54 protein-coding genes, 1 pseudogene and 1 riboswitch (1 of these 56 cut by a window edge) are annotated in these 56,032 nt (G+C 75.7%); of the genes and pseudogenes, 18 read left to right on the top strand and 37 right to left on the bottom strand.

Annotation, left to right across the window (positions count from 1 at the left end; all coding sequences use genetic code 11):
- The 4 genes from ACFC2L_RS07520 to ACFC2L_RS07505 form a co-directional block, all read left to right on the top strand.
- A protein-coding gene (locus ACFC2L_RS07520) for a DEAD/DEAH box helicase (RefSeq protein ID WP_375823643.1) crosses the window boundary here: on the top strand, positions 1 to 2,424 show its 3' portion. The gene continues 564 nt to the left of window position 1, outside the view; the window shows 2,424 of its 2,988 coding nt (coding positions 565-2,988); the start codon falls outside the window, past its left edge; it ends in the stop codon at positions 2,422 to 2,424.
- A gap of 127 nt (positions 2,425 to 2,551) precedes the next feature.
- Positions 2,552 to 4,192, top strand: coding sequence for an amidohydrolase (locus ACFC2L_RS07515; protein ID WP_375823642.1), 1,641 nt, complete (start codon positions 2,552 to 2,554; stop codon positions 4,190 to 4,192).
- Between the two features lie 285 nt (positions 4,193 to 4,477).
- Complete coding sequence (gene lnt, locus ACFC2L_RS07510) at positions 4,478 to 6,262, top strand: apolipoprotein N-acyltransferase (protein WP_375823641.1); 1,785 nt, start codon at positions 4,478 to 4,480, stop codon at positions 6,260 to 6,262.
- Positions 6,259 to 7,074, top strand: a complete 816-nt coding sequence (locus tag ACFC2L_RS07505; RefSeq protein ID WP_375823639.1) for a polyprenol monophosphomannose synthase — start codon at positions 6,259 to 6,261, stop codon at positions 7,072 to 7,074. Before lnt ends, ACFC2L_RS07505 begins: the two co-directional genes overlap by 4 nt.
- Positions 7,075 to 7,143: 69 nt before the next feature.
- On the opposite strand, the gene ACFC2L_RS07500 is transcribed toward ACFC2L_RS07505, so the two are convergent.
- The gene (locus ACFC2L_RS07500; protein WP_021483180.1) at positions 7,144 to 7,488 is read right to left on the bottom strand and encodes an RNA polymerase-binding protein RbpA; all 345 of its coding nucleotides are present in this window, start codon (positions 7,486 to 7,488) and stop codon (positions 7,144 to 7,146) included.
- A gap of 365 nt (positions 7,489 to 7,853) precedes the next feature.
- Here ACFC2L_RS07500 and ACFC2L_RS07495 point away from each other — a divergent pair, with 365 nt between their 5' ends.
- The 3 genes from ACFC2L_RS07495 (at position 7,854) to ACFC2L_RS07485 (ending at position 10,755) form a co-directional block, all read left to right on the top strand.
- Positions 7,854 to 9,041: an LLM class flavin-dependent oxidoreductase gene (locus ACFC2L_RS07495; protein WP_375823638.1), complete on the top strand. Its 1,188-nt coding sequence runs from the start codon at positions 7,854 to 7,856 to the stop codon at positions 9,039 to 9,041.
- Between the two features lie 175 nt (positions 9,042 to 9,216).
- Complete coding sequence (locus ACFC2L_RS07490) at positions 9,217 to 9,855, top strand: CE1759 family FMN reductase (RefSeq protein WP_375823637.1); 639 nt, start codon at positions 9,217 to 9,219, stop codon at positions 9,853 to 9,855.
- A 150-nt stretch (positions 9,856 to 10,005) separates the two neighbouring features.
- Complete coding sequence (locus ACFC2L_RS07485; RefSeq protein WP_375823636.1) at positions 10,006 to 10,755, top strand: hypothetical protein; 750 nt, start codon at positions 10,006 to 10,008, stop codon at positions 10,753 to 10,755.
- A gap of 25 nt (positions 10,756 to 10,780) precedes the next feature.
- Here ACFC2L_RS07485 and ACFC2L_RS07480 read toward each other — a convergent pair whose 3' ends face one another.
- On the bottom strand, positions 10,781 to 11,221 hold the full coding sequence (locus ACFC2L_RS07480) for a pyridoxamine 5'-phosphate oxidase family protein (protein ID WP_375823635.1): 441 nt from the start codon (positions 11,219 to 11,221) through the stop codon (positions 10,781 to 10,783).
- Between the two features lie 102 nt (positions 11,222 to 11,323).
- Here ACFC2L_RS07480 and ACFC2L_RS07475 point away from each other — a divergent pair.
- Positions 11,324 to 12,076: pseudogene (locus ACFC2L_RS07475) on the top strand (class I SAM-dependent DNA methyltransferase); the annotation flags it as partial.
- Positions 12,077 to 12,131: 55 nt separating this feature from the next.
- Here ACFC2L_RS07475 and ACFC2L_RS07470 read toward each other — a convergent pair.
- Positions 12,132 to 12,614, bottom strand: a complete 483-nt coding sequence (locus tag ACFC2L_RS07470) for a nuclear transport factor 2 family protein (protein ID WP_375823634.1) — start codon at positions 12,612 to 12,614, stop codon at positions 12,132 to 12,134.
- Entirely contained in the window at positions 12,611 to 13,522 is a 912-nt protein-coding gene (locus ACFC2L_RS07465) for an alpha/beta fold hydrolase (RefSeq protein ID WP_375823633.1), read from the bottom strand. Before ACFC2L_RS07465 ends, ACFC2L_RS07470 begins: the two co-directional genes overlap by 4 nt.
- Before the next feature lie 152 nt (positions 13,523 to 13,674).
- On the opposite strand from ACFC2L_RS07465, the gene ACFC2L_RS07460 reads away from it, so the two are divergent.
- Entirely contained in the window at positions 13,675 to 14,199 is a 525-nt protein-coding gene (locus tag ACFC2L_RS07460) for a CGNR zinc finger domain-containing protein (protein WP_375823632.1), read from the top strand.
- Here ACFC2L_RS07460 and ACFC2L_RS07455 read toward each other — a convergent pair.
- Entirely contained in the window at positions 14,169 to 14,948 is a 780-nt protein-coding gene (locus tag ACFC2L_RS07455; protein WP_375823631.1) for a DinB family protein, read from the bottom strand. The two genes, ACFC2L_RS07460 and ACFC2L_RS07455, sit on opposite strands and share 31 nt — an antisense overlap.
- A gap of 262 nt (positions 14,949 to 15,210) precedes the next feature.
- Here ACFC2L_RS07455 and ACFC2L_RS07450 point away from each other — a divergent pair, with 262 nt between their 5' ends.
- The gene (locus ACFC2L_RS07450) at positions 15,211 to 15,735 is read left to right on the top strand and encodes a putative immunity protein (protein WP_375823630.1); all 525 of its coding nucleotides are present in this window, start codon (positions 15,211 to 15,213) and stop codon (positions 15,733 to 15,735) included.
- Positions 15,736 to 15,780: 45 nt separating this feature from the next.
- Here the strand turns inward: ACFC2L_RS07450 and ACFC2L_RS07445 are convergent, their stop codons facing one another.
- The gene (locus tag ACFC2L_RS07445; protein ID WP_375823629.1) at positions 15,781 to 16,203 is read right to left on the bottom strand and encodes a hypothetical protein; all 423 of its coding nucleotides are present in this window, start codon (positions 16,201 to 16,203) and stop codon (positions 15,781 to 15,783) included.
- A gap of 176 nt (positions 16,204 to 16,379) precedes the next feature.
- Between ACFC2L_RS07445 and ACFC2L_RS07440 the strand changes: the two genes are divergently transcribed.
- The 6 genes from ACFC2L_RS07440 to ACFC2L_RS07415 all read left to right on the top strand — a co-directional run bounded on the left by ACFC2L_RS07440 (position 16,380) and on the right by ACFC2L_RS07415 (position 22,189).
- Complete coding sequence (locus tag ACFC2L_RS07440; RefSeq protein WP_375823628.1) at positions 16,380 to 16,844, top strand: hypothetical protein; 465 nt, start codon at positions 16,380 to 16,382, stop codon at positions 16,842 to 16,844.
- Positions 16,845 to 17,076: 232 nt separating this feature from the next.
- Positions 17,077 to 17,781 carry a histidine phosphatase family protein gene (locus ACFC2L_RS07435; protein WP_375823627.1) on the top strand — a complete coding sequence of 235 codons (705 nt, stop codon included), beginning with the start codon at positions 17,077 to 17,079 and terminating at the stop codon, positions 17,779 to 17,781.
- Between the two features lie 116 nt (positions 17,782 to 17,897).
- Positions 17,898 to 18,959, top strand: a complete 1,062-nt coding sequence (locus ACFC2L_RS07430) for a tyrosine-type recombinase/integrase (RefSeq protein ID WP_375823626.1) — start codon at positions 17,898 to 17,900, stop codon at positions 18,957 to 18,959.
- A 32-nt stretch (positions 18,960 to 18,991) separates the two neighbouring features.
- The gene (locus ACFC2L_RS07425) at positions 18,992 to 20,461 is read left to right on the top strand and encodes a PQQ-binding-like beta-propeller repeat protein (protein WP_375823625.1); all 1,470 of its coding nucleotides are present in this window, start codon (positions 18,992 to 18,994) and stop codon (positions 20,459 to 20,461) included.
- Between the two features lie 102 nt (positions 20,462 to 20,563).
- Positions 20,564 to 20,833 (top strand): Rho termination factor N-terminal domain-containing protein, encoded by a 270-nt coding sequence (locus tag ACFC2L_RS07420; RefSeq protein ID WP_375823624.1) that lies wholly within the window; start codon positions 20,564 to 20,566, stop codon positions 20,831 to 20,833.
- Between the two features lie 102 nt (positions 20,834 to 20,935).
- Positions 20,936 to 22,189 (top strand): phosphatidylserine/phosphatidylglycerophosphate/cardiolipin synthase family protein, encoded by a 1,254-nt coding sequence (locus tag ACFC2L_RS07415; protein ID WP_375823623.1) that lies wholly within the window; start codon positions 20,936 to 20,938, stop codon positions 22,187 to 22,189.
- An 8-nt stretch (positions 22,190 to 22,197) separates the two neighbouring features.
- Here ACFC2L_RS07415 and ACFC2L_RS07410 read toward each other — a convergent pair whose 3' ends face one another.
- The 10 genes from ACFC2L_RS07410 to ACFC2L_RS07365 all read right to left on the bottom strand — a co-directional run bounded on the left by ACFC2L_RS07410 (position 22,198) and on the right by ACFC2L_RS07365 (position 32,880).
- A complete protein-coding gene (locus ACFC2L_RS07410; protein WP_375823622.1) occupies positions 22,198 to 23,040 on the bottom strand; it encodes an MBL fold metallo-hydrolase in 843 nt (280 codons plus the stop codon).
- Positions 23,041 to 23,140: 100 nt separating this feature from the next.
- The gene (locus ACFC2L_RS07405; protein WP_375823621.1) at positions 23,141 to 26,539 is read right to left on the bottom strand and encodes a pyruvate carboxylase; all 3,399 of its coding nucleotides are present in this window, start codon (positions 26,537 to 26,539) and stop codon (positions 23,141 to 23,143) included.
- A 192-nt stretch (positions 26,540 to 26,731) separates the two neighbouring features.
- Positions 26,732 to 27,322, bottom strand: coding sequence for a MerR family transcriptional regulator (locus ACFC2L_RS07400; protein ID WP_375823620.1), 591 nt, complete (start codon positions 27,320 to 27,322; stop codon positions 26,732 to 26,734).
- A 212-nt stretch (positions 27,323 to 27,534) separates the two neighbouring features.
- Positions 27,535 to 28,008, bottom strand: coding sequence for a bifunctional nuclease family protein (locus ACFC2L_RS07395; protein ID WP_024839673.1), 474 nt, complete (start codon positions 28,006 to 28,008; stop codon positions 27,535 to 27,537).
- Positions 28,009 to 28,117: 109 nt separating this feature from the next.
- Positions 28,118 to 28,879 carry a MerR family transcriptional regulator gene (locus tag ACFC2L_RS07390; protein ID WP_375823619.1) on the bottom strand — a complete coding sequence of 254 codons (762 nt, stop codon included), beginning with the start codon at positions 28,877 to 28,879 and terminating at the stop codon, positions 28,118 to 28,120.
- Complete coding sequence (locus tag ACFC2L_RS07385; RefSeq protein WP_047234767.1) at positions 28,876 to 29,358, bottom strand: FHA domain-containing protein; 483 nt, start codon at positions 29,356 to 29,358, stop codon at positions 28,876 to 28,878. Before ACFC2L_RS07385 ends, ACFC2L_RS07390 begins: the two co-directional genes overlap by 4 nt.
- Before the next feature lie 177 nt (positions 29,359 to 29,535).
- The gene (locus tag ACFC2L_RS07380) at positions 29,536 to 30,960 is read right to left on the bottom strand and encodes a DUF881 domain-containing protein (protein ID WP_375823618.1); all 1,425 of its coding nucleotides are present in this window, start codon (positions 30,958 to 30,960) and stop codon (positions 29,536 to 29,538) included.
- Positions 30,957 to 31,289 carry a small basic family protein gene (locus ACFC2L_RS07375; RefSeq protein ID WP_021483549.1) on the bottom strand — a complete coding sequence of 111 codons (333 nt, stop codon included), beginning with the start codon at positions 31,287 to 31,289 and terminating at the stop codon, positions 30,957 to 30,959. The genes ACFC2L_RS07380 and ACFC2L_RS07375 overlap by 4 nt, the downstream gene beginning before the upstream one ends.
- Complete coding sequence (locus tag ACFC2L_RS07370) at positions 31,286 to 32,257, bottom strand: DUF881 domain-containing protein (protein ID WP_375823617.1); 972 nt, start codon at positions 32,255 to 32,257, stop codon at positions 31,286 to 31,288. Before ACFC2L_RS07370 ends, ACFC2L_RS07375 begins: the two co-directional genes overlap by 4 nt.
- Positions 32,254 to 32,880, bottom strand: a complete 627-nt coding sequence (locus ACFC2L_RS07365) for a CDP-alcohol phosphatidyltransferase family protein (protein WP_375823811.1) — start codon at positions 32,878 to 32,880, stop codon at positions 32,254 to 32,256. The genes ACFC2L_RS07370 and ACFC2L_RS07365 overlap by 4 nt, the downstream gene beginning before the upstream one ends.
- A gap of 401 nt (positions 32,881 to 33,281) precedes the next feature.
- On the opposite strand from ACFC2L_RS07365, the gene ACFC2L_RS07360 reads away from it, so the two are divergent.
- Entirely contained in the window at positions 33,282 to 35,192 is a 1,911-nt protein-coding gene (locus tag ACFC2L_RS07360) for a DEAD/DEAH box helicase (protein ID WP_375823616.1), read from the top strand.
- Positions 35,193 to 35,285: 93 nt separating this feature from the next.
- On the opposite strand, the gene ACFC2L_RS07355 is transcribed toward ACFC2L_RS07360, so the two are convergent.
- The 8 genes from ACFC2L_RS07355 to rpe form a co-directional block, all read right to left on the bottom strand.
- Positions 35,286 to 35,780 carry a PH domain-containing protein gene (locus ACFC2L_RS07355; protein ID WP_375823615.1) on the bottom strand — a complete coding sequence of 165 codons (495 nt, stop codon included), beginning with the start codon at positions 35,778 to 35,780 and terminating at the stop codon, positions 35,286 to 35,288.
- A 61-nt stretch (positions 35,781 to 35,841) separates the two neighbouring features.
- On the bottom strand, positions 35,842 to 36,696 hold the full coding sequence (gene hisG, locus ACFC2L_RS07350; RefSeq protein ID WP_375823614.1) for an ATP phosphoribosyltransferase: 855 nt from the start codon (positions 36,694 to 36,696) through the stop codon (positions 35,842 to 35,844).
- A gap of 109 nt (positions 36,697 to 36,805) precedes the next feature.
- Positions 36,806 to 37,069, bottom strand: coding sequence for a phosphoribosyl-ATP diphosphatase (locus ACFC2L_RS07345; RefSeq protein ID WP_024839663.1), 264 nt, complete (start codon positions 37,067 to 37,069; stop codon positions 36,806 to 36,808).
- Between the two features lie 73 nt (positions 37,070 to 37,142).
- Positions 37,143 to 37,610: a 6,7-dimethyl-8-ribityllumazine synthase gene (gene ribH / locus ACFC2L_RS07340; protein WP_043651624.1), complete on the bottom strand. Its 468-nt coding sequence runs from the start codon at positions 37,608 to 37,610 to the stop codon at positions 37,143 to 37,145.
- Entirely contained in the window at positions 37,607 to 38,974 is a 1,368-nt protein-coding gene (gene ribB / locus ACFC2L_RS07335) for a 3,4-dihydroxy-2-butanone-4-phosphate synthase (protein WP_375823613.1), read from the bottom strand. Before ribB ends, ribH begins: the two co-directional genes overlap by 4 nt.
- A gap of 47 nt (positions 38,975 to 39,021) precedes the next feature.
- Complete coding sequence (locus ACFC2L_RS07330; protein WP_375823612.1) at positions 39,022 to 39,657, bottom strand: riboflavin synthase; 636 nt, start codon at positions 39,655 to 39,657, stop codon at positions 39,022 to 39,024.
- A complete protein-coding gene (gene ribD, locus ACFC2L_RS07325; protein WP_375823611.1) occupies positions 39,657 to 40,778 on the bottom strand; it encodes a bifunctional diaminohydroxyphosphoribosylaminopyrimidine deaminase/5-amino-6-(5-phosphoribosylamino)uracil reductase RibD in 1,122 nt (373 codons plus the stop codon). Before ribD ends, ACFC2L_RS07330 begins: the two co-directional genes overlap by 1 nt.
- Before the next feature lie 157 nt (positions 40,779 to 40,935).
- A riboswitch (FMN riboswitch) is annotated at positions 40,936 to 41,061 on the bottom strand.
- Positions 41,062 to 41,277: 216 nt separating this feature from the next.
- Positions 41,278 to 41,946 (bottom strand): ribulose-phosphate 3-epimerase, encoded by a 669-nt coding sequence (gene rpe / locus ACFC2L_RS07320; protein ID WP_087472032.1) that lies wholly within the window; start codon positions 41,944 to 41,946, stop codon positions 41,278 to 41,280.
- A 52-nt stretch (positions 41,947 to 41,998) separates the two neighbouring features.
- On the opposite strand from rpe, the gene ACFC2L_RS07315 reads away from it, so the two are divergent.
- Positions 41,999 to 42,595 (top strand): GNAT family N-acetyltransferase, encoded by a 597-nt coding sequence (locus ACFC2L_RS07315; RefSeq protein ID WP_375823610.1) that lies wholly within the window; start codon positions 41,999 to 42,001, stop codon positions 42,593 to 42,595.
- Between the two features lie 163 nt (positions 42,596 to 42,758).
- On the opposite strand, the gene ACFC2L_RS07310 is transcribed toward ACFC2L_RS07315, so the two are convergent.
- The 13 genes from ACFC2L_RS07310 to ACFC2L_RS07250 form a co-directional block, all read right to left on the bottom strand.
- Complete coding sequence (locus ACFC2L_RS07310; protein WP_375823609.1) at positions 42,759 to 44,030, bottom strand: type II toxin-antitoxin system HipA family toxin; 1,272 nt, start codon at positions 44,028 to 44,030, stop codon at positions 42,759 to 42,761.
- Positions 44,027 to 44,254, bottom strand: a complete 228-nt coding sequence (locus tag ACFC2L_RS07305) for a helix-turn-helix domain-containing protein (protein WP_253049387.1) — start codon at positions 44,252 to 44,254, stop codon at positions 44,027 to 44,029. Before ACFC2L_RS07305 ends, ACFC2L_RS07310 begins: the two co-directional genes overlap by 4 nt.
- Before the next feature lie 87 nt (positions 44,255 to 44,341).
- The gene (locus ACFC2L_RS07300; RefSeq protein WP_375823608.1) at positions 44,342 to 46,039 is read right to left on the bottom strand and encodes an RsmB/NOP family class I SAM-dependent RNA methyltransferase; all 1,698 of its coding nucleotides are present in this window, start codon (positions 46,037 to 46,039) and stop codon (positions 44,342 to 44,344) included.
- Positions 46,036 to 46,989, bottom strand: coding sequence for a methionyl-tRNA formyltransferase (gene fmt / locus ACFC2L_RS07295; protein ID WP_375823607.1), 954 nt, complete (start codon positions 46,987 to 46,989; stop codon positions 46,036 to 46,038). The genes ACFC2L_RS07300 and fmt overlap by 4 nt, the downstream gene beginning before the upstream one ends.
- Before the next feature lie 81 nt (positions 46,990 to 47,070).
- The gene (locus ACFC2L_RS07290) at positions 47,071 to 47,454 is read right to left on the bottom strand and encodes a hypothetical protein (RefSeq protein ID WP_375823606.1); all 384 of its coding nucleotides are present in this window, start codon (positions 47,452 to 47,454) and stop codon (positions 47,071 to 47,073) included.
- Positions 47,451 to 48,110 (bottom strand): HAD family hydrolase, encoded by a 660-nt coding sequence (locus ACFC2L_RS07285; protein WP_375823605.1) that lies wholly within the window; start codon positions 48,108 to 48,110, stop codon positions 47,451 to 47,453. The genes ACFC2L_RS07290 and ACFC2L_RS07285 overlap by 4 nt, the downstream gene beginning before the upstream one ends.
- Complete coding sequence (locus ACFC2L_RS07280) at positions 48,107 to 50,449, bottom strand: primosomal protein N' (RefSeq protein WP_375823604.1); 2,343 nt, start codon at positions 50,447 to 50,449, stop codon at positions 48,107 to 48,109. Before ACFC2L_RS07280 ends, ACFC2L_RS07285 begins: the two co-directional genes overlap by 4 nt.
- Before the next feature lie 145 nt (positions 50,450 to 50,594).
- Positions 50,595 to 51,791 carry a methionine adenosyltransferase gene (gene metK, locus ACFC2L_RS07275; RefSeq protein WP_375823603.1) on the bottom strand — a complete coding sequence of 399 codons (1,197 nt, stop codon included), beginning with the start codon at positions 51,789 to 51,791 and terminating at the stop codon, positions 50,595 to 50,597.
- A 63-nt stretch (positions 51,792 to 51,854) separates the two neighbouring features.
- Positions 51,855 to 53,135, bottom strand: coding sequence for a bifunctional phosphopantothenoylcysteine decarboxylase/phosphopantothenate--cysteine ligase CoaBC (gene coaBC / locus ACFC2L_RS07270; protein WP_375823602.1), 1,281 nt, complete (start codon positions 53,133 to 53,135; stop codon positions 51,855 to 51,857).
- A gap of 106 nt (positions 53,136 to 53,241) precedes the next feature.
- A complete protein-coding gene (gene rpoZ / locus ACFC2L_RS07265; RefSeq protein WP_047234226.1) occupies positions 53,242 to 53,520 on the bottom strand; it encodes a DNA-directed RNA polymerase subunit omega in 279 nt (92 codons plus the stop codon).
- A 178-nt stretch (positions 53,521 to 53,698) separates the two neighbouring features.
- The gene (gene gmk / locus ACFC2L_RS07260; protein WP_375823810.1) at positions 53,699 to 54,349 is read right to left on the bottom strand and encodes a guanylate kinase; all 651 of its coding nucleotides are present in this window, start codon (positions 54,347 to 54,349) and stop codon (positions 53,699 to 53,701) included.
- 61 nt (positions 54,350 to 54,410) lie between these two features.
- Positions 54,411 to 54,722 (bottom strand): integration host factor, actinobacterial type, encoded by a 312-nt coding sequence (gene mihF, locus ACFC2L_RS07255; protein ID WP_021482878.1) that lies wholly within the window; start codon positions 54,720 to 54,722, stop codon positions 54,411 to 54,413.
- A gap of 232 nt (positions 54,723 to 54,954) precedes the next feature.
- A complete protein-coding gene (locus ACFC2L_RS07250) occupies positions 54,955 to 55,845 on the bottom strand; it encodes a tyrosine-protein phosphatase (RefSeq protein ID WP_375823601.1) in 891 nt (296 codons plus the stop codon).
- Positions 55,846 to 56,032 lie beyond the last annotated feature (187 nt).

Below are 56,032 nucleotides of genomic sequence, written 5' to 3'. Positions count from 1 at the left end.
GAGTTCGGCGACTGGCTCGAGATGGTGCGCGGCGACACGACCGTCGTCGTCAGCGAGCGCCGGCCCGTGCCGCTGTGGCAGCACGTCCTCGTCGCGTCGGCGAACCCGGCGACCGGGGTCGCGCACGCGGGCGGCGGGCGCGCGCTCGGCGCGGACCTGCTCGACCTGTACGCCGGGCACGTGGACCCCACGGACCCGGGCGTGAACCCGCCCATCAACCCGGACCTGCTGGCCGCGTTCCGCGCGGCCCCGCGCACGAGCGCGTCGGGGCCGGGCGGGCGCCGCGGCCCGGGCGACCGCGGGTACCGGAGGCGGGGCGGTCGGCGTCCCGGCCCCGACCGGTCAGGGCTCGGGGCGCGCCGCACCCCGGCGCGGTTCGCCGTCGTGGACGCGCTGGACGCCGACGGGCTGCTGCCCGCGATCTACTTCATCTTCTCCCGCGCCGGGTGCGAGGGGGCCGTGCAGCAGTGTCTCGCCGCCGGGCTCCGCCTCACCTCGCCCGCGGAGGAGGCGGAGATCCGTCGGGTCGCCGAGGAGCGCACCGAGACGATCCCGGCCGAGGACCTGGACGTGCTCGGGTACTGGACGTGGACCGAGTCGCTCGCGCGCGGGATCGCGGCGCACCACGCCGGGATGCTGCCCGTGTTCAAGGAGACGGTCGAGGAGCTGTTCAGCCGCGGCCTCGTCAAGGTCGTGTTCGCCACCGAGACCCTCGCGCTCGGCATCAACATGCCCGCCCGGTCCGTCGCGCTGGAGAAGCTCGTCAAGTGGGACGGCACCGCGCACGTCGACGTCACCCCCGGCGAGTACACCCAGCTCACCGGCCGCGCCGGGCGGCGCGGTATCGACGTCGAGGGGCACGCCGTCGTCGTCGACCACGCGGGCCTGGACCCCGTCCACCTCGCGGGCCTGGCGTCCAAGCGCCTGTACCCGCTGCGGTCCAGCTTCCGGCCGACGTACAACATGGCGGTCAACCTCGTCGCGCAGGTCGGGCGGGACCGGGCGCGCGAGGTGCTGGAGACGTCGTTCGCGCAGTTCCAGGCCGACCGCGGGGTCGTCGGGCTCGCGAAGCAGGCGCAGGCGCACGCCGAGGCGCTCGACGGGTACGCGCAGGCCATGACGTGCGACCGCGGCGACTTCGCGCAGTACGCGGCGCTGCGGCGGCGCATCACCGCGCGCGAGGGCGACCTGTCGCGCGCCGCGAGCCGGTCGCGCCGCGCGGAGGTCGTGGCGGCGTTCGAGCGGCTGCGGCCCGGGGACGTGGTCGAGGTGCCGTCGGGGCGGCGCGCGGGCTACGTCGTCGTGCTCGACCCGGGGGAGGGGGCCGGGTTCGACGGCCCGCGCCCCACCGTGCTCACCCAGGACCGGCAGGTGAAGAAGCTCACCGTGGCCGACGCGCCCGGCGGCATCCGCACCGTCGCCACGGTCCGGGTCCCCAAGTCCTTCAACCCGCGCGTGCCCGCGCAGCGGCGCGACCTCGCCTCCACGCTGCGCAACGCCCTCGGGGCGCTCGACGAGCCCGGCGCGCGACCCGGGCGCACCCCCCGCACCCGGTCCGCCGCCGCGGACGACGCCGAGCTCTCCCGCCTGCGCGCGCAGCTGCGCGCCCACCCGTGCCACGACTGCCCCGACCGCGAGGACCACGCGCGCTGGGCCGAGCGCTGGGCCCGGCTCAAGAAGGAGCACGACCAGCTCGTGCGCCGCGTCGAGGGCCGCACCGGGTCCATCGCGCGCGTGTTCGACCGCATCTGCGACGTCCTGCTCACCCTCGGCTACCTCGCCCCCGGCGAGGTCGCGGACGACCCGGTCGCGCCCCTGGAGGACGCGCTGGACGCGGAGGATCCCGCGGGCGGCACGCACCCCGACCCCGACGGTGCCCGTGACCGTGACCGCGCAGGACGGGCCGGGCTGCGCGTCACCCCCGACGGGCAGTGGCTGCGCCGCCTGTACGCGGAGAACGACCTGCTGCTCGCCGAGTGCCTGCGCCGGGGTGTGTGGGAGGACCTCGACGCACCCGCCCTCGCGGCGGTGGTGTCCACGTGCGTGTACGCGGGGCGGCGCGAGGACCACGGCGAGCCCGACGTGCCCGGCGGCCCCCACGGGAAGCTCGCCCGCGCGCTCGAGGCGACCACGCGCGTGTGGTCCGAGGTGGACGACCTGGAGGAGGCGCACGACATCGACGCGACCGGCGCCCTCGACGAGGGCCTCGTCACGGCCGTGCACCGCTGGGCCGTGGGCCGCAGCCTCGACGCCGTGCTGCGCGGCTCGGAGATCGCCGCCGGCGACTTCGTGCGCTGGTGCAAGCAGGTGATCGACGTCCTCGACCAGGTGGCGACCGCGGCGCCGACGCCCGCCGTGCGGCGCACCGCGCACCAGGCGATCGAGAGGCTGCGGCGCGGCGTCGTCGCGTACTCGAGCGTCTGAGCCGGCCGAGCGGGCGCCCCCGGGCGCCCGGCCGGGTGCGTGACGTGCGCGACACCCGTCGCGACCTGCACGGACGTCACACCGGAACGGCGCGTTTCGGGCGGTTGTGGCGGTATCGTGAAGGATTGTGGCCTCAACCCTGTACCGCGGCGGCGTGATCCACTCCCAGGCCGACCCGTTCGCAGAAGCACTCCTCGTCGACGACGGCGTCATCGCCTGGATCGGCGCCGACGACACGGCCGACGGGCTCGCCGCCCGCGCCGACCGCGTGATCGAGCTCGACGGCGCGCTCGTCGCGCCCGGGTTCGTCGACGCGCACGTCCACCTGTTCGAGGTCGGGCTCGCCCTCGCGGGCGTCGACCTGTCCGCGAGCGCCGGCGTGACGACGCTCGCGGCCGCGCTGGAGGCGGTCGCGAAGGCGGCGGCGGGCGTCGGGGACGACGACGTGGTGCTCGCGTTCGGGTGGGACGAGCGGTCCTGGCCCGAGGGGCGCCCCCCGACGCGCGACGAGCTCGACGCGGCCGCGGGCGGGCGCGCGGTGTACGCGGCGCGGGTCGACGTGCACTCGGCCGCGGTCTCCACGACGCTCGCGCGGCGCTGCGCCCTGGCGGAGCGCCCCGGGTGGGACGAGTCGGGCTGGGTCACGGGGGAGGCGCACCACGTCGCCCGGGACGTCGCGCGCGACGTGTCGCCCGCGCGGCGCACCGCCCTGTACCGGGCGGCGCTGCGCGCGGCGGCGGAGCAGGGGATCGTGTCGGTGCACGAGATGAGCGCCCCGCACATCGACACGCGCGCCGGGCTGCGCGAGCTGCTCGCGCTCACGGGCGAGGCGTCCTCGGGGCTGGCGCACGTCGTCGGGTACCGGGGCGAGCTGTGCACCACGGTCGACGACGCGCGGGAGGTCCTCGCGGACGTGCCGGGCCTGACGGGCCTCGCGGGCGACCTCAACGTGGACGGGTCGATCGGGTCGCGCACCGCCGCGATGCGCCTGCCCTACCAGGACGGGCCCGACCCCACCGACCGGGGGAACCTCTACCTGAGCGCGGAGCAGATCGCGAACCACCTGTCCGCGGTCGGCGCGGCGGGCACGCAGGGCGGGTTCCACGTCATCGGGGACCGCGCGATGGACGAGCTCGTCCTCGGGCTCGAGGTCGCCGCGGAGGTCCACGGGCAGGGCGCGGTGCGGGCGGCGCGGCACCGGGTGGAGCACGCGCTGTTCGTGGACGCGACGGCGCTGGCGTCCCTGCTGCTGTTCGGCGTGAGCCTGAGCATCCAGCCGGGGTTCGACGCGGCGTGGGGCGGGCCGCAGGGCATGTACGCGGCGCGCGTGGGCGCGACGCGGGCCGAGGGCCTGAGCCCGTTCGCGGACCTCGCGGGGGCGGGCGTGCCGCTCGCGTTCGGGTCGGACGCGCCGGTGACCCGGCTCGACCCGTGGGCGGGCGTGCTCGCGGCGATGTCGCACGTGGACCCGGACCAGCAGATCTCGGCGCGGGCCGCGTTCCGCGCGCACACGCGCGGCGGGTGGCGCATCGCGGGCCTGGACCACACGGGCGCCGGGCAGCTGCGCGTGGGGGCGCCCGCGCACCTGGCCGTGTGGCGGGGCGAGCACCTCGTGGTGCAGGGCGCGCTCGGGCGCACGACGTCGTCGTGGAGCACGGACGCGCGCGCCGGGCAGCCGCTCCTGCCGGAGCTCGGTCCGGACGTGCCGCGGCCGCGGTGCCTGCAGACGGTGCGCGACGGCGTCCCCTTGTTCGACACGTTCGTGTGACCGCTACCGCTTGACAGGGCCGTGAGCCGGAGTAGGTTCGACAGGGTGTTCCGGCCCCCGCGGCCGCAGGGGGATCAGCCACCGACGACGACCCCTCGGCGTTCCGCGCCGGGTACCTGGCCGGGCTCGCGCGCTCAGTAGAAAACGTGCTCCGCCGGTGGCGGCGTCGTACGGGCCGAAGGGCGCGCGAGCCCGCACACATTCCACCCCGCTCGGTCCCGTGTTCACCCGTGGGGCCCCGGTCGGCACCGGTTCCGGCGCAGGTGCGTGGCGTAGGGTGCACCCGTGCACGCCCCCGAGCCCACGGCCGCCCCGGCCGGGCGCCCCCGACCCGCAGGACCGGACACCTCCGCCCCGGACTCCCCGGCACCCGCGACGCCCGCGACCGGCACCGGCACCGGCACCGGCACCGGCGAGAGTGGCCGCCGCGTCCCCGGCACGGGGGAGGGCCGCACGCTCGCCGGGCCCCCGTCGCGGCCGCTCACCCTCCTCCTGGCCCTCGCGGGCGGCCTCGTCACCGACGCAGCGTTCCCCGACCGCGGGTGGTGGCCCCTCGCGTTCGTCGGCGTCGCCGCGCTGTTCTGGTCGCTGCGGCGCGACGGTGCACGCTGGGGCTTCCTCGTCGGGCTCGTGTGGGGGCTCGCGTTCTTCCTGCCGCACCTGTGGTGGGCGAACTACGCGACCGAGACCGTGCCGTGGGTCGCGCTGTCCGTCATGGAGGCGTGCTTCGTCGCCGTGCTGGGCGTCGCCTGGGTGTGGGCGCGGCGGTGGTCGTGGCTGGCCGGGCGCCCGTGGGCGCAGGCCGTCGCGTTCGCGCTGCTGTTCGTCGGCGTCGAGCAGGCGCGTACCGAGGTCCCGTTCGGCGGCTTCCCCTGGGGCCGGCTCGCGTTCTCCCAGGCGGACTCCCCGCTCGGGCGCGCGGCCTGGCTCGGGGGAGAGGCTCTGGTGTCCCTGCTCGTCGCGCTCGCCGGGTCGCTGCTCGCGGTCGCGGTGCTCGCGCTGGTGCGTCGCCGCGACGTCGTCACGGGCGCCGTCGTCCCGGTCGCCGTGGCCGGTGCGCTCGTGGCCGCGCCCCTGCTCGTTCCGCTCGACGCGCGCGCCGAGGCCGGCACGCTCGCCGTGGGGGCCGTGCAGGGCAACGTGGGCGAGCCCGGGCTCGGGTCGTTCGCGAACCGGGCCGAGGTGCTGAACAACCACCTGCAGGGGACCGTCGCGCTGCTGGACCAGGTGGAGCCCGGCGGCCTCGACGTCGTCCTGTGGCCCGAGAACGGCTCCGACCTCGACCCGCAGACCGCGCCCGACGTGGCGCGCGCCATCGACGACGCCGCGCGCGAGGTCGAGGCCGCGATCCTCGTGGGCGCGCAGGAGTACCCCGACGCCGGCGGCCGGTACAACGTGTCGCTGCTGTGGGAGCCGGGCGCGGGCGTCGTCGACCGGTACGCCAAGCAGCACCCCGCCCCGTTCGGCGAGTACATCCCCCTGCGGTCCCTGCTGCGGATCTTCTCCGACCAGGTCGACCGCGTGAGCATCGACATGATCGCCGGCACCGAGACCGGGGTCGTGGACCTCGCGTCCGAGCGCCTCGGGCGCACCGTGCCGCTCGGCGTCGTCATCTGCTTCGAGGTCGCCTACGACGGCCTCGTGAACGACGCCGTGGACGCGGGCGCCGAGGTGCTCGTCGTGCAGACCAACAACGCCTCCTTCGGGTACACCGCCGAGTCCACGCAGCAGCTCGCGATGTCGCGCCTGCGCGCCGTGTCGACCGGGCGCGCGACCGTGCAGGTCTCGACCGTCGGCGTCAGCGGCGTCATCGCCCCGGACGGCGAGCTCCTGCAGAGCACCGACCTGTTCACCGCCGACCAGATGGTCGCGGACCTGCCGCTGCGCACGAGCCTGACCCCGGCCGTGCGGGCGGGGGACTGGCCGGGCCGCGTCGTCGAGCTCCTCGCGCTCGGCCTCCTGGCCGCGGGCGTCGGGAGCGTCGTCCGCGAGCGCCGCGCCGCCCGCGCCGTCACGGCGTCGGGCGCCCGGACGACGGCGCCGACGCGCACGACGGGGGACGAGACGTGAGCGGCCGCCCGGGGGAGGTCGCCGGTGCGCCCGGCCGCGTGCTCGTCGTCGTGCCCACGTACGACGAGGCGCTGACCCTGCCGGGCACGCTCGCGCGCCTGCGTGCGGCGGTGCCGGACGCGGACGTGCTCGTCGTCGACGACGCGAGCCCCGACGGGACGGGCGAGCTCGCCGACGCCGCGGCAGCCACGGACCCGGGCGTGCACGTGCTGCACCGCGCGGGCAAGGAGGGCCTGGGCGCCGCGTACGTCGCGGGGTTCGGCTGGGGCCTGGACGCCGGGTACGACGTCCTGGTCGAGATGGACGCCGACGGGTCGCACCGGCCCGAGCAGCTGCCGTCCCTGCTGGCCGCGCTCGACGCGACGGGGGAGACCGGCGACGGCGCGGGCGCGGACCTCGTGATCGGTTCGCGCTGGGTGCCGGGCGGGCAGGTGGAGAACTGGCCGTGGCACCGCGAGGTGCTCTCTCGCGCCGGGAACGTGTACGTGCGCGTCGCGCTCGGGCTCGGCCTGGGCGATGCGACGGCGGGCTTCCGCGCGTACCGTGCGGACGCGCTGCGCGCCGTCGACCTCGCGAGCGTGGAGTCGCACGGCTACTGCTTCCAGGTCGACATGGCCTGGCGGGTCGTGCGGGCGGGCGGGCGGGTGGTCGAGGTGCCGATCACGTTCGTCGAGCGCACCGCGGGCCGGTCGAAGATGAGCCGCTCGATCGTCACCGAGGCCCTGTGGAAGGTGACGGTGTGGGGTGCGCGGCGGCGCGCGACCCAGCTCGCGGGGGCGGTGCGGTCGGTCACGGGCCGTCGCCCGCGCTGAGACCCCCGGACACGGCCGAGGCCCGGACCCCCGTGGGGTCCGGGCCTCGCGTGCGTCGTGCGTGCGGCGTCAGGCGCTGCGGCGCAGCTTGCCGGCGCGGAGCAGGCCGAGGCGCTCGTCGAGCAGCTCCTCGAGCTCGGAGATCGTGCGGCGCTCGAGCAGCATGTCCCAGTGGGTGCGGGCGGGCTTGCCGGCCTTGGGCTCGGGGCGCTCGGCGTCGCGCAGGAGCGCCTCGGCGCCGCAGCGGCACTCCCACACCGGGGGGACCTCGGCGTCGGTCGAGAACGGCAGGATGATGGTGTGCCCGTTGGGGCAGTCGTAGTGCGCCTGGAAGCGGGGGGCGAAGTCGACGCCCTCGTCCGACTCCATGCTCTTCGCACCGATGCTCATCCCGCGCAGCGAACGGTCGGCCATGGTGTCCTCCTGAGGGGTCTTCGGGGGTGGGTGGGCGCGCCCGGTGGGGTGCGGGCAGCGGCCCGGTCTACGAGAGGCAACGCCTCACCGTCGGTCGGTGTTCCGGCGCGTCGTGAAGGTCCGGTGAACGTCGCGGGTGCCCGCGGCCTGGCCGCCCCCCACGGCGCCCGGCCGGTCCGCCTCGGCGCGTCGCGGTCCCAGGCTCCCGGGTTTCGATGCCCGACGCAACTCGTCGCGGCCGTCGCGGCGCCGACGTGCGCACGCTCACACGGGCGCCGGGAGGACCCGGGAACAAACCTGGGGGGTCCCCGGTTGAGCCGCATGTACATGCAAACGCATCGACCTAGGACTCACGGGAGCACACCATGCAGTTCGGCATCTTCACCGTCGGCGACGTCACGACGGACCCCACGACGGGCCGGACCCCCGACGACACCGAGCGCGTGCGCTCGATGCTGACGATCGCGAAGCACGCGGACGAGGTCGGCCTGGACGTCTTCGCCACGGGCGAGCACCACAACCCGCCGTTCGTCCCGTCCTCGCCGACGACCATGCTCGGCTACCTCGCCGGTGTGACGAAGAACATCGTCCTGTCGACGTCCACGACGCTCATCACGACGAACGACCCCGTGCGCCTCGCGGAGGAGTACGCGATGCTCCAGGTCATCTCGGACGGGCGCATGGACCTCATGATGGGGCGCGGCAACACGGGCCCGGTGTACCCGTGGTTCGGGCAGGACATCCGCAACGGCATCCCGCTCGCGATCGAGAACTACGCCCTGCTGCGCCGCCTGTGGACCGAGGACGTCGTGGACTGGGAGGGCAAGTTCCGCACCCCGCTGCAGGGCTTCACCTCGACCCCGCGCCCGCTGGACGGCGTGCCGCCGTTCGTGTGGCACGGGTCGATCCGCAGCCCCGAGATCGCCGAGCAGGCCGCCTACTACGGCGACGGGTTCTTCCACAACAACATCTTCTGGCCCATCAGCCACACGAAGCAGATGGTGCAGTTCTACCGCCAGCGCTGGGAGCACCACGGCCACGGCCCCGCGGACACCGCGATCGTCGGGCTCGGCGGCCAGGTGTTCATGCGCAAGGACTCCCAGAAGGCGTGGGACGAGTTCCGGCCCTACTTCGACAACGCACCCGTGTACGGGCACGGCCCGTCGATGGAGGACTTCACGCGCGAGACGCCGCTCACCGTCGGCTCCCCGCAGCAGGTCATCGACCGGTACGCCGCGATGCGCGAGCACGTGGGCGACTACCAGCGCCAGCTCTTCCTCATGGACCACGCCGGCCTGCCGCTCAAGACGGTGCTCGAGCAGATCGACCTCCTCGCGGGCGAGGTCGTGCCCGTGCTCCGCAAGGAGATGGAGGCCGCGCGCCCCGCGCACGTCCCGGCGAACCCGCCGAGCCACGCCGAGCGCGTCGCCGCCGCCCGGGCCGCCGGGACCGAGGGCGCCGCGCACGTCGGCGGCACCGAGGACCGCTGGACCGGGCGCACCGCCGAGGACGACCAGGAGCCGGCGAGGGCCGGCGCCGCGTTCGGCCTGTAGCCCGCCGTCGCGGCCGCCCCCTCCGGGGCGCACGGGCCGCACGACCACCCGCCCGACGGCGTACGGTCGACAGGTGCCCCGCGCACCCGGGCGACCGGCCGCCGTCGGGCGACCGCACCACCCGGCCCGGTGACGGGCCGCACCCGCACCGCACGCCAGACCTCAGGAGCACCGCATGACCGCCAGCACCCCCGCCCCGGACCGCCGCCTCGTCGTGGTGTCCGCCGGGCTGTCCAAGCCGTCCTCCACGCGCCTGCTCGCCGACCGGCTCGGCGAGGCCACGGTGCGCGAGCTGCAGGGCCTCGGCGTGAGCGCCGAGGCCGAGACCGTCGAGCTGCGCGACCACGCGCACGCCGTCGTCGACGCGATGCTCACGGGCTTCCCCACGGGCGAGCTCGCCGGGGTCCTCGAGCGCCTCACCGCCGCGGACGGGATCGTCGTGACGACCCCGCTGTTCACGACCACGTACTCGGGGCTGCTCAAGTCGTTCGTGGACGTCCTCGACAAGGACTCCCTCACGGGCACGCCCGTGCTGCTCGGCGCGACCGGCGGCACCGCCCGCCACTCGCTCGCGCTCGAGTACTCCCTGCGCCCGCTGTTCACCTACCTGCGGGCCGACGTCGCCACGACGTCCGTGTTCGCCGCCACCGACGACTGGGCCGCCGCCGAGGCCGACGGCGGCGGCGGGCTGCCCGCCCGGATCGCCCGCGCCGGGCGCGAGCTCGCGGAGAAGGTCGCGCTGCGCAAGAACACCGGCCCCGCCGACCCGTTCGCGGCCACGCCCGACTTCACGGCGCTGCTCGGCGGGCTCTGACCCGTCCCGAGACCGCGCGCCCCCGGCCACCGGTGCTCCCGGCCGGGGGCGCGCTCACGTCCGCTGACCTGCGGCGACACCACCCGAGGGGTTGCTCTCGGAGGGGGCCGCGCGGCAGGATCGGGGGACCGACGACGACGGGGGAGCACCATGAGCACCAGCGCGACCGAGGGCCACGCCGAGGCCCACCCGGCAGGACCCGCCCCGGAGCCTGGCCGCGAGCCCGTCGCCCCCGTCACGGTCGCGGTCCCCGTCGTGGAGGCCCTCGCGGAGCACGCGCACGGGACCGCCCCCGCCGCCCCGCCGCGACGGCGGCCCGTCGGCGTCGTCACGATCCCCGGCAGGGCGCCCGACACCTCGCGCTTCGCCGCCGCACCCCGCTACCCGGCCATGTTCCACGTCGCCGGCGGCCGGCTCGTGTGGGACGGCGCACGGCTGCGCCTCGTCCGCGGCGACGACACCGTGCTCGAGCCCGCCGGGCGCCCCGTCGTGACCGTCACGGGCGACGGGCCCACCGTCGTCGTGACCTGGCGGGACGAGCACCCCGGGGCCCGGACCACCCGCGCCGTCCTGCTGGACGGGTCGTCCGCCCGGTTCGCACGCTTCGCCCGCTCGCTCGCGGACACGCGCCCCGGGAGCATCGTCGTCGACGACCGGACCGTGCCCTCGCCGCGCGTGCCGCGCCTGCACCCCGGCCAGGCCGGCACCGCGCGGCGCCCCGGCGTGTTCGCCCGCACCCTGTGGCGCGTCGTCGGGCGCGGCGCACCCGCCGCGAGCGCCCCGACCGGCAACGGGGGAGCGGAGCTCGTCGCCCGCCTCGAACGGCTCGCCGCCCTGCACCGCGCGGGCGACCTCACCGACACCGAGTTCGCGCGCGCGAAGCGGGCGCTGCTCGCCTGACGGGTCCGCCCGGGACGGGCCACCGTCAGTCCTGAGCGGGGCCCCACCCGGAGACGTCGACCTCGGTCATCACCGACCGGCCGTCGCGGAAGTCCCCGTACCGCGCCCACGCCACCGCGACGCGCAGCAGCACGATGCCCTCGTCGGCCAGCGAGGCGGCGAACTGCGGGAACGCCGCCGCGTACGCCGCGGCGCACCGGTCCCGGTCCGCGCCGACCGGGACGTCCGCCACGCCCTCGCACTGCAACGTCGTCCCGTCCGTCCCGCCCACCGTCACGGCGACGCGCGGGTCCCGCGCTAGGTTCGCCACCTTGCGCGACGTCGCGCGCGCGTCGAACACCAGCTCGCCCGCGCCCGTCGCCGCCACCGCGAGGAACGCGGCCTGCGGCCCGCCGTCGTCGCCGAGGGACGCCACGACGCCCCACCCCTGAGAACGGACATAGCCCGCGAACGCCTCACGATCCATGCCGCCACCGTAGCGTCCGGGCCCACCGGCCGGAGACACCGAGGACGCCCGACCACCCGAGATTCCTGGACCGCCGCGGACACCACCTGACACCGTCGCACGGTGACCCGCCCCCGCACCGACCTCGCCGGCACCGACCAGGAACGCCTCTGGGACGCCGGTGCCGCCGCGCGGTACGACACCCCCGGCGAGGGCATGTTCGCCCCCGACGTCCTCGACCCCGCCGTCGACCGGCTCGCGGGCCGGGGGAGCGCGGTCGAGCTCGCCGTCGGCACCGGTCGGGTCGCGATCCCGCTCGCCGCGCGCGGCGTACCCGTCACCGGCATCGAGATCTCCCGGCACATGGTCGCCCGCCTGCGCGAGAAGGCCGACGAGACGACCCTGCCCGTCGTCGTCGGCGACATGGCCACCGCCCGGGTACCGGGGGAGCACACGCTCGTCTACCTCGTGTACAACACGATCGCGAACCTGCTCACCCAGGACGCCCAGGTCGAGTGCTTCCGCAACGCCGCCCGCCACCTCGCCCCCGGGGGCCGGTTCGTCGTCGAGCTCTGGGTCCCCGAGCTGCGCGCCCTCCCACCCGGCCGCACCGCGACCGTCTGGCACGACGAGCCCGGCTACCTCGGCGTCGACACCTACGACGTCCTGCACCAACGCGTCGTGTCCCACCACGTCCGGTTCGACGACGACGGCCGCGCCACCGTGGGGCGCACACCTCACCGGTACGTCTGGCCCGCCGAGCTCGACCTCATGGCCCGCCTCGCCGGCCTCGGGCTCGAGACCCGGCACGCCGGATGGGCGGGGGAGCCGTTCACCGCCGAGTCCCGCTCCCACGTGTCCGTGTACCGGCTCCCGGCCGCCCGATCCCCGGCGCCGGGGCGCGCGTGCCGCTGCGGAGGCGGCGGGTGGTTCAGCGCAGGGGGAGGACCGTGGTGTCAGCCGCAGGACGGGGCCCGTGGATGCGTCGTTCGGCAGGCTCGATGCGGACGTCGTCGATGCTGGCCTCACGACGCGCCATGTAGCCCAGGTCGTCGAACTCCCACTGCTCGTTGCCGTAGCTGCGCCACCACCGGCCCGCGGCGTCGTGCCACTCGTACTGGAACCGGACGGCGATCCGGTGCTCGTGGAACGCCCACAGCTCCTTGCGGAGGCTGTAGTCGAGCTCGCGCTCCCACTTCGCGGTGAGGAAGGCGACGATCTCGTCGCGCCCCGTGAGGAAGGTGCCCCGGTTCCGCCACACGCTGTCCGGGGTGTACGCCGCGGCGACGTGCCGGGGGTCACGGGTGTTCCAGGCGTCCTCGGCGGCCCGCACCTTGCGGCGGGCGGTCTGTGCGGTGAAGGGCGGCAGCGGGGCACGACCCGACGGGGGTGCGTCAGATCCGGCGCCGCTCATCGGTCCTCCCCGGCGAGCGCGCGGGTGAGGAAGTCACGGACGAGAGCGCAGATCTCCTCACCGTGGGTCTCGAGCGCGAAGTGGCCCGCGTCGAGCAGGTGGAGCTCGGCGTCGGGCACGTCGCGCAGGAAGGCGCGGGCGCCGTCGGCGCCGAAGATCTCGTCGTGCTCCCCCCAGGCGACGAGGGTCGGGGGACGGTGCGCACGCAGGTACGCCTGGAAGTCGGGGTAGACGTCGAGGTTGAACTGGTAGTCCCAGAAGAGCTGGAGCTGGACCGCGTCGTTGCCGGGGCGGTCCAGGAGGGACTGGTCGAGGTTCCAGGTGTCGGGGGTGAGCCGGTCGAGCCGGTCTGCGGGCACGCCGTGGGTGTACTGCCAGCGGGTGGACGCCGGCGACAGGAGGGTGCGGACCTCGGCCTCGTGGGTCGCCCGGTCCTTGGCGTGCGCGAACAGGACGTCCCAGAACGGCGTGAAGCCCTCCACGTAGGCGTTGCCGGACTGGACGACCAGCGCGGTGACCCGGTCCGGGTCTCGGAGCGCGAGGCGCTGGCCGATCGGCGCGCCGTAGTCCTGCAGGTAGAGAGCGAACCGGTCGAGGCCGAGGTGGTCGATCAGGCCCTCGGTGGTCGCCGTGAGGTTGTCGAAGGAGTAGTCGAAGTCGGTCACGGGCGGGGCGTCGGAGTACCCGAAGCCGAGGTGGTCGGGCGCGACGAGGTGGAACGAGTCCGCGAGGTCGAGGATCAACCGGCGGAACATGTGCGACGACGTGGGGAAGCCGTGCAGAAGCAGCAGCGTGGGCGCGGAGCGGTCGCCCGCCTCCCGGTAGAACACGGTGCGCCCGTCGATCGTGGCGGTGCGGTGGTGCACGGCCCGCGTCTCGGGCGTGCCGGTGCCGACGGTGTGCTGCATGAGGAGCCTCCACAAAGGGTGGTCGGGGACGCGCGGTCCCGGTGGACCGCACCGGAACGAGCGATTCTTACCGGTGTCATCTGGATGAGTGGTGAGAACGTAGATCGCGGCAGCCTTACCTGTCAACCGTTCGACACAGGTAAGATCAGCGCATGACGGCACGACCCCTCGTGGGGGAGCCCCTCGCGCTCGACCTGGTCAACACCCACTGGGTCGACCACGGGCGCACGCGCGACCTGTTCGACGAGCCGGCAGACCTCCACGCGTGGCTCCAGGAGCACGACCTGGCCGACGAGCACGCCGACACCACCGAGACGCTGCGCCACACCCGAGCGGTCCTGCGCCGCGTCCTCGAGGACCCCGGCGCCCCGGCCGAGCGCGACCTCAACGCGGTCCTCGCCCACGGCGCCCTGCGGCACACGCTCCGCGACGGGTCCGTGCACGAGGACGCCCGGACCGACCCCGGCTGGGCCGCGGCCTGGCGCGCCGCGCACGACTACCTCGACCTGCTGCGCCAAGCCCCGAACCGCATCCGACGCTGCGCGCACCCGGACTGCGTCCTGTACTTCTTCGACACCTCCCGCAACGGCACCCGCCGCTGGTGCTCGATGGACGGGTGCGGCAGCCGCGCCAAGGCGGCCCGCCACTACCGGCGCAACCGGCCGCCCTCGCCCTGATCGCCCCGCGACACCCCGTCCAGGTCGCGCACCGCGAAGCGGTGGTGCTCCCACTCCTCCTCGAGGATCACGTGCACGCACGACAACGTCGTCTCCGGGTACTCCGGCGACCACGGGTTGCGCCGCACCACCGCCAGCGCCTCGGGTGTCACACCCGCCAGGAAGTCCCGCACCATCGCCACCCGGCCCGCGCGCGCCTCCAGCACGTCCCCGTACGACGGCGTCCCCGTCACGAACAGCGACAGGTCCAGCCCGTCCTCCGCCGCCTGCGGGCCCGCCTGCCCCAACGGGTGGAACGGCTGCTCGACCTCCAGCACCGCCCGCCCCAGCCACGCGTCCGTCGCCAGCACCAGGTGCCGCAACGTCTGCGCGAACGACCACTCGCCGTCCACCGACACGTCCACGGCGCTCGCGGGCAGGGCCGCCGCCCGGTCGAGCGTCGCCGCCCACGTCGACTCCAGCGCCGCCCACGCCGCGCGCAGCCCCTCCGGGTCGCCGGCACGACGCAGCTCCCGCCCCGGGAACCGGCGGTCCAGCTCCGCCTCCACGAAGCCCGTCACGTCGACACCGTTCACGCGGAAGGTCGCGTCGCCGTCCGCGAGCCACGGGGCGTCCACGTCCAGCCCCTCCACCTGCACGCCCCGCATCACCACGCCGGACAGGTCGGACTCCACGAACCGCGCACCCCGCAGGTCCGCGCCGTCGAACGTCGCGCCACGCAGGTCGTCGGAACGGGTGAACCGGGCCATGAGCGCCTCCTCGGGGATGCGGCCCGCCCGCGGACCCGACCAGTCCGGGGGAGAGCCCCGTGCGCGGCGACGGCGCCGCGCACGGGCGTCCGGGCGGGGGAGAGGCGTGCACCTCGGCGAGCGGGGACGACGAACGCACCGTACGCCGCCCCACCCACCCTCACCAGACGACGCGACCACGGCGCCCCGACCGTGCCGTCCCGACTCCGCCGCACCGGTGACGCGCTGGTCGCCGGGCACCGGACTGGGGGAGCATCGGACCATGCCGATCCTGCCCACCGAACGCGACCGCCGGCTCATCACCGTCCGCCGCGGCGGCACCCTCACCGACGACCACCACCGCCAGCTCGCCCGGTGGGCCGTCGAGTGCACCGAGCACGTCCTGCCGATCTTCGAGGACGCCCGCCCCGACGACACCCGACCCCGCGACGCCCTCGACGTCGCGCGCGCCTGGATCCGCGGCGAGGTCCCCATGAAGACCGCGCACAGCACCGCCTTCGTCGCCAACGCCGCCGGCCGCGACCAGCCCGCACCCGTCAGGTTCACGGCGCTCGCGGCCGGGCAGGCGGTGGCGGTCGCGCACGTCGCGGCGCACGACCTCGGGGCGGCAGCGTACGCGATCCGGGCGGCGGCCGCCGACGCCGCGGCACGGGGTGAGGACCCCGAGGCGGCGCGCCTCGCGGAGCGGGACTGGCAGCGCGAACGTATCCCGGCGGAGCTGCGCGAGCTCGTCCTCGACGACCAGCGGCGCCGCAGCGCGATCTGCTGGGACGTGTTCGACGACTGAGACCGGACCGGTGACCGGATCGGGCTTCGGGCGGACGTCGCCGGCTCAGCCCAGGAGGTCGTCGTACGTGGCGAGGGGGATCCGGCCGTCCGCCGCGGCCGCGACGTCCTGGTCGCCCGCGACGAGGACGTCGGCCTGCAGCACGGCCACCGCCACGTACTCGGCGACCGCCGTGTCGTCCGCGTCGAGCTCGCGCGCGACGCGCCACGCCGTGGCCCGCGAGACGCGGTCGCCGAGCAGGCGGATCTTCAGCGTGGCGACGCCCTCCAGATGAGCGCGCGCCGTCTTCTCGTCGAGCACGCCGCGGCGCACGTCGCGGTAGAGCATCGAGAGCGCGTGGCTGCGGAGCACGGCGGGGCCGACGAGCGGGCGACGGGCACCGAGGCCGACGTCGTCCTGCACGAGGCGCAGCGCGGTGACGGCGTCGATCGCGCACCGGGTGGTCGGTTCGAGGACGGCGGATCCCATGGCAGCCAGTAGACACCCGAGGACCCACGGCGGCCCGGGAACCGCGCAGGGAGACGCGGCGCGAGAGGCCTGATCGACCCCTTCCGCAGTGCGCCGATAATGTACATTATGTCATTTCGTCGGAACGAAGGCGGTCCCCGCGCATCACGGAGGGCTCTCGCACGCTCCCCTTCGGCATGAGCACGACGACGTACGCACCCCGGCTCGGAACGCACCGTCCCGCCGCCCGCACCGTGGGCCGGAGCGACGGCCGGCCGTCGCTCGCGGGCCTGGTGGCGCTCGCGCCGTCCCGGACGTCGTCAGGAACCGTCTCCGGGACGTTCGCCACGACGTCGCCGTTCGCCGGGCTCGCACCGGACGGTCGTCGTCCTCGACGTCTCGTCACGACGACGCTGGTGACGCTGGCCTGGGTCCCGGCGCTCGCCCTGACCCTCGTGGCGCTCGTGCTCGTCGGCGTCGCCGCCGGTGCGGCGACCGTCGCCGTGTGGGTCTGGCGCTCGGTGTCCCCCGCGCAGGCGCCGCGGCCTGCGTCCGGTGGCGCCGGCGCAGCACGGGACGAGCTCGAGCCGTCGGGTGCCCCGGACGTCCGAGCGCCCCGGCGACGGCTGGTGCGGGACCGCACCCTGGGCTACGATGCCTAGAATCGGACATACACCGCAAACCATTGTGTTTAGGTCAACAGCGTGGTGACGCGTCGTTGCTGATCCTCGCGACCTCGGCGGCCCCCGGTAGCCCACGTCGCCGTGCACACCACCGTCCGCGCGTCCTTCGGAACACTCCGGCCCGCACGACCCCACCGCGGTCCCCGTCCCCCGGGCCAGCCTTCTCGCTCCCGCTGTCCGGTGCCCCCGGGGCGTGTGCCACCCTGGGCGCGTGCCCGACCCCACCGCTCCCCGGACGCCCTTCCCTCCCCCGCCGCTGCCCGAGGTCGTCGGCGCGCGCGAGCGCACGGTCCACGTCGTGACCCACCCCGAGGCGACGCACCACGTCGAGGGCCTGGTCGGCGGCGTCCACGACTCCGACCTCACCGCGCGGGGCGCACGGCAGGCGGCCCTGGTCGCCACGGCGCTGCGTGCCCGGATCCCGCACGACGCCGCCGTCGACGTCGTCACGTCCGACCTCCTGCGCACGCGCCGCACCGCGACAGCGATCGGCGCGGAGCTCGGCGTCGTCCCCCGGCTGGACGCCCGGCTGCGCGAGGCGTCCTACGGCGAGGCGGGCGGGCGTCCTCAGGCCTGGCACGACGCGCGGTTCGTCCCGCCGCCGGCGGTGGGCGACCGGCTGCGGCACGACGTGGGCGTCGCCGGCGCGGAGACGAGGCTCGACGTCGCCCTGCGGGTGTACGCAGCGACGACGGACCTGCTCCGCCGCGCCGCGGACCACCAGGTGGTGGTCACGCACGGGTTCGCGGCGACGTTCGTCGTCGCGGCCTGGATCGGGATGCCGGTCGAGGCCGCCGGTCACGTCGCGTTCCCGGTCGCCTCCGGGAGCGTCACGACCCTGCGCGAGGACGGGTTCTTCCACAACCGCGGGGTGCTGGGCGTGGGCGACGTCGCGCACCTGGGTGCGTCGCGCTGACCCCGTCGGCCCCCGGCTCCCCGCGTCGGCGCAGGTCAGGGCGTCGTTCGGTGGCGACGCTGTGGGCGGCACGACCTAGGCTGGCGGCGACCGCACCCACCGAAGGAGGCCCGCTCATGGTCGCCCCGCCCCGTCTCGAGCGGATCACCGTCGCCGAGGCCGCCGACCGCTACCTCGCGTCCGTGGCCGCCCAGACGCTGCGGGGCGTGCTGTCGCCGACGACGCGCCGCAGCTACGAGCGGGACGTGGCCGAGTTCGCGCGGCTCGCCGGGCCGGCCCGGGTGCTGGACGACGTCGCCGGCGAGGACGTGGACGACGTCCTCCTGCGCTACCAGACGACTCCCGACGGCCGGTACGCGGACGCGTCGCGCAAGCCCGGGAGCTCGGGCCGTTCCGCCGCGACGGTCAACCGGTTCCGCCAGTCCGTCACCCGCTTCTTCTCCCACGCGGCGCGCGAGGGCTGGGTCCAGGCCGACCCGATGCAGTGGGCCTCTCCCCCGGCCCGCCTGCGCGACGGCCTGCGCGTCGCTCGCACCGCCCTGTCCGCGGGCTCCGCGGCGTCGCTGCTCGAGGTGTCCGCGGCCCGAGCTCCGGGAGACCCGGCCACGGCACGGCGCGACCAGGACCTCCAGCTCCGCGACCGCCTCGTCGTCGCGCTCCTGCTCGTCCTCGGCCCGCGGGTCTCCGAGCTGGAGCGCGCGAACCTCGACGACTTCGCCCGCGAGCCCGACCAGACGCGCTGGCGCATCCAGGGCAAGGGCGGGCACGTCCGCACCGTCACGCTCTCTCCCCCGCTCGCCGCCGCGCTCGAGGAGTACCTGGAGCGCCTGCGCCCCGCGCTGCTCGCCCGCCGCCCCGACGACCCGGACGCGCGGCGTGCGCTCCTGCTGTCCTGGCGCGGCCGCCGCATCGACGCGCAGGCGGTCCGCGGCCTCCTGCGGCGCTGCGTCGAGCGCATGCCGGCGCAGTACCGGCGCGAGGCGACCCCGCACGCCCTGCGCCACACGACCGCGACCCTCCTCGCTGCCGAGGGGTGGGACGTCAAGGTCGTCGCCGAGCTCCTCGGGCACGCGTCCATCGCGACCACCGGCGTGTACCTCGACCGGATCGAGGGCGAGCTCGCCGCGGCGATCCGCGCGCACCCCCTCTCGGCCGCGCTCGAGCCCGCCGAGACCTGACGCCGGCCCGCGGGGCGCGTGGCGTCACCGGTATGGCCTCGCTCCACCGGGTGGAGCTCGTCCCGGACGACGAGCCCGCGCCGGCCGGGCGCGGCGCACCCGCGGAGGGGGCCCACGGGCCCGGGGCACCGGCCCGACGACGTGCGCTGCTCCTGCGCGTCGTCGCGCCGCTCGTCCTCCTCGTCCTCGCCCTCGTCGCCGTCGGGACGTGGCGCACGAGCACGGCCGAGCGGGGACGCCTGGCCCGGCCCGGCGCCGTCGCCTCCCTCGCGGTGGCGCCGGAGCCCGACTGGGAGACGGACGCCGCCGCGCCCCGGCTGTCCGTGGTCGGTGACGGCGACGACGTGGCCCTCGCCGTGGTCACCGGCGCGGGCGTGGAGGCGTACGACGTCGGGTCCGGTGCGCGGCGCTGGCGGGCGCTCGACCCGACCGCCTGGTGCGGACCCGCCGCCGACGAGACCTCGGCCCCGGCTCCCCACCCGGCTGCCGTCACGTGCCTGACCGGCCCCGCCCTCGCACCCGTGGCGCACGTCCTCGGCCCGGGAGGACCGACGACGGACCCGGTCCCCCTCGGCGACGAGCTCGGGCGCGCGGTCCCCGCACCCGGCGCGACCGTCCTGCGCTGGTCGCGCACGGGCGGCGTCGTCCACCTCGCGCTCCAGGACGCCCGCACCGCACGCGTGCGCTGGCAGCAGGAGGTCCGGCCCGACGACGCGGAGCGCACCGCGATGTGCCGGCCCCAGGTCGCCGGCCAGGCCGCCGTCACCGTCGAGGACGACCTGCTCGTCGTGCGCGGCTGCCGGCTCAGCGCGGTCCTCACCCTCGCCGGGACCCGGCTGGACGCCCCCGGCGACGCGATCACGACGACCGTCACGGCCCGCGCCGACGGCACGTTCTGGCGCACGACCGTCCGGCCCTCGGACCGCACCGGGTTCACCCAGCTCCTCGCCCCCGACGGGACGGTCCGCGCCGCCGTCTCCGGACGCCTGCTCGTCCCGCTCGCCGGACCGGGCCGCGACGCGACCACCTGGCTCGTCACGACCCCGGACGGGGTGCGCGCGCTCGCGTCCCCGCCCGGCGGCACGGCTCGCGCCCCGCGCGAGCTGTGGCGCGCCGCCGTGCCCGTCGTGCAGGCCGTGGCGCTCGCGGACGACCGCGCGGTCCTCGCCACCGGCGGCGCGCTCGTCGCCCTGGACGCCCGCACGGGCGAGCGGGTGTGGTCGTGGTCGAGGTCCACCCCGGGAACGTCCGTGGGCGATCCCGGGACCCGGCCGGACCCCGCGGGCGGCGTGACGGCCGCGTTCACCGACGGCGCGACGCTCGCCGTGGTCGTGCCCGACCCGGACTCCTCGCGGCGCTCGCTCCTGGTCGGCCTGTCGCTCGACGACGGCGGGGTGCGCTGGCAGGCCGGGTACGCCGCGGACCCGCACGGGTTCGCCGCGGTGGCGGGGCAGGTCGTGCACGTGGACCCGGGCACGTCGCGCGTCGTCGTGCTCGGGTGAGGTGCCCGCGCGAGGTCCGCGTGCGAGCGCGCGGCGTCGGGGCGAGCCTGGCGGGAGACCGGCCGCGCCCGATGCGGCCGACCCGAGACGAGGGAGGACGCCGTGCCGAAGCGCGACCCGGGACCCAGCGTGAAGGACCCCGAGCTGTACGAGAAGCTGCGGGACGAGGGCGACTCGAAGGAGAAGGCGGCGCGGATCGCGAACGCCGCGGCAGGGTCGTCCCGCAAGAGCGTCGGCCGCAAGGGCGGCAAGGCCGGCGACTACGACGACTGGACGGTCGAGAAGCTGCGCAAGCGCGCCGCCGAGATCGGCATCGAGGGCCGTTCCTCGATGCGCAAGGCCGAGCTGATCAAGGCCCTGCGCTCGCACTGACCGGGCGCTCGTCGACCCCGGTGGCGGCGGGGGTGCGAGATCTCACCCGCGGCGCGCACGCCCTCCGGTCGCGCCGGGAGGCGTGCCCGCTACGGTGAGTCCGTGCACCTGTCCGCCGACTCCGCCCTGCGCACCGCCCGCCGTCTGCTCTCCCGTGCGCTCGTGGTCGCCGTCGCGGCGCCGATCACCGTCGCGGGCGTGCTCGTCACCGCCGACGCGATCCGCAAGCGCCGCAACACGACCGAGGCGTCGTTCCCTCGTTCCTCCCCCGCGGACGTGGAGGTCGCGGGCACCACGACCACGGTCTTCACGTACGGCGAGGACGTCTACCGGGAGATGCTCGGCGCGATCCGCGGGGCGCGGCGCCGCATCCTGCTCGAGACGTACATCTGGAAGGCCGACGCGCTCGGCGAGGAGTTCAAGCAGGCGCTGGTGGAGGCGAGCGCACGCGGCGTCGAGGTGTTCGTCGTCTACGACGGGTTCGCGAACCTCGTCGTCCCGCAGGCGTTCTTCGACCTGCCGGAGCCGATCCACGTCATCCGCTACCCGGTGTTCCGCCCAGGCGTCCTCATGCTCAACGTGCGCAAGTCGGGTCGCGACCACCGCAAGATCCTCGTCGTCGACGACGAGATCGCGTTCGTCGGCGGGTACAACATCGGCGCCCTGTACGCGACGCAGTGGCGCGACACGCACATCCGCCTCGTGGGCCCGAGCGCGTGGGAGCTGCGCAACGCGTTCGTCGACTTCTGGAACGCCAATCGGAAGCCCGGCCAGCCGCTGCTCGCCGACCCCGGGTCGGTGCACTGGGAGCCGCGCCTGCGCGCCGCGCGCAACGCGCCGGCGCACCTCGTCTTCCCGATCCGCGGCATCTACCTCGACGCGATCGACCGCGCGAGCTCGCACGTCTACATCACGCAGGCGTACTTCATCCCCGACCGGGAGATCCTCGCGGCCCTCCTCGCGGCCGCCGCGCGGGGGGTCGACGTCCGCGTCCTGGTCCCCGAGCGCTCCAACCACGTGCTGGCCGACTGGCTCTCGCGCGGCCTCTACACGGCGCTGCTCAAGGGCGGGGTGCGGATCCACCTGTACCGGGACGCGATGGTGCACGCGAAGACGGCGACGATCGACGGTGCGTGGACCACGATCGGGACGGCGAACATCGACCGGCTCTCCCTGACGGGGAACTACGAGGTGAACCTCGAGATCACCGACCCCGGGGTGGCCGAGCAGATGGAGAAGGTGTTCGACGTCGACCTGTCGAACTCCCGCGAGCTGACGCTCGCCGAGTGGGACTCCCGCTCGGTGGCGGCGAAGCTCAGCGAGGTCGTCCTCACGCCCCTGCGCCCGCTGCTGTAGCGCCGGGCTCAGCGGGCGGGGTCGGAGCGCAGCGCGTCGGCCGCCTCCTCCTCCGGACGTGGCGGCACGCTCTCGTCGTGCTCGAGCAGGGTCACCTCGCCGTACTCCGGGTGCTCGTCCCGCAGGGCGCGCGCCGCGGCGTCGGCGGCCCCGTCGAGGCTGCCCGCCGCGACGTCGAGCGCCTCGCCGGGCGTGAGCGGCCGGTACGCGTACGTCCCGCCGGTGCGCTGCTCCCCGAGGAGACGGTCGACGAGGCCGTGCCCGGCCGCCGAGAGGAGCGCGTCGTGGACCGGGACGACGACGCGCGGGTCGAGCCCACGCACGAAGTCGATCGTCTCGGCGAGCTTGAGCCACGGCGCGGCCACGGGCGCGAGGAGCACGTCGAGCCGCTTCCCTCCGAGCGCGTCGCCGTCGGGCGCGTCGAACGAGTCGCCCGGGTGCAGGAGCGTCGCACCGTCCCCGCGCACGAGGTAGGTCACGTTCGCGATCCGGGGGACGTCGCGGTGGATCACCGCGTGCTGCCCGCCGCCGACGACGACCTCCAGCCCGCCGAGGTCCAGCCCGTCACCCGGCGCGACGACGTGCACGCGCGCCGAGGTGGCCTCCGGCAGGGAGGGCCGCAGGGCGGCGGCGACCGCCTCCGGCGCCCACACCGTGAGCCCGGGCCGGGCCGCGAGGGCGGCGCCGAGCGCGGCCGCGTCGACGTGGTCGGGGTGCTGGTGGGTGACGAGCACCGTGCCGGCGTCGCGCAGCGCACCCGGCGCGTCGCTGAACGTGCCCGGGTCGATCGCGACGACCTGCCCGCCGTGACGCACCGTGACGCACGCGTGGCCGTGGAACGTGACTCGCATGGATCCTCCTCCGCTCGACCTGCCCGGCGCGACGGCCGTCGCCTCAGGCTGCCACCCCGACCGCGCGGGTGCCCACCGCTCAGCCCGGTCGTCAGCCCGGTCAGGCCACGATGAGGACCAGGTCGCCGCCCTCGAGCTGCTGCACCGCCCCGATCGCGACGCGCTGGACCGTGCCCGCGACCGGCGTCGTGATCGCGGCCTCCATCTTCATCGCCTCGACCGTCGCGACCGTCTGCCCTGCCTCGACGACGTCCCCGGCCGCCACGACCGGCGTCACCGCGCCCGCGAACGGCGCCGCGACCTGCCCCGGCTGCGTGGGGTCGGCCTTCTCGGCCGTGCGCGCGTCGACGTCGACCGCCCGGTCGCGCACCTGGATCGGGCGCAGCTGGCCGTTGAGGGTGAACATGACCGTGCGCATACCCCGCTCGTCGGGCGTGCCGATCGCCTCGAGCCCCACGAGCAGGCGCACGCCCTTGCCCAGCGCGACCGCGACCTCCTGGCCGGGCTCGAGCCCGTACAGGTACGTGGGGGTGTCGAGCACGGAGACGTCCCCGTACGCCTGGCGCACCTGCTCGAACTCCTTGGTCGGCCCCGCGAAGAGCAGGTGGTTCAGCCGCCGGCGCCGCACCTCCCCGGCCTGCGCGAGCTCGGCCTCGTCCTCCGGCGACAGCGGCGTCACGCCGCCGCGCGCGGCACGACCGGCGAGCGCGCGCGAGCGGAACGGCTCCGGCCAGCCCCCGGGCGGGTCACCGAGCTCGCCGCCCAGGAACCCGATCACCGAGTCCGGGATGTCGAACGCCTGCGGGTCGGCCGCGAACTCGGCCGGGTCCGCGCCCGCCGCGACGAGGTGCAGCGCGAGGTCGCCCACGACCTTCGACGACGGCGTCACCTTCACCAGGCGCCCCAGGATGCGGTCCGCCGCGGCGTACATCGCCTCGATCTGCTCGAACTTGTCCCCCAGGCCCAGCGCGATCGCCTGCTGGCGCAGGTTCGACAGCTGCCCGCCCGGGATCTCGTGCTCGTACACGCGCCCCGTCGGCCCGGGCAGCCCCGACTCGAACGGCGCGTAGACGCGGCGCACCGCCTCCCAGTACGGCTCGAGGTCCGCGACCGCGGCCAGCGACAGGCCCGTGTCGCGCTCGGTGTGCTCCAGGCCCGCGACGAGCGCCGACAGCGACGGCTGGCTGGTCGTGCCCGCCATGGCGGCGCTCGCGGCGTCCACCGCGTCCACGCCCGCGGCCGCCGCGGCCAGCAGCGTCGCCATCTGGCCGCCCGAGGTGTCGTGCGTGTGCAGGTGCACCGGCAGGTCGAAGCGCTCGCGCAGCGCGGTCACGAGGCGCGTCGCCGCCGCGGGGCGCAGCAGCCCGGCCATGTCCTTGATCGCGAGCACGTGCGCGCCGGCGTCGACGATGCGGTCGGCGAGGCGCAGGTAGTAGTCGAGCGTGTACAGGTCCTCGGCCGGGTCCAGCAGGTTGCCCGTGTAGCACAGCGCGACCTCCGCGACGGTCGTGCCGGTGGCGCGCACCGCCTCGATCGCGGGTCGCGTCTGGTCCACGTCGTTGAGCGCGTCGAAGATGCGGAACACGTCGATGCCCGTCGCCGCGGCCTCCGCGACGAACGCCTCCGTGACGCGCGTCGGGTACGGCGTGTACCCGACGGTGTTGCGTCCGCGCAGGAGCATCTGGATCGCGAGGTTCGGCATCGCCTCGCGCAGCGTTGCGAGGCGCTCCCACGGGTCCTCGCCGAGGAACCGCAGCGCGACGTCGTACGTCGCCCCGCCCCAGGCCTCGACCGACCACAGCTGCGGCGTGGCCCGCGCCACGTACGGCGCGACGGCGGCCAGGTCGTGCGTGCGCACGCGCGTCGCGAGCAGGGACTGGTGGGCGTCGCGGAACGTGGTGTCCGTGACCCGCAGGCGCTGCTCGCCGCGCAGGGCGCGCGCGAAGCCCTCGGGGCCCAGCTCGAGGAGCTGCTGGCGGGTGCCGGGCGGCGGCGCGACCGACAGGTCCAGCGCGGGCAGCTTCGTCGCGGGGTCGGTGGTGCGCCGCGGCTCGCCGTGCGGACGGTTGACCGTCGTGTCGCCCACGTGCGCGAGCAGGCGCGTGCCGCGGTCGGCGCTCTCGCGCGCGGCCAGCAGCTCGGGACGCTCGTCGATGAACGACGTCGCGACGTTCCCCGCGACGAACTCCGGGTCGGCGAGCACGGCCTGCAGGAAGGGGATGTTGGTCCGGATGCCGCGGATGCGGAACTCGGCGAGGGCGCGCCGGGCGCGCCGCACCGCCGTCGGGAAGTCGCGGCCGCGGCACGTCAGCTTGACGAGCATCGAGTCGAAGTGGCCCGACACGACGGACCCGGCCGTCGCCGTCGCGCCGTCGAGCCGCACGCCCGCACCGCCCGGGGAACGGTAGGCGATGATGCGGCCCGTGTCGGGACGGAACCCGTTCGCGGGGTCCTCCGTCGTGATGCGGGTCTGCAGGGCGGCGCCGTTGACGCGCACGTCCTCCTGCCGGATCCCGAGGTCCTCCAGCGTCTCCCCCGACGCGATCCGCATCTGCGCGGACACGAGGTCGACGTCCGTGACCTCCTCCGTCACGGTGTGCTCGACCTGGATGCGCGGGTTCATCTCGATGAACACGTGCTGCCCGGCCCGCTCCCCCACCGTGTCCACGAGGAACTCCACCGTGCCCGCGTTCTGGTACCCGATGTGCCGGGCGAACTTCACCGCGTCCGCGCACAGCGCGTCCCGGATCGCCGGGTCGAGGTTGGGCGCCGGCGCGATCTCGACGACCTTCTGGTGCCGCCGCTGCAGCGAGCAGTCCCGCTCGTACAGGTGCACGACGTTCCCCGCACCGTCGGCGAGGATCTGCACCTCGATGTGCCGCGGGCGCAGCACCGCCTGCTCCAGGAACACCGTCGGGTCCCCGAACGCGCCGTCGGCCTCGCGCATCGCGGCGGCCAGCGACTCGGGCAGGTCCTCGCGGGTGTCCACGCGGCGCATGCCGCGGCCACCGCCGCCGGCGACGGCCTTGACGAACACGGGGAACCCGATCAGGTCGGCCGCCGCGACGAGCTCGTCGACGTCCGACGACGGCTCGCTCGACGCGAGCACCGGCAGCCCCGCCTCGCGGGCGGCCTTGAGCGCGCGCACCTTGTTGCCCGCGAGCTCGAGCACCTCCGGCGGCGGCCCGACGAACGTCAGCCCGGCGTCCGCGCACGCGCGCGCCAGGTCGGGGTTCTCCGAGAGGAACCCGTAGCCCGGGTAGACCGCGTCGGCGCCCGCCTCGCGCGCCACGCGCACGATCTCCTCGATGTCGAGGTACGCCCGGACCGGGTGGCCCGGCTCCCCGATGAGGTACGCCTCGTCGGCCTTGAGCCGGTGCTCGGAGTTGCGGTCCTCCTGCGGGAACACCGCGACGGTGCGGGCCCCCAGCTCGTAGGCGGCGCGGAACGCCCTGACGGCGATCTCCGCGCGGTTGGCGACCAGGACCTTCGAGAACACCGGCACTCCATCCGTCGACCGTGCGACGCCGCCGGGGAGAGCGTGACGCGCCGCGTACCGGGCGATCCTCCCACGGCCTCGCGGGGCAGGCCGTCGCACCGGCTGTGACGTGCTCCACAGGCCCGTGCGCTGCGGCGCCCGCCCGGGCCCGGAGTCCCCCGCCCCCTCGGGAGGGAGCGGCGCTCGCGGACGTCAGCCGGCGGAGCGGGCCCGACGGCGTTGCGCGAGCTCGTCCTGCGGGCTCGCCGCCGCGTCGTCCTCGTCGTCGAGCGACTCGGTGGGCAGCTCCGCGAGCGTGCCCTCGACCTCGCGCCACACGCGCCCGACCGCGATGCCGAACACGCCCTGACCGCCCTGGACGAGGTCCACGACCTCGTCGGGCGACGTGCACTCGTACACGCTCGCCCCGTCGCTCATGAGGGTGATCTGCGCGAGGTCGTCGACGCCGCGCTCGCGCAGGTGCTCGACGGCCGTGCGGATCTGCTGCAGCGAGACCCCGGTGTCCAGGAGCCGCTTGACGACCTTGAGGACGAGGATGTCCCGGAAGCTGTACAGGCGGTGGGAGCCCGACCCCGACGCGGGCCGCACGGTGGGCTCGACCAGCCCGGTGCGGGCCCAGTAGTCGAGCTGGCGGTAGGTGATGCCCGCGGCACGGCACGCGGTCGGGCCGCGGTACCCGGTCGTGGTGTCCTGCTCGGTGATGTCCTCCCCGAAGAGGAGGCCCTGCGCACCGTGGGGAACCGCCGCGCCGGCACCGACGCTCGCCTCACCGCTGCTGTTCACTGTCGCCTCCTGGGGTGATGTCCACGACCACGCTATGGGCGCCGTCGGGGGTCGTCAACGACCGACGACCCGAGCGTGCGGGCGTGTCGCGCCCGCACGTCCGGCGATCCGGCCGCCCAACCCTCGACCTGAGGTCGAACGTCGGTGTTGTCCGTTGTGTCCGAAGGTCGGATCCGTGCCCGACGGTCGGCCCGTCGCGCGCGGACCGTCCCCTACTCGTCCACCGAGAAGTCCTCCGGCTGGACGTGGTCCAGGAAGTCGCGGAACTTCTCGACCTCCTCCTGCTGCGCGACGTCGACGACCTCGACCCCCGCCGTCGCGACGACCTCGGCCGAGCACAGCACCGGGCTGCCGGTGCGCACCGCGACCGCGATCGCGTCCGACGCGCGCGAGTCGAGCCGGACCCCGTTGCTCAGGACCAGCTCGGCGAAGAAGATGCCGCCGTCGAGCGCGACGATCTCCGCCCGCTCCAGGCGCACCCCGACGGCGTCGAGGAGGTCCCGCAGCAGGTCGTGGGTCATGGGTCGCGGCGTCGGCAGCCCTGCCTGCGCCATGGCGATCGCGCTCGCCTCCCGGGGCCCGATGACGATCGGCACGACGAGCTCGGACGCGTCGTCGAGCAGCAGCACCACGATCTCCTGGTCGCGCTGCTGCTGACGGACCCCCAGCACCTCGACGGGGACCATCGGGACGTCGTCGCTCACCACTCCACGGTACGTCGCCCACCGGCATCCGGCAGGGGGTGGGGCCCGTCTCGTCCGCGCGCCTCGCGGACGTCGGGGACCGGCGCGACGGTCAGCGTGTGAGGTCGTCGATCCCCTGGCGCACGAACACCGTGTGCAGCTGCGCGCACAGCTCCCCGACCTCCGAGGCCACGGTGCCCGCGTGGGCGCGCGCGGACGCGCTCTGCTGCCCGCGCCACGGGGAGACGACCTGGTGCACGAGGCTCACGTGCCGGTCGGCGGCGGTGCGCAGGGAGCGCAGGTGGCGCGGCTCGATGCCGTACTCCGACAGTCCCGCGGCGAGCACGACCACGTCGAGCGAGCGCGCGTCGAGCTGGCCCCCCGGCGCCTGGCGCAGCACGCCGGCCTCGATGAGCCCCTCGACGAGGTCGCGCTCCACGCCCGCCGCGGACACGAGCGCGTCCACCGTGTAGCGCTGGCGGACGGTCGCCGAGCCGGGCTCGCCGTCGTTCGTCGCCAGGCGCGGGGCGAGGACCTCGACGTCGGTGCCCGCGTCGAGGGCGGCGAGGCGCTCCTTGATGACCTTGAGCGGCAGGTACCGGTCGCGCTGCTCGACGAGCACGAACCGCAGCCGCTCGACGTCCGCGGGGCTGTACTGGCGGTAGCCCGACGCGGTGCGCACGGGCTCGATGAGCCCCTGCTCCTCGAGGAAGCGCAGCTTGGAGTGGCTGACGTTGGGGAACTCGGCCCGCAGCGCGCGCAGCACGTCGGAGATGCGCATGGTCGCGCGACGCGAGATCCCCTGCGGCCACGGCTCCGCGCCGTCGGCGGGCTCGGGGACCGTGGCGTGCGCCGCGCCCGTGGAGGCGTTCACGACCGGGGGGCCGTGCCGCCCGCCGGTGCCCCCGCGTGCGGGCTGGCGTGGAACGTGAGCCGGTACTTGCCGATCTGCACCTCGTCGCCCGTCGAGAGCGCGACGGCGTCGATGCGGCTGCGGTTCACGTACGTGCCGTTGAGCGACCCGACGTCGCGCACGAGGAAGTGCTCGCCCTCGCGCACGAACTCGGCGTGCTTGCGGGACACGGTGACGTCGTCGAGGAAGATGTCCGCGCGCTCCGACCGGCCGGCGACGGTGCGCTCGGCGTCCAGGAGGAAGCGGGACCCCTGCCCGGGACCGCGCTGCATGATGAGCAGGGCGGAGTGGCGCGGCAGGGCCGCGACCGCGGCGTGCTCCTCGGGGCTCAGACCGCCGGGCTGCACGCCCTCCTCGATCGGGGCCTCGATCCGGCCGAAGCTGACCGTCGTGTCGCTACCCGCCCGGTTCGGCACCTCAGGACCGCCTGGGACACTCATCTCGCCTCCTCGGGGCTCACGCACGTCGTGCTCGACCTCGGAACACCGCACCGCGGGGCCGTGGCCCCGTCGTGCGGGAATCGTGCTCGAAAACTACTACACCCGCAGGTCACGCGGTGCGCGCGACCCACGGTCGTCCCAACCTACCCCGGCCTGCGGGGATGCGGGAAGCCGCAGTCACTCGTCGGCGGGGACCGGGGTCGCGTACTGCGGCGCGCCGGGCTCGACGGTCGCGGCGACCTCGACCCGGTCCCGCTGGGTGATCGTCGTGCGCGCGCCGTCCGCGCGCAGCGACGCCATCGCGCCGCCGGGGATCTCGAGGGCCGTCTCGAGCGTGGACGGGTCGCCGATCACGTTCCACCGGTACGGCGAGGAGATCGTCTGCCCGTCGACCACGACGCCGTCGGCCGAGTCCTCGAAGTAGCTGCTCGCCACGAGGCGGACCCCGTTGACCTCCATCGCCTCCGCGCCCGCGTTGCGCAGCTCCTCGAGCACGTTGAAGAGCGCGAACGCGTCGAGCGCCTCCGTGCCCTCGACGACCTCGATCTCGACGCCCGGGCCCTCGGCGGGGAGGCGGCCGGACAGGATGCCGAGCGTCTCGGCCTGCTGCTCGGCGAGCTCGAGCGCGGCACGCTCGCGCCCGGACCCCGACTGCAGCTCGTCGCGCGTCGACTCGAGCGAGGAGACCTGGTCCTCGAGCTCGCCGGAGCGCTGCGTGACGTCGTCGAGGAGGCGCACGAGGTCGCTCTGGCGCAGGGACGAGAGCTGGTCCTCCTGCGTCTGGCTCACCTGGACCACGAGCGCGAAGCCGAGGAGCGCGCACAGGACGCCGACGACGATCTGGGAGCGGGACGCGCGGGGGCGCAGCGCCCGGCCGAGCCCGCGCAGCCCGCGCGGCTCCGGCCGGGTGGGGGCGCCGTGGCGGCCCACGGCGCCGATCGTCCCGGTCGTCGCGGGCGGCTCCTCCGGCGTCGACGCGTCGGTGCCGGTCGTGCCCTCGGTGGTCGTGCCCTCGGTGGTCGCGTCGGGGTGCGGGTCGCCGTCCGGTGCGACGGCGTCGACCGGAGCGTGGTCCGGCGCCTCCGCGTCCCCGTCGGCGCTCTCGGGCGGTGCGGCGCTCGCCGGGTCGTCCTCGGGGTCCGCGCCCGGCGCGGGGGCCGCGGCGGCGGAGGGCTCGTCGCTCTCGTGGTCGCCCGAGGAGCCGTCGTCGACGGCGCCTTCCTGCTCGACGGCGCCGTCGTGGCCGACCTCGCGGTCCGTCGCCTCGGGGGCGACGTCGGGCTCGCGTGCGGGACCGTCCGCCGGGTCGCCGGCCTCCGGGTCGGTCGTGCCGGCAGCGTCGTCGACCGCCTCGCCGGTGGTCGTGTGCGCGGCGGCGGGCACCTGCTGGCCCTCGGGCTGATGCTCGGGCCCGGGCGCGGTGTCCGCCCCGACCGGGTCCTCGTCCGTACCCACCGGGTCGGGCCGGGCGGGCACGACGTCGGCGGCGGTCCCGTGGGCCGTCTGGCCGGCGCGCTCGCGGGCGTCGTCCGGGGTGGGGTGCGGCGTCACGTCGGCGGCGGCCGCGTCGCGGGGGTCCTGGGGGTCGCGGGTCACGCTCACGCCTTGAAGATGTGGCGCCGGATCGCGGCGGCGTTGGAGAAGATGCGGATGCCGAGGACGACGACGACGGCGGTGGAGAGCTGGCTCCCGACGCCGAGCTGGTCGCCGAGGAAGACGATGAGGGCGGCGACAACGACGTTCGACAGGAACGAGACGAGGAAGACCTTGTCGTCGAACAGCCCGTCGAGCCGGGCACGCAGGCCCCCGAACAGAGCGTCGAGCGCGGCCACGACGGCGATCGGCAGGTAGGGCTGCAGCGACACGGGCACGGTGGGTTGCAGGACGAGGCCCGCGACGATGCCCACCACCAGTCCGACGACTGCGATCATTCGACGATCTCCTGCCCTGTCTCGTGCGGTCCCGGGCCCGTCCCGGACCCGTCGGTCGTGCCGTCCGTCGTGCCGTCGGTGCTCCCGGCGGGCGTGTCGGAGTCTACGGTCGCCGCCGGGGCCTCCGCGAAGAACAGCGTGGGCGCGGGCCGGCCGGGCAGGTCGAGGCGGCTCTGCGTCGTCACGCTCGACCGGATGCCGTACTGGGTCCCCAGGATCTGCAGGTAGTCCGACGTGCCGGAGCGCAGCAGCGAGGTGCGCAGGGCGTCCGGGTCCCCGATCGCCTCGACCCGGTACGGGCCGACGAGGGGCTGCAGGTCGACGAGCACCGCGTCCCCGGCGGAGCGGATGGCCGAGAGCCCGGTGAGGCGCTGCCCGTTGATCGCGACGGCCTCCGCGCCGCCGGCCCAGAGCGCGTTGACGACGCGCTGCAGGTCGGAGTCGTGCACGAGCGAGCTCGAGTCCACGGTGTCGGAGGACAGGCCGCCGCTCGTGTCGTCGAGCGTGACGACGACGCCCTGGCCCTCGACCGCCTGCGTGCCGGTCAGCGCACCCTCCGCCTGGAGCCCTTGCAGCACGTCGGCGCTCGCGCCGGTGAGCGCCGCGCCCTGGAGCTGCTCGATCTCCGCGGACAGCTGCGCCCCGCGGGCGGTGAGGTCCTCGGCGGCGCCCTGCCGGTCGAGGATCTCCTGCTCCAGGGTCTCGCGCGCCGCGATGACGCCCGGCTGCGGGGCGCGCAGCTCGACGGCGGCCGCCGTCGTCACGACGCCGAGGACGACCGCGAGGGCGACGAGGGTCACGGTGCCCGTGCGGCCGCGGTGCGGCGACTGCCCGGCGGCGCGGCGCGCCGCGGCGTCCGCGTACCCGGGGTCGAGCGGGCGGTGCATGACCTCGTTGAGAAGCGTCATCGACGCGTCGACGGGGGCGCGGCGCGCGCCGCCGCCCGGGTCCGGATGGTTCTCGCTCACGGCGCCTCCCGCGTCGTCGTGCCGGTGTCGTCGCTCTCTCCGGCGGCCGCCCGGTCGCGCACCACGAGCGAGCGCGTCTGCAGCACGTACTGGGCGCCCGCGAGCCAGTACAGGCCCACGCCCCACCAGGTGAACGCCCACCCCGTGACCGCGGCGACGTCGCCCGGCCAGCCCGGCATCTCGGCCAGGAGCAGGAGCGGGAACGCGTACAGGAGCGCGAACGTCCCGGCCTTGCCCGCGAAGCTCACCGGCAGGGGCCCGTACCCGTGGCGCGCGAGCAGCGGCAGCAGCCCGACGAGGAGCAGGTCACGACCCACGATGACCACGACGAGCCACACGGGCACGACGTCGCGCCAGGCGAGACCCAGGAGGGTGACGAGGATGAAGAGCCGGTCTGCGGCCGGGTCGAGCATCTGCCCGAGGCGGCTCACCTGGTCCAGGCGCCGCGCGAGGACGCCGTCGAGCCAGTCCGACGCCCCCGACACCGCGAGCACGACCAGCGCCCAGACGTCGTCGCCGCGCACGATGAGGACCGCGAACACGGGCACGAGGAGCAGCCGCAGGAGGCTGATGACGTTCGGGACGGTCAGGACGCGGGAGCTGACCTGCTGCCCTGCTGACACACCCACCGCCCCGTGCTCACGTCGCGCCGTCGCGGCGACCTGCCGCGCGCGGACCATCCTACGTACCGGGCCCCCGCACCCGGACCCTCATTTCGCGGCGCGGCGCCCGCCGCGGGCGGAAATCACCCGTTTCGCCCGTCCCGACCGCCCGGGGAAGCGGGGGCGCGGTGAGGGACGTCACCGGGCCCGGCCCGCTCCCCGACCGCACCCTCCGGTAGGATGGGCACACCTCTGGAGTTCGTCGCTCGTCCCGCGTGTGTCCGTGAGAGCGGCCGTCCCCCCTCGATCGTCCCTGATCGTCCTGGTGGCCGGCCTGGTGTGTTCGGGAGTGCGACCTGCGAGAACCGTCCTGGTGACCGCACGCCACTCCACACCCCGAAACGAACGGTCCTCACCCTTTCATGACTGCTGACGTCCTCGCGCCCTCGCACGCCCTCGACCAGTCCGCCGACGCCCCCGAGCGCGCGGAGCACACGCGCCCCGAGCCGGCCGCTCCCGCCGGTCCCGTCTTCGCCGACCTCGGCCTGCCCGCTCCCCTGGAGCGCGCCGTCGCCGACCTCGGCTTCGTCACCCCGTCCGCGATCCAGGCCGAGGCCATCCCGGCGCTCCTCGCGGGCCGCGACATCACCGGCGTCGCGCAGACCGGCACCGGCAAGACCGCCGCGTTCGGTCTCCCGCTGCTCGCCGCGATCGACCCGTCCCTGCGCCGCGTGCAGGCCGTCGTCCTGACCCCGACGCGCGAGCTCGCGATGCAGGTCGCCGACGCCGTCGAGTCGTTCGCGACCCACCTGCCCAAGGTCGACGTCGTCGCCGTCTACGGCGGCTCCCCCTACCAGCCGCAGCAGCGGGCGCTCGCGGCCGGCGCGCAGGTCGTCGTCGGCACGCCCGGGCGCGTCATCGACCACATCGAGCGCGGCACCCTCGTGCTCGACGACGTGCGCTTCCTCGTGCTCGACGAGGCCGACGAGATGCTGCGCATGGGCTTCGCGGAGGACGTCGACACGATCTTCTCCCGCGCCCCGCGCGAGCGTCAGGTCGCCCTCTTCTCCGCGACGATGCCCGCCCCGATCCGCCGCGTCGCGAACGAGCACCTCACCGACCCGGTCGAGATCGCCGTCGCCCGCCAGTCCTCCACGGTGACGAGCGTGCGCCAGACGTACGCCGTCGTCCCGTTCCGGCACAAGACCGGCTCGCTCGTGCGCGTCCTCGCGACGTCCGACGCCGAGGCCGCGATCGTGTTCACCCGCACGCGCGGCGCGGCCGAGGAGGTCGGGTCCGCGCTCGTCGAGCGCGGCATCTCCGCCGCCACCATCTCGGGCGACGTCGCGCAGAAGGAGCGGGAGAAGATCGTCGAGCGCCTGCGCTCCGGCGCGCTCGACGTCCTCGTCGCGACCGACGTCGCCGCGCGCGGCCTCGACGTGGACCGCATCGGCCTCGTCGTGAACTTCGACCTGCCGGGCGAGCCCGAGGCGTACGTGCACCGCATCGGCCGCACGGGCCGCGCCGGGCGCACCGGCGAGGCCCTGAGCTTCGTCACCCCGCACGAGCGGGGACGCCTGCGCGCCATCGAGCGGACGACCCGCACCCCGCTGCAGGAGGTGGAGATCCCCTCCCCCGCGGACGTGTCCGCGCACAAGGTCCGCACCCTCCTCGGCCAGGTCCCGGCCCGCCAGGAGGCCGGCCGGCTGTCCATGTACGCCGACATGGTGCGCACGTTCCTCGCCGAGCACGACGTCGACCCCGTCGACCTCGCCGCGGCCATGGCGGCGCTCGCGGTCGGCGACGACGGCCCCCGCGCCCGCGAGGAGCAGGAGCGGTTCGAGGCCGAGCGTGCCGCGGCGCGCGAGCAGGCGAAGGCGCGCCGCACCGAGCGCACGGGCGAGCGCCCGCGCGGCGACCGTGCGTCGGGTCGCCGCGAGGGCGACGGCACGCGCGGCATCCGCCGCGACGCCGTCGGGACCCGCTACCGCCTGTCCGTGGGCCACAAGGACGGCGTGATGCCCGGCGGCATCGTCGGCGCCCTGACGAACGAGGCTGGCCTCGCCGGGTCGGACGTCGGCAAGATCGACATCTTCCCCTCGTTCTCGCTCGTCGACATCACCGCGCCGCTCGACGCGGAGACCATGGACCGCATCTCCCGCGCCCGGGTCGCCGGGAAGGCGCTGCGCATCCGCGTGGACGAGGGCGCGCCCGCCTCGCGCGGCCCGCGCGGCGGTCACGGCCCGTCGGGTCGTCGCGACGAGCGTCGCGACCGCTTCGACCGCGCCGACGACCGGGGCGAGCGCAAGCCGCGCCACCGCACGGCGTACTGACGCACCCGCGTCGCCGCCCGGCGACGCCAAGCAGACGGACGGCCCCGGATCCGCTGGATCCGGGGCCGTCCCTGTCTGTGCCCGTGCCGCGCCTCAGTCGTGAGGTCCCTCGTGGGCCTCGCCGTGCGCCTGGACCAGCGCCGCGAGGCGGCGCGCCTCCGCGTCCCCGCGTGCGCCGTCGGCCCGCTGGATCCCCATGACGGCGAGCGTCGACCCGTCGGCGAGGTCCAGGCGCACCCACGCGTCGCCGGAGCCGAACCGGACGGACACGACCTGCGCCCACACCAGCTCGCGCGTGTAGATGACGTTGCGCACCCGCAGCCCCCCGCGCGTCGGGACGGCGTGCACGCCCCCGAGTCGCCACAGCAGCCACGCCGCGAACAGCGCGAACGCGGCCAGGGAGAGACGGTTCACCCAGGACGTGCCGAGCGGGCCCGTCGCGGACAGGCCCACGACGACGCACCCGCCGACCACGACGACGCCCGTCACCCACGCCGACACCAGGCCGAACCGGGGCCGGAACGGACGGTACGGGTCGTCGTGGCGCTCCCCCGGCAGACCAGGATCAGGGAACGGGTCGGTGCTCATGCCGCCACCGTCTCACACCCGCACGACGCCCACCGGCGCCGCGCCCCGGGGGCGAGCGGTGTCAGAGGCGGGACGCGTGGATCCGGGTCACGAGGATCGCGCGCGCGCCCACGTCGTACAGGGCGTCCATGACCTGGTTCGTCTGGTCGCGGCGCACCATCGCCCGCACCGCCGCCCAGTCCCGGTCGTGCAGCGGCGACACCGTCGGCGACTCCAGGCCCGGCGTGATCGCGACCGCCCGCTCCACGAGCGACACCGGCACGTCGTAGTCCATGAGGACGTACTGGCGGGCCGTGAGCACGCCCTGCAGGCGCCGGCTCAGCACCTCCACCCCTGCCGGGACGTCCGCCTCCGCGACCGCGCGCGGACGGATGAGGACCGCCTCCGACACGAGGATCGGGTCGCCGAACACCGCCAGGCCCGCGCCCCGCAGCGTCGTGCCGGTCGACACGACGTCCGCGACGACGTCCGCCACCCCGAGCTGCACCGCCGACTCCACCGCGCCGTCCAGGTGCACGACCGTGGCCTCCACGCCGTGCGAGCGCAGGTGACCCTCGACCAGGACCTCGTACGACGTCGCCACCCGCAGGCCCTGCACCTGCTCCAGCGACGTCACCGTGCCCGCCGGGGCCGCGTACCGGAACGTCGACCCGCCGAACCCGAGCTGCATGTGCTCCACCGCGTCCGCGCCCGAGTCCAGCAGCAGGTCCCGGCCCGTGATCCCCACGTCCACCGTGCCCGACCCCACGTACACCGCGATGTCGCGCGGCCGCAGGAAGAAGAACTCGACGTCGTTGTCCGGGTCCGCGAGCACCAGCTCGCGCGAGTCACGACGCTGGCGGTACCCCGCCTCGCGCAGCATCTCGACGGCGGGCTCGGACAGGGACCCCTTGTTGGGGACGGCGATACGCAGCATGACAGGACCTTCGTTCAGGGGATCGGGCAGGGAGCGGGGAACAGCAGGGAGCAGCGAGGGGCGAGCGGCGCTCGCGGCCGGGAGCGGGGACGCTCACCGGCACGGCCGCTCACAGATGCTCGTACACGTCCTGCAGGCTCAGACCCTTCGCCAGCATGAGGACCTGCAGGTGGTAGAGGAGCTGGGAGATCTCCTCCGCCGTCTTCACGTCGCCCTCGTACTCGGCGGCCATCCACACCTCGGCGGCCTCCTCGACCACCTTCTTCCCGATCGCGTGCACGCCGGCGTCCAGCTCCGCGACCGTGCCGGAACCGGCAGGTCGCGTCGTGGCCTTCTCGGACAGCTCCGCGAACAGGGACTCGAACGTCTTCACGGGCCCCAGGGTATCCGCCGCCCGGGCGAGGCCGGGGCGCGGTCCGCCCAGCGGGCACGCCCCGGCCGCCCCGTCACAGGTCGCGCAGCGCCACGACCGTCGCGACCGCCGCCTCCGCGGCCTCCGCGCCCTTGTCCTCGCGCGAACCCTCCAGGCCCGCCCGGTCCAGCGCCTGCTGCTCGTCGTCGCACGTCAGCACGCCGAACCCCACCGGCACGCCCGTGCGCACGCTCACGTCCGTCAGGCCCGACGTCGCCGCCTGGCACACGTACTCGAAGTGCGGCGTCCCCCCGCGGATCACCACCCCCAGCGCCACCACCGCGTCCGCGCCGTGCTCCACCGCGCGCGCCGCCGCCACCGGCAGCTCGAACGATCCCGGCACCCGCACCACGCTCACGTGCGACACATTCGCCGCCGCCAACGCCCGGCGCGCTCCCGCCAGCAAGCCGTCCATCACCTCCGTGTGCCAGCTCGCCGCGACCACCGTCACCCGCAGCCCCGACCCGTCCACCCTCACCGTCGGCGCACCTGCCCCGCTCATCCCTCGTCCTCCTTCGTCTCCGCACCCGGCTCGTCGCCAGGCTCCACCAGGACGGCCCCGTCCGGGACCGCCACCGTGTCCAGCAGGTGACCCATCGCCACCTTCTTCGTCACCAGGTACGCCCGGTTGTGCTCACCGTGACCCACCTCGATCCGCTCCGTCCCCACCACGTCGATGCCCGAGGCCACCAGGCCCGTCACCTTCGCCGGGTTGTTCGTCAGCAGCCGCACCCGCGACAACCCGAGGTCCGCCAGGATCGCCGCCGCCGCCCCGTACTCCCGACGGTCCACCGGCCACCCCAGCTCCAGGTTCGCCTGCACCGTGTCCAGCCCCGCGTCCTGCAGCTCGTACGCCCCGATCTTCGCCAGGAGCCCGATGCCGCGACCCTCGTGCCCCCGCAGGTACACCACCGCACCGCCCTCCGCCGCGACCCGCCCCATCGCCGCCTGCAGCTGCGGACCGCAGTCGCACCGCAACGACCCGAAGGCGTCCCCCGTCAAGCACTCCGAGTGCACCCGCACCACCGGGACCCCTCCCGGCCCGACGCCGCTCGCGGACCCCGCGCCCGCGTCACCACCCGCGGCCGGAGGCACCGCCGGCACCAGGGCGACGTGCTCCGCCCCCGTCCGCAGATCCCGGTACCCCACCACCCGGAACCGGCCGTGCGCCGTCGGCAGGTCCGCCTCCGCCGTCCGGTGCACCCGCCGGGCCAACGACTCCCGGTCCGGCACGTCCGGAGCCGCCGCCGGCGCCGGGTCGTGCACCCGCCGCCACGCCACCAGGTCCGCGATCGTGATGAGCACCAGCCCGTCCCGCTCCGCCAGGGCCGCCGCGTCCCCCAGACGCATCATCGTCCCGTCGTCGTGCACCAGCTCCGCGATCCCCCCGACCTCGCCCATCCCCGCCAGGCGCACCAGGTCCACCGCAGCCTCCGTGTGCCCCGCACGATGCAGCACACCCCCCGGCACCGCCCGCAACGGCAGCACGTGCCCCGGCCGGATCAGGTCCACCGGCCCCGACGCCGGGTCCGCCAGCACCCGCAACGTCCGCGCCCGGTCCTCCGCCGAGATCCCCGTCGTCACCCCCGTCGCCGCGTCCACCGTCACCGTGTACGCCGTGCGCCGCGGGTCCTGGCTGTGCGGCACCATCAACGGCAGCTCCAGCGCGTCCGCCCGCACCGCAGGCATCGGCGCGCACAGGTACCCCGACGAGTGCCGGATCGTCCACGCCACCCACTCCGCCGACACCCCCCGCGCCGCGAACACCACGTCCGCCTCGTTCTCCCGGTCCGGCGAGTCCGCCACCAGCACCGGACGACCCGCCCGGATCTCCGCCAGCGCCTCCTCCACCGACCCCAGTCGCACGCCTCCCGAACCGTCCGACACCGCGGCGCTCGCGGACCCCGCGCCCGTCACGACGCGTTCCCGCCGACGGCGCCGGTACCGGAGCCCGACACGAGCAGGCGCTCGACGTACTTCGCGAGCACGTCGACCTCGAGGTTCACCCGGTCGCCCGGGACGAGCCCGCCGAGGATCGTCGCCTCGAGCGTCGTCGGGATGAGGGAGACGCCGAAAGACTCGTCGTCCACGTGCGTCACCGTGAGCGACACCCCGCTCACCGCGATCGACCCCTTCTCCGCCACGTACCGCGTCAAGCCCGCGGGCGCCGAGAACACCAGGTCGTCCCAGCGCTCCCCCGGGTCGCGGCTCACGAGCGTCCCGACGCCGTCCACGTGCCCCTGCACCACGTGACCCCCCAGCCGCGCGTCCGCCCGCACCGCACGCTCCAGGTTCACCGGGGAACCCGCGACGAGGTCGCCCAGCGCGGTCCGGCGCAGCGACTCCGGCATCACGTCCGCGGTGAACGATCCGTCACCCCCCAGGCTCGTCACCGTCAGGCACACCCCGTTGACCGCGATCGAGTCCCCCAGCGCCGCGTCCGACGTGGCGAGCGGCCCCTCGACCGTGAGCACCGCGTCCGCCCCCTCGCCGCCCGGGAACCCGACGTCCCGGACCTTCCCGATCTCCTCCACGATCCCCGTGAACATCAGCCGTCCCGTCCTTCCGTGCTCTTCCTGGACACCACCAGCGCGTCGTCCCCGACCCGCCTCACCTCGACCGTGCGGAACCGGTGCGCGTCGGCGATCGTCGCCACGCCCAGCCCGTCCACGGCCCGCCGACCGCTCCCCAGCAGCACCGGGGCCACGTACGCGTGCAGCTCGTCCACCACGCCCGCCACGAGGAACGCCGTCGCGAGCGTCGGACCGCCCTCCACGAGGACGTGCCGCACCTCGCGCTCCCCGAGCCGTTCCAGCACCTGCCCGACGTCGCGCGTCAGCAGGTGCAGCAGCTCGCCGCCCTCCCCGCGCACGCGCGCCGTCGGCGGGATCCCCCGCAGCCCGACGACGACCCGCAGGGGCTGGTGCGCCGCGAGGCTCTCGGCGCTCGCGGCGTGCGTGCGCACCCGTGCGGTGAGCGCCGGGTCGTCCGTGAGGAGCGTGCCCGTGCCGACGAGGATCGCGTCGACCTCGGCGCGCACGCGGTGCGCGTGCTCGCGGGCGGCCGGCCCGGTGATCCAGCGGCTCGTGCCGTCCTCGGCCGCGACGTACCCGTCGAGCGTCGTCGCCGTCTTGAGCGTCACGTACGGGGCCCCGCGCCGCACGGACGTCAGCCACACCCGGAGAAGCTCCTCGCCCTCGGCGGAGCGCAGGCCGCGCACGACGCGCACCCCGGCCGCGCGCAGGCGGTGCGCACCACCCGTCGCCACGGGGTTCGGGTCGTCGACGGCGTGCACGACCTCCGCGACTCCCGCAGCGACGAGCGCGTCCGCGCACGGCCCCGTGCGGCCGGTGTGGGCGCACGGCTCGAGCGTCACGACGGCGGTCGCGCCGGTGACGTCGACGCCGCGCGCCCGCGCGTCCGCGAGGGCGGCGGCCTCGGCGTGCGGCGTCCCCGCACCCTGGTGGTAACCCTCGGCGAGGACAGGCCGTGGGTGCGGGTCCAGCGAGCCGGGCGCGGCGCCGTCGGGCAGGGCACGGCCGTGCGGGGCGGGCCCCAGCAGGACGCAGCCGACCCGGGGGTTGGGTCCGTGCGCGGGTCCGTGTCCCGCGAGCTCGAGCGCGCGCGTCATCGCGGCGTCGATCGTCAGGGTCCTGGGGTGCTCGCCCATCGTCCTCCTCCCGGCACGCGTGCTCCGGGGTGAGGGGGGCGGCGGGGTCAGGCCTGGACCGGCCCGACGGCGTCGCTCACCACGGCGAGGCCGTCGCCGTCACGGACGGGTGCTCCGACGGGTCGCCGGAGCACCACGCTTTGGGCGTGGCCGCGCCGCACGTGCTTCCTCCCATCCGGACTGTCACCGTCGGTCCTGGAGTTCCACCAGGTCAACCGCGCGTGGGCGCGGGTCGCGGACTGTCACCGCCGGCTCGGAATTGCACCGACCCCGGAGCACGTTCGTGCGTACTGCTGCTTCCAACCGAGCATGCTACTCGCGCATTCCCCGGGGCCGGCCCGTCCGCCTGCCGAGCGGACGTGAACCCGGCAACCCCCTCCCCTCCGTGCTTGGTGGTGAGGGATCTCGGTGGGGTGGGGTGGTGATGGCTGCTTGGCACACTATTTCTATCCGAACGAGAAGGGGGAGCCCGGGCTCGTGCGGGCTCCCCCTCCGTTCGTCAGTGGGCGTGCGCCGACGCCTCCGCCAGCTCGCGCAGCGCCTGGATCTCTCCCGGCACGCTCTCCGCCCCGTACACGGCCGACCCGGCGACGAAGACGTTCGCCCCCGCGTCGGCCGCCCGCTCGATGGTCGAGCGCGACACTCCCCCGTCGACCTGGATCCACACGTCCAGCCCCGACTCGCTCACGGCCTCGCGGGCCCGCCGGATCTTCGGGAGCGTCCCGTCGATGAACGACTGCCCGCCGAAGCCCGGCTCGACCGTCATGACGAGGATCATGTCGACCTCCGCCAGGAGGTCCAGGAAGGGCTCCACGGGCGTCGCAGGGCGCAGCGCGAGGCCTGCACGGGACCCGAGGCGCCGGAGCTCGCGTGCGAGCCGCACAGGGGCGGCAGCGGCCTCGGCGTGGAACGTGACGGACGCGGCCCCGGCCTCCGCGTACGCCGGCGCCCAGCGGTCCGGGTCCTCGATCATGAGGTGCGCGTCGATCGGGACCGGCGACACCTGCGCCAGGCGCTCGAACACCGGCAGCCCGAGCGTGAGGTTCGGCACGAAGTGGTTGTCCATGACGTCGACGTGCGCGTAGTCCGCCGTCGAGATGGCGTTCAGGTCACGCTCGAGGTTCGCGAAGTCGGCGGACAGGATGCTCGGTGCGATGAGGGCTGCCATGGCTCCAGCCTAGGGTGCCTCCGTCCGCCCCCGACGCCCGTAGGCTCGTCCCGTGAGCAGCCTCCCCTCCCCCGGGACCCGACGCCCACCTGCGCCGACAGGGCCGGCACGGGTCCCCGCGGACGTCCGGGTGCGCGCCGCCACGCGGGCCGACCTCGGCCGCGTCGCCGCGATCGCCGCGCCCTTCGTCCGCGACACGTGCGTGACGTTCGAGGAGGAGGTCTGGGACGTCCCCGCGTGGGAGCGCAAGCTCGACGACGTCACCGCCCGCGGCCTGCCGTTCCTCGTCGCGGAGGTCTCCGGGCGGCCCCGGGCCGACGGCACAAACGACCCGGTGGTCGCCGGCTACGCCTACGCGTCCGCGTGGCGCCCGAAGCCCGCGTACCGGCACACCGCCGAGGACACGATCTACCTCGACCCCGACCACGCCGGGCACGGGATCGGCACCGCCCTGCTCGGCGCGCTGCTCGACGCGTGCGCCTCCGCAGGCGTCCGGCAGGTCGTCTCGGTCGTCGCCGACGTCCCTGAGGCGGCAGGCTCGCTCCCCCTCCACCGGCGCTTCGGCTTCGTCGAGACCGGCCGCCTCACCGCCGTCGGCTTCAAGCACGGCCGCTGGGTCGACACGATCCTCCTCCAGCGCTCCCTCTGACCCACCCCCCGAGGAACGAGCGGCGGACGGTGGACGCGGCACCACCACCCACCCCGACCACCCAGGGGCGACCACACGCCGTCGAGCACAAGTACCACGCCTCTACCTCGCACGACCACGCCTCTACCTCGCACGACCACGCCTCTACCTCGGCGAGCCGGGATCAGGCGAGGATGCCTCGGCGGAGGTCGGTGGTGCGCTGCTCGACGGTGCGCCAGGCGTGGCGGCTCACGCCGGGGTGGGCGTCGCGGTCGACGTCCGCGAGCGCCGCGAGGAGTGCGTCGAGGGTCTGGGTGACGGCGCGCTGGGCGCGGCGTCGGGGCAGTCCCCAGGTGGTGCCTTCGGTGACGAGGTCCTCGGCGGTGAGGCGGTCCATGTCGCGTTCTCCGGCGACGTCCATGGCGAAGACGCGGGAGGCGTGGTCGTGGTGGAGGTGCATGGAGACGTCGTAGGCGGGGGCGAGGCGGACGGTGCCGTCGGCGTGGCGCAGGACGGAGATGTTCTTGGCGTGGGCGTCGGTGTTGCCGATGGCGAGGTTGAAGGTGGTGAGGGCGAGGAGGGGGTCGGGGCGGGTGCCGTCGTCGCGGAGGGTGCGGGCGATGGCGGCGAGGGAGGGGAAGCGGCGTCCGTGCTGGAACTTGCGTTCGGGGTCGCGGGTGTTGATGCCGAGGGCTTGGGCCGCGTCCTCCTGGTGGAGGCGGGCGGTGCCGCTGGGTTCGCGGGGCTCGGGGATGCGGTCGTAGCGGGTGACGACGATGGCGCGCTCACCGTCGAACTCGGTGACGTGGGCGTCGACGGTGGTGAGGTCGACGCGGCGGGCGAGGTCGAGGGCGGCGGCTTCGGTGTTGACGAGGTCGGCGGTGGGTGAGTCGGAGGGCCGGGCGACCTTGAGGATGTGGGTGGTGGGGGCAGATCCGTGGGGGCGGGCCCAGCCGTGCTCGTCGTGGAGGAGGGTGATCTTGGGTTCCATGCCGGGCAGGGAGCTGGTGAGGTGCTTGCTTCGTCCGACGCCGCCGAATCGCGCGACGCCTTCTCGAAGGAGCCTGGCGACCGCAGCGTCGTCGAGCCGTTCGGCGGGAACGGATCGATGGCCGGCTTGGCCTGGAGAGCGCAGCTCTACGGCCCCGATGGTGTCGCCTGCGTACGCCGTGAAGAACGAGAGGTGGTCCTCGGGGTCGACGGCAGCTTCCATGGCCATCTGGTCGCGGGCGCGGCCCTCGGGCATGAGCCCGTCGAGCCATGCGGTGGCCCGGGCGGGGTGTGGCGGTTCGTCGGGTTCCATCGGGAGGAGGTGGGACAGCGTTCGCGCGCCGATCCCCCACCGTTCGTAGGCCTCGTCGGTCCATGTGAGGTCGACGCGATCGTCTCGTCGTCGCGTGAAGCGCCCGGCGTGAGTCCCGTAGAGCCAGAGGTCGAGCTCCTCGGCCCGTCTCACGATCGATCCTCGAGGCGGAGGGAGATGTCGAGGTGGTCGAGGACCTCGAAGAGCCGGGTGATGTAGAGGTTGTCGACGCCGTTCTCGAGCTCAGAGAGATACTGGCGAGTGATTCCGAGGTCGTCGGCGAGCTCCGCCTGGGTGATGCCCTGCGCTCGCCGTACCCTGCGGACGGCCGCGCCGATGTCGCGTGCGCTCCGGGCGCCCGTCCAGTGTCCTGTCATCGCGTCTACCCTCCTGCCAGCGAACTATGCCCGACTATCATGACATGGACTTCCGCCGAATATCCTGACAAAGGCACTGTGGCCTGGTCAGATGCGACGGAGGAGCGTGAGGTGCATCGCGTCGGTGCCGTGGACGTGCGGCCAGAGCTGGACGTCCAAGCGGTCGCCGAGCTCGATCGCGTCGCGCGCCTCGGGGCGCACGACGTCGCGCACGGCCGCCGGGGCATCGAGCAGCTCGGCGTCGTCGCGGCGGCGCAGCACGTCGGCGACGACGACCTGGGTCTCGGCGAGGTGGGGCGAGCACGTGACGTAGCCGACCACTCCCCCGGGCCGGACGGCGTCCAGGGCGGAGTCGAGGAGCTCGCGCTGGAGCCCGGTGAGGGTCGCGAGGTCGGCGGGGGTGCGCCGCCAGCGGGACTCGGGACGACGGCGCAGCGCACCGAGGCCGGTGCAGGGAGCGTCGAGGAGCACGCGGTCGTAGGCGCCCGGCTCGTCCTGCCCGACGGCGCGGCCGTCGCCCGTGCGGACGGCCTCCACGGCGTCGGCCGGGACGGCAGCGAGGGCCTTCTCCACGAGGCGTGCGCGGTGCGGCTGGACCTCGTTGGCGACGAGCCGGGCTCCTCGCTCGGCCGCGAGCGCCGCGAGGAGCGCTGCCTTGCCCCCGGGGCCGGCGCACAGGTCGAGCCAGCGCGCGTCGGGACCGGTCAGCGGTGCGGCGGCGAGGGCGAGGGCGACGAGCTGGCTGCCCTCGTCCTGGACGCCGGCGCGGCCGTCGCGCACGGCGCCGAACGCGGCGGGGTCGCCCCCCTCGAGGCGCAGCGCGGTGGGGGCCCAGCGCGAGGGCGTGACGCGGTCGTCGCCGTCGGCCAGCTCGTCGGGGGCGGCGAGGCCGGGGCGGGCGACGAGCGTGACGCGGGGGGCGTCGTTGTCGGCGGCGAGGAGCGCGTCGAGCTCGGCGACGGGGCGTCCGTTTCCGGCGAGCGCGTCGCGCAGGGCGCGGGCGATCCAGACCGGGTGGCTCTGGGTGGCCGCGAGCGCCGCGAGGTCATCGGGGGCGTCGTCGGCGATGGTGGTGAGCCAGTCGTCGAGGGGGGTGCGCGCGACGCGGCGCAGGACGGCGTTGACGAGCTGGGCGCTGCCGGCGCCGGTGCGCTCCCGGGCGAGGCCGACGGTCTCGGACACGGCGGCGTGCTGGGGCACGCGCATGCCGAGGAGCTGGTGGGCGCCGAGGCGCAGGACGTCGAGCACGGGCGGGTCGAGGCGGTCGAGGGGCCGGTCGAGGCACAGCGCGAGGACGGCGTCGTAGCGACCGCGCAGGCGCAGGGTGCCGTAGGCGAGCTCGGTGGCGAATCCGGCGTCGCGGCCGCGGATGCCGCGCTCGCGCAGCAGCGGGGGCAGGACGAGGTTGGCGTAGGCGTCGGAGCCGTCGACCTGGCGCAGGACGTCGTAGGCGACGGCGCGGGCGAGGTCGGTGCCCTTGCGCCGCTGGGACGGCGCGTTCGAGCTGCGGGACGTCTCGCCGCGGGAGCGGGCGGCGCCGCGCTGGCGGCCTCGGGCGTCGCGGCGCTCGTCGGCACGGCGGTCCTGGTCACCGTCCGACCTGTTCGAACGGGCGTTCGAGCCATCGCGCCCCGTCTCTCCGCGCGCGTTCGAACGCGCGTTCGACTCGCGGTCGTCCCGGGCGGATCCGCCCGCCCGGTCGCTCGAACGTGCGTTCGATCCCCTGGTCGACGGCCGGCGGTCCGCGGCGTCGCGGTCGCGGTCCGCGGGCGTGCCGCCGCTCATCGGGAGACCTCCGTGCCGAGCACGAGGTCCTCGGGGAGGCGGGCCCCGCGCGCCCAGTCGGCGGCCGGCATGTGCTTCTTGCCCACGGGCGCGACGTCCCCGAGCCGGACGGCGTGCGTCGCGGTGCCGACGAGCACCTCCTTCTTCCCGGCGCGCACCTGCCCGGGGGCGAGGTCCGTGACGTCGGGGCGCGGCGTCACCGGGCCGAGCCCGAGGCGGACGGGCGCGCCGTCCGGACCGGGGACCGTGGTCCAGGAGCCCGGCGCCGGGGTGCAGCCGCGCACGAGACGGTCGACCGCGAGCGCCGGGTGGTCCCAGCGCACCTCCGCGTCGGCGGGCGTGAGCTTCGCGGCGTGGGTGACGCCGTCGGCGGGCTGGGGCTGCGGGCGCAGCGTCCCGTCCTCGAGCGCGTCGAGCGTCGCGACGAGCAGGCCCGCGCCGGACACGGCGAGGCGGCCGAGGAGGTCCCCGGCGGTGTCGCGGGGGCGGATGGTCTCGGTCGTCGTGCCGAGCGTGGGGCCGGAGTCCAGGCCCTCCTCGATGAGGAACGTCGTGGCACCGGTGACCTCGTCGCCGGCGATGATCGCGCGCTGCACGGGCGCGGCACCGCGCCAGGCCGGCAGGACGGAGAAGTGCAGGTTCACCCACCCGTGGCGCGGCACGGCGAGCACGTCGGGGCGCAGGATCTCCCCGTACGCGACGACGGGTGCGGCGTCGACGTCGAGCTCCGCGAGGCGCGCGAGGAAGTCCTCGCCGCGGGGACGGTCGGTGATCACGGGGATCCCGGCCTCCTCGGCGCGCACGCGGACGGGGCTCGGGGTCAGACGCCGCCCCCGGCCCGACGGCGCGTCGGCGCGCGTGAGGACGGCGACGACGTCGTGTCGGGAGTCGAGGAGGGCGTCGAGGGACGGGACCGCGGTATCCGGGGTCCCGGCGAACAGCAGGCGCATGGGCCCGATTCTAGGTGGCCCGGTCCGACCACCGACCCCCGACCCAGGTGCTGGCTCGGCCCGCCGCCCCGACTGTGACCGTCAGAACCGCAGCTCGCCCGCGGGCGGAAGCTCGAGGAAATCCGTGTCGTCGAGCGGCGCGAGCTTCAGGTAGCTCAGGCGGTCGGCGTCCACGAAGAGCAGCACGAGCGCGCGGTCGACCTCCCCTTCCAGGACGACGCGTGGCGCTGCCGACGCATCCGGTATCCCGGTGACGGCGAGGTCGATGGTCGGGCACGTGCCACAACCGCACGTCCCGAGGACCTGCGTCGCGTCGACCTGCGCGAGCCAGCGGCGGCGGTCCTCGGCGTCCTGGCCCGGCGGTACGGGCTCGCCGCGGAACCCCTCGCAGATCATCCGGACGAGCACGTCCCGCTCACGCAGGGTGAGACGGCGCGGGGCGGCCTGGCTCCCGCCGCGGGTCACGACGCCTCGCGGCTCCGCGCGACCGGCACGCCGAGGTCGCGCAGGGCGGCACGCAGGCCGGGGGTGCCGTCGAAGAGGTGCGTGCGCAGGCCGAGCCGGGCCGCGGCGTCGATGTTCGCGGCGCTGTCGTCGGTGAAGAGCGTGCGTGCCGGGTCGAGGCCGAACCGGTCGACCGCGAGCGCGAAGATCGCGGGGTCGGGCTTGGCGAGGCCCTCGCGCCCGGAGACGAGGACGTCCTCCATGAGCGTCGTGGCCGGGGCGGCGGGCCCGGCGTGGGGGTACAGCTCGGCGGACCAGTTCGTCAGCCCGAACAGGCGCAGCCCGAGGTCGCGCAGCTCGCGCACGAGCTCCTCGGAGCCCTCCACGGGGCCGGTGAGCGTCGCGGGGAACTGCGCGACGTACCGGTCCAGGAGCGCCACGTGGTGCGGGTGGGACGCCGCGACGGCGGTGCGCGCGTCCGCCCAGGTGGCCCCGGCGTCGCGCTCGTGGTTGAGGACCCGGAAGTCGACGTCGGCGAAGAACGCGTCGACCACCTCCCGCTCCAGCCCGGCGAAGGCGCCGTACGGGTCCCACCCCACCAGCACGTTGCCGAAGTCGTACAGCACGGCGTCGATCGCGCGCTCGGGGGTGTCGCGGGTCGCGGGGTGAGTCGTCACAGGATCTCCTTCGGGTCGAGCTCCACCCGCACGCTACCCGGCTCCCGGCGCGCGGACCGCACCGCGAGCGACGCGGCGAGCTCGCGCGCGAGCCGGCGGCCGTCGCGCACGGGCACCCGCACGACGGCGCGCACCGGCGGGGCGTCCAGCATGCCCGGCCCCGCGCCGTCGACGGTCCCGCCTCCTGCGCCGCCCGCCCCCGTGCCGCCCCCCCGCCCGCGCGGCGGGGGCGCGGGCACCTCCACGGGCCCGAGGACGGCGTCGGGCCGCGCCAGCTCGACCCGCCCCAGCAGCGCCGCGACCGCCGGACGGTCCCCCGTCACGGCCGCCACCCGCACGGCGGGCGGCAGGGACAGCTCGGACCGCTCGTCGAGCTCGCGGTCCGCGAGGAGCGCCGGGTCCCAGCGCACGAGCGCGTTCGTCGGCGCCGGCGCCGCGTCCCCGACGAGGAGCACCTGCCCGCCCGCCGTCGCCGGACGCACGAGCGCCGCCGCGGCGAGCCAGCGCGCGAGCGCGTCCTGCGCGACGTCCAGCCCCACGTGCGCCGTGCTCACGGCGGCGTCCAGCAGCAGGGCGGCCGCGTACCCGCCCTCGGCGACCGGCTCCGCGCCCGGCGTCGCGACCACGAGCGCCGGGCGCGACGACACCGCAGCCAGCACCCCGCCCGCGGCGGCCGCGCCAGAGACCTGCACGGGCACGCCCGCGAACGCGCGACCCAGCTCCTCCGCCGTGCGCTGCGATCCCACGCGCACCGACCGCAGGCCCGTCCAGTGGCACTCCGCGCACGACCAGCCGCCCGCGAGCGCCCCGCACCACGCGCACTGCGGCGTCGCCTGCGGACCGGACAGCGCGAGCGGGCCGTGGCACACCGTGCAGCGGGCGGGCGTGCGGCAGCGCCCGCACGCGACGACGGGCACGTACCCGGAGCGGGGCACCTGCACCAGCACCGGGCCCTGCTCCAGCGCGGACCGCGCCGCCCGCCACGCGGCGGTCGGGATCCGGGCCGCGGCGCCCGGGCCCTCGGCCGCGAGCTCCACGGAGGTCAGGGCGCGGACCCGGGGCGCCCGCGCCCGCACGACGTCGCGCGGCGCGGCGAGGTCGTGCGCCCAGCCCCGGGTCACGAGCGCCTGCGCCGCGACCGTACGGCCGTGCGACCCGAGGAGGAACGCGGCCCCCTCCTGGTCGCTGCGCAGCGCGAGGACCTCGCGCGCGTGCGGGTAGGGGGCGCGCGGCTCGGCGAGCGTGTCCTCGCCGTCGTTCCAGCACACCACGAGGCCGAGGTCCGCCACCGGGGCGAACGCCGCCGCCCGGGTCCCCACGACGACGCGCGCCCGCCCGTGCAGCACCGCGAGGAACCCGCGGTACCGGGGGGCGGGCCCCTCGTCCGCGGTGAGGCGCACCACATCCCCGCCCGTGGCCGCGTCCCACGCGGGCAGGCCCGCGGCGTCCAGGGCGGCGCACACCTGGTCCACGTCGCGCGCGTCCGGCACGACGACGAGCGCCCCCCGGCCACCCGACCGCGCGGCGCGCACCGCCTCCGCGACCGCGGCGGCCCAGTGCGTCACGGGCAGGGGGTCCGCCCCGCGGCGCGCCCGGCCCACGCCCCGTCCTCGCTCGTCCGCACCTGACGCGGACTCCGACCCCGGCGCAGGAGAGGCGGGGGGCGCGAGCCCGGGCAGCGCGGTCCACACGGCCCGCGGGGCGCCCCCGCCTGCGACGTGCGCGAGGAACGCCGCACCGGCGCGGTACGGCGTCCATACCGAACCGCCGGGCGCCCCCGGGGAGCCCCCCGCACCGTCCGTACCGGGCGGGGCAGCGGGCACACCGTCGTCCGGCGCCACGCCTCCCGCGCCGTCGCCGACGGGCGCCGCGGCGACGGAGGCCGCGAGCGCCTGCTCGGCGCGCGCGTGCCGCGGCGGGACGGCGAGGCGGAGCACGTCCGAGAGGGTGCCCGCGTAGTGGTCGGCGACGGAGCGCGCGAGCCGCGCTACGGCGGGCGAGAGCACCGGCTCGGGCGAGACGACGCGGCGCAGCGGCAGCAGGCGGCCGTCGTGGTCGGAGCGCTCGGTCCGCTCCAGGACGTACCCGTCGACGTCACGGCCGGCGAACCGCACCTTGACCCGCACGCCGGGCCGCGCGTCGTCGGACATCGTGGCGGGCACGAGGTAGTCGAACGCGCGGTCCAGGTGCGGGGGCGCCAGGTCGAGCGCCAGGCGCGCGACGGGCAGGCGGTCGGCGACCTGCAGGGACGCCGGGACGGCGGGGCGCCGTGCCGCGGGCGTTGTGACGCCCGGCAGGGTGTCCTGCACCGCCTGCGACGTGTCCTCGGGCTCGCTCACGACGTCATCGAACCACGCGCCGCCGTCACGACCCCGGCGGTCGCCCGAGCCGCCACCGGAGCGGTCGCCCGGGCGGTCACGGACACGGCAGGCCGGTCGACGGGCGTCCCGGCGTTCTCGGCCGCGCGGGGCCCGGCCGGGCGCGTCACACCTGGGACTGCAGGTCCGCGACGCGCTCCGTGCGCTCCCACGTGAACTGCTCCAGCTCGCGCCCGAAGTGTCCGTAGGCGGCCGTCGCGGCGTAGATGGGGCGCAGCAGGTCCAGGTCGCGGATGATCGCCGCGGGACGCAGGTCGAACACCTCGCGGATCGCGGCCGTGATGCGCTCGACCGGCACCTTCTCGGTGCCGAACGTCTCGACGTACAGGCCCACGGGGTGCGCCTTGCCGATCGCGTACGCGACCTGCACCTCGCAGCGGCGCGCGAGTCCCGCCGCCACCACGTTCTTCGCGACCCAGCGCGTCGCGTACGCGGCGGAGCGGTCCACCTTCGACGGGTCCTTGCCGGAGAACGCGCCGCCCCCGTGGCGGGCCATGCCGCCGTAGGTGTCCACGATGATCTTGCGTCCCGTCAGGCCGGCGTCGCCCTGCGGGCCGCCGACGACGAAGGTCCCGGTGGGGTTGACGAACAGCCGGGTCGCGCGCGTGTCGAGGTCGACGCCCGCGGCCTCGAGGACCGGCGCGACCACGTCGTCCGCGACGAGCCGGTGCAGCGCGTCCTGGCGCACGTCCGGGTCGTGCTGCGTGGACAGGACGACGGTGTCGAGCGTGACCGCACGGTCGCCGTCGTACCCGATGGTGACCTGCGTCTTGCCGTCCGGGCGCAGGCCCGGCACCGTCCCGTCGCGGCGCACGAGCGCGAGACGCTCCGCGAGGCGGTGCGCGAGCCAGACCGGCAGCGGCATGAGGCTCGGCGTGTCGTCGCTCGCGTACCCGAACATCAGGCCCTGGTCGCCCGCGCCCTGCGCGTCGAGCGGGTCGTGGTCGCGCTGGTCGTCGCGCTCCTCGAGGCTCTTGTCGACGCCCTGCGCAATGTCAGGGGACTGCTGCCCGATCGAGACCGAGATGCCGCACGAGTCCGCGTCGAAGCCGATCGCGGACGACGTGTACCCGATGCGGCGCACGACGTCGCGCACGATCTGCGGGATCTCGACGTACGCGTCCGTGGTCACCTCGCCCGCGACGTGCACGAGGCCCGTGGTGACCATCGTCTCGACCGCCACGCGGGACGTCGGGTCCTGCGCCAGGAGCGCGTCGAGGATGGAGTCGGAGATCTGGTCGCAGACCTTGTCCGGGTGCCCCTCGGTGACGGACTCGGACGTGAACAGACGCAGATCAGCCATGCCGCACAGCCTACTGTCCCGAGGCGTGGGCGCGGGCATCCGGTAGGCGAGACGAGACGCGGGTCACTCGGCCCGCGCGACCCCGCCACCCGCCGATCCCGCGGCCACGCGGCCCGCGACGACGTCCCACACGGCGTCCGCCACCGCGCGCTTGGTGCCGCCCGCCGTCGCGACCACCTCGCCGGCGCCGTCGACGACGGTCACGTCGTTCGCGTCGACGCCGAACCCCAGCCCCTCGCCCACCGCGTTCACGACGAGCAGGTCCGCGCCCTTGCGGCGCGCCTTCGCCCGGCCGTGGTCGAGCACCGACCCGTCCGCGTCGCCCGTCTCGGCCGCGAACCCCACGACGACCTGGCCGGCGCGCAGCCGGTCGTGCGCGAGCTCGGCGAGCACGTCCGGGTTCTCGACGAGCGCGATCGGCTCCGGCCCGCGGCCCGGCACCTTCTTGATCTTCGCCCCGGGGGCGTGCGCCGGGCGGAAGTCCGCGACCGCCGCCGCCATCACCACGACGTCCGCCGCCGCCGCCGCGGCGCGCACGGCCTCGCGCAGCTGGGCGGTCGTCTCGACCGCGACCACGTCGTCCAGGCCCGCGTCCTGCACCAGCGCGGCGACGTCCGGGGCGAGGTTCGCCGCGACGAGCGTCACGTGGGCGCCCCGCGTGCGCGCCGCGCGCGCGAGCTCGACCCCCTGCCGGCCGCTGGACCGGTTGCCGATGAAGCGGACCGGGTCGATCGGCTCGCGCGTGCCGCCCGCGGACACCACGACCCGACGGCCCGCGAGGTCGCCCCCCGCCGGGGCGTCCTCGGCACGACCAGCGTCGTCCGCCGCGACGGCCAGCGCGACGCGCGCGATCTCGTCCGGCTCGGGCAGGCGGCCCGGGCCCGTGTCGGCACCCGTCAGGCGGCCCGAGGCCGGCTCGATCACGTGCACGCCACGCTCGCGCAGCGTCGCCACGTTCGCGCGCGTGGCCGGGTGCTCCCACATCTCGGTGTGCATCGCAGGCGCCATCACGACCGGGCAGCGCGCGGTCAGCAGCGTCGAGGTGAGCAGGTCGTCCGCCCGGCCCGCCGCCGCCCGCGCGAGCAGGTCCGCGGTCGCGGGCGCCACGACCACCAGGTCGGCGCCCTGGCCCAGCGCGACGTGCGGCACGTGCTCCACGTCCTCGAACACCTGGTCCGTCGCGGGCTCGCCCGACAGCGCCTCCCACGTGGGGGCGCCCACGAACCGCAGCGCCGACGCCGTGGGCACGACCCGCACCCGATGGCCCTGCTCGCGCAGCAGCCGCAGCAGCAGCACGGCCTTGTACGCCGCGACCCCGCCGCTCACCCCGAGCACGATCCGCATGTCGCTCCTCCCGCCGGTCCGGCTCCGCACCGCGCCCGCCCGGCCGTGGACGGCCGCGGACGCACGAACGCCGCGCCCTCCCTGCGGAGGTGCGCGGCGTACGGGCTCAGGCCTCGTCGGCCTCGTCGGGCTCGGCCTCGATCGTCAGCAGGCCCGCGTTGATCTCGCGCATCGCGATCGACAGCGGCTTCTCCTGGTTACGCGTCTCGAGCAGCGGCCCGACGTTCTCCAGCAGGCCCTCGCTGAGCTGCGAGTAGTACGCGTTGATCTGGCGCGCGCGCTTGGCCGAGTAGATGACGAGCGCGTACTTCGAGTCGACGTGCTCCAGCAGGTCGTCGATCGGCGGGTCGGTGATGCCCTCGGGGGCGGCGACGGTTCCGGACACAGTTCGCTCCGTGGGTTCAAGGGTCTGCAGCCGACGGCTGCAGCTGGTCGATGGCGGCGGCGCGCCGACCGCTCCGTCCGGGGCCTGGCGGCCGCGGCACCGCGCAGAGCTGACGGGCCGCCGACCGGGCCGGCGGCCCATCGGGGAGCGGGCCCGCGCACGGGCACCGCAGGACAGTCTACTCGGTGTGCTGCTCGGTGCGCCCGGACGGCGCGGGACCCGCCGCCGGGACGCGCTCGCCGGGCGTGGCCCCGGCCGGGCGCGGCTCGAGCCCCATGACGCGCACGAGCTCGTCCGTCGCGCGGTGCACCTCGTCGTTGACGATCACGTGGTCGAACTCCGACTCCGCCGCGAGCTCGACCCGCGCCGTCGTGAGCCGACGCTCACGCTCCTCCGCGTCCTCCGTGCCGCGGCCCACGAGCCGTCGCACCAGCTCGTCCCAGCTCGGCGGGGCGAGGAACACGAAGCGCGCCTCGGGCATCGAGGCGCGCACCTGACGCGCGCCCTGGAGGTCGATCTCCAGGAGCGCCGGCACGCCCGCAGCGAGCTTCTCCTCGACCGCGCGCCGGGGCGTGCCGTAGCTGTTGCGACCGTGCACCACCGCCCACTCGAGCAGCTCGCGCTCGGCGACCATGCGGGCGAACTCGTCGGCGCCGACGAACAGGTAGTGGACGCCGTCCACCTCACCCGGCCGCGGGTCGCGCGTGGTCGCCGACACCGACAGCCACACCTCCGGGTACCGGGCCCGGATGTCGGCCGACACGGTCCCCTTCCCCACGGCGGTCGGACCGGCCAGGACGGTCAGGCGGGCGGGGCCGGGCGAGACCACCGGCGCCGACGTCCCCTCGGTGGGGGCGTGCGGCGTCGGGTCGGACGGGTGCGCGGAAATGTCAGCCAAACCTCTCGATGAGGGCCGCGGACTGGTGGGGACCGAGGCCGCGGACACGACGTGTCTCGGCGATCCCGATCTCCTCCATGATCGCCCGAGCCTTCACCTTACCCACGCCGGGCAGGGACTCCAGCAACGAGACCACCTTGAGCTTGCCGATCATGTCGTCCGTCTGCCCGCGCTCGATGACCTCCTTCAGGGAGCCCTGGGAGTACTTGAGCCTGTTCTTCACCTCGGCGCGCACGCGTCGGGCCTCTGCGGCCTTCTCGAGCGCCGCCGCGCGCTGTTCTGGGGTCAGGGGTGGAAGTGCCACGCAAGTCACCTACTCGTCGTCAGGCGGATGGGCCCACTCAGTCGCCCCGGCGTGCCCCGACGAGGAGCCCTAATCGGGTGAATCACCCGGGCGACCTGCGCCGACGCACGGAGCCGACCCCTCGAAAGTAGCGAGCCTCGACCGATCGGGCAACGACTGGGCGTGGCGCGTCGCGCCCGGTCGGCGCGCCGAGGAGCGACGCGAGGCGACCGGAGGTGGCGGGAAGCAGCGGTCAGGACGCCACGAGGCGAGCGACGAGCGCGTCGCGCACGGCGGTCGTCACCCCGCACGCGACGAGATAGCCGTCCACGCTCCCGTGCTCCCGGGCCGCGAGCTCCCAGGCGCCCTGGAGGTACTCCGGCTCGACGGTCAGGACCGGGCCCAGGGCGTCGGGAGACAGCCCCGGGATGGGCGGGACCAGCGCGGCGAGACCCCCCACGGCCGAGCGGCTCGCGAGGTACTCCGCCAGGCGGTCCTCCTCGCCGACGCCCGCCACGTACTGGGCGAGCGCGACCACCCACCCGGTGCGGTCCTTGCCCGCCGAGCAGTGCACGACCGCGGCCCCCTCCGACGACGCGACCTCGCCGAGCACGCGCCCGACCGTCGCGCGGATGCCCGGGTCCTGCACGAACGTCGCGTACACGCCGTGCATCATGCGGCGCGCGACCGCGGCCGGGTCGTCCGCCGCCAGCAAGCCCGCGATGAGCGCCGCGGGGTCGGCCGACGCTCCCCCGCCGTCCCCGCCCCCGCCCTGCAGGCCCTGTGCGGGGTCCATGCCGCGGCGCAGCACCAGGACGCCGCCCGGCACCGCGTCCGCGCCGTCGCGCTCGAGCTCGTCGTCCCCGCGCAGGTCGAGGACCGTCGTCACCCCGAGGTCGGAGAGCGCCGCCTGGCCCGCCGGCGTCAGGCGCGACAGGCTCGCCGTCCGCAGCAGGACGCCGGTGCGCAGGGGCTCGTCGTGGCCCGTCGGGACGGCCCGTCCCCCGACGTCGCGCGCGTTCCACGTGCCCGGCACGTCGAGCGCGCCCGGCACCGCACCGTCCACCGGCACGGGTACGGCCGACGCCTCCCCACCGCTCTGGGGCGTGGCGGAAGGGCTCGCTGTCGCGTCGTCGGAGGTCATGGGCGCAGTCTCGCACGGCACGACGGCGCCCGGTGCGGTTCCGGCCCGACGACGGCGCCCGCATCCTGACGGCAGCACGACGGCGGGGCCGGCACCCGCCGGGGCCGGCCCCGCCGCGCCGGGGCGGGGGGGCTCCGCCCCGCCGCCCCAGCCCCGCCACGGCCGTGGCCGCCCCGGCCCCCCCGCG

Origin of the sequence: Cellulosimicrobium sp. NPDC055967, assembly GCF_042269845.1 — a bacterium.
GTDB lineage: Bacteria > Actinomycetota > Actinomycetes > Actinomycetales > Cellulomonadaceae > Cellulosimicrobium.
Note: the sequence above shows the minus strand (reverse complement) of the source record. Positions and strands in the feature narration are given on the sequence as shown.

Coding starts and splice junctions, on each gene's coding strand:
- ACFC2L_RS07470 (WP_375823634.1), bottom strand. CDS start 12,614: ATGAGCGGCGCCGGATCTGACGCACCCCCGTCGGGTCGTGCCCCGCTG.
- ribH (WP_043651624.1), bottom strand. CDS start 37,610: ATGAGCGGGGCAGGTGCGCCGACGGTGAGGGTGGACGGGTCGGGGCTG.
- ACFC2L_RS07355 (WP_375823615.1), bottom strand. CDS start 35,780: ATGAGCACCGACCCGTTCCCTGATCCTGGTCTGCCGGGGGAGCGCCAC.
- ACFC2L_RS07480 (WP_375823635.1), bottom strand. CDS start 11,221: ATGGATCGTGAGGCGTTCGCGGGCTATGTCCGTTCTCAGGGGTGGGGC.
- ribD (WP_375823611.1), bottom strand. CDS start 40,778: ATGGGCGAGCACCCCAGGACCCTGACGATCGACGCCGCGATGACGCGC.
- ACFC2L_RS07450 (WP_375823630.1), top strand. CDS start 15,211: ATGCCGATCCTGCCCACCGAACGCGACCGCCGGCTCATCACCGTCCGC.
- rpe (WP_087472032.1), bottom strand. CDS start 41,946: ATGGCAGCCCTCATCGCACCGAGCATCCTGTCCGCCGACTTCGCGAAC.
- ACFC2L_RS07465 (WP_375823633.1), bottom strand. CDS start 13,522: ATGCAGCACACCGTCGGCACCGGCACGCCCGAGACGCGGGCCGTGCAC.
- ACFC2L_RS07445 (WP_375823629.1), bottom strand. CDS start 16,203: ATGGGATCCGCCGTCCTCGAACCGACCACCCGGTGCGCGATCGACGCC.
- ACFC2L_RS07425 (WP_375823625.1), top strand. CDS start 18,992: ATGGCCTCGCTCCACCGGGTGGAGCTCGTCCCGGACGACGAGCCCGCG.
- ACFC2L_RS07375 (WP_021483549.1), bottom strand. CDS start 31,289: ATGATCGCAGTCGTCGGACTGGTGGTGGGCATCGTCGCGGGCCTCGTC.
- ACFC2L_RS07490 (WP_375823637.1), top strand. CDS start 9,217: ATGACCGCCAGCACCCCCGCCCCGGACCGCCGCCTCGTCGTGGTGTCC.
- ACFC2L_RS07430 (WP_375823626.1), top strand. CDS start 17,898: ATGGTCGCCCCGCCCCGTCTCGAGCGGATCACCGTCGCCGAGGCCGCC.
- fmt (WP_375823607.1), bottom strand. CDS start 46,989: ATGCGCCTGCTGTTCGCCGGGACCCCGGATACCGCGGTCCCGTCCCTC.
- ACFC2L_RS07485 (WP_375823636.1), top strand. CDS start 10,006: ATGAGCACCAGCGCGACCGAGGGCCACGCCGAGGCCCACCCGGCAGGA.
- hisG (WP_375823614.1), bottom strand. CDS start 36,696: ATGCTGCGTATCGCCGTCCCCAACAAGGGGTCCCTGTCCGAGCCCGCC.
- metK (WP_375823603.1), bottom strand. CDS start 51,791: ATGGCTGATCTGCGTCTGTTCACGTCCGAGTCCGTCACCGAGGGGCAC.
- ACFC2L_RS07455 (WP_375823631.1), bottom strand. CDS start 14,948: ATGGCCCGGTTCACCCGTTCCGACGACCTGCGTGGCGCGACGTTCGAC.
- coaBC (WP_375823602.1), bottom strand. CDS start 53,135: ATGCGGATCGTGCTCGGGGTGAGCGGCGGGGTCGCGGCGTACAAGGCC.
- ACFC2L_RS07410 (WP_375823622.1), bottom strand. CDS start 23,040: ATGCGAGTCACGTTCCACGGCCACGCGTGCGTCACGGTGCGTCACGGC.
- ACFC2L_RS07500 (WP_021483180.1), bottom strand. CDS start 7,488: ATGGCCGACCGTTCGCTGCGCGGGATGAGCATCGGTGCGAAGAGCATG.
- ACFC2L_RS07360 (WP_375823616.1), top strand. CDS start 33,282: ATGACTGCTGACGTCCTCGCGCCCTCGCACGCCCTCGACCAGTCCGCC.
- ACFC2L_RS07385 (WP_047234767.1), bottom strand. CDS start 29,358: ATGAGTGTCCCAGGCGGTCCTGAGGTGCCGAACCGGGCGGGTAGCGAC.
- ACFC2L_RS07460 (WP_375823632.1), top strand. CDS start 13,675: ATGACGGCACGACCCCTCGTGGGGGAGCCCCTCGCGCTCGACCTGGTC.
- ACFC2L_RS07330 (WP_375823612.1), bottom strand. CDS start 39,657: ATGTTCACGGGGATCGTGGAGGAGATCGGGAAGGTCCGGGACGTCGGG.
- ACFC2L_RS07395 (WP_024839673.1), bottom strand. CDS start 28,008: ATGGTCCCCGTCGAGGTGCTGGGGGTCCGTCAGCAGCAGCGCGACCAG.
- ACFC2L_RS07305 (WP_253049387.1), bottom strand. CDS start 44,254: ATGACAGGACACTGGACGGGCGCCCGGAGCGCACGCGACATCGGCGCG.
- ACFC2L_RS07495 (WP_375823638.1), top strand. CDS start 7,854: ATGCAGTTCGGCATCTTCACCGTCGGCGACGTCACGACGGACCCCACG.
- ACFC2L_RS07440 (WP_375823628.1), top strand. CDS start 16,380: ATGAGCACGACGACGTACGCACCCCGGCTCGGAACGCACCGTCCCGCC.
- ACFC2L_RS07300 (WP_375823608.1), bottom strand. CDS start 46,039: ATGAGCGGCGGCACGCCCGCGGACCGCGACCGCGACGCCGCGGACCGC.
- ACFC2L_RS07250 (WP_375823601.1), bottom strand. CDS start 55,845: ATGACCTCCGACGACGCGACAGCGAGCCCTTCCGCCACGCCCCAGAGC.